The organism is Pseudarthrobacter sp. LMD1-1-1.1 (assembly GCF_040676255.1).
GTDB lineage: Bacteria > Actinomycetota > Actinomycetes > Actinomycetales > Micrococcaceae > Arthrobacter.
In genome coordinates, this window is the sequence record NZ_JBEGHP010000012.1 from 561,998 (window position 1) to 618,428 (window position 56,431).

General features: G+C 66.0%; 52 protein-coding genes (2 of these 52 cut by a window edge). 39 read left to right on the top strand and 13 right to left on the bottom strand.

Annotated features, from left to right (window positions below):
• A protein-coding gene (locus MRBLMD1_RS08200; protein WP_364398733.1) for a glycoside hydrolase family 1 protein crosses the window boundary here: on the bottom strand, positions 1-115 show its 5' end (the start). Its footprint begins 1,145 nt before the window's first position; 115 of the gene's 1,260 nt are visible here — the first part of the coding sequence; it begins with the start codon at positions 113-115; its stop codon lies off the left edge, out of view.
• Between the two features lie 223 nt (positions 116-338).
• On the opposite strand from MRBLMD1_RS08200, the gene MRBLMD1_RS08205 reads away from it, so the two are divergent.
• The 7 genes from MRBLMD1_RS08205 to MRBLMD1_RS08235 all read left to right on the top strand — a co-directional run bounded on the left by MRBLMD1_RS08205 (position 339) and on the right by MRBLMD1_RS08235 (position 10,455).
• Entirely contained in the window at positions 339-1,895 is a 1,557-nt protein-coding gene (locus MRBLMD1_RS08205) for an ABC transporter substrate-binding protein (RefSeq protein WP_159634113.1), read from the top strand.
• A gap of 57 nt (positions 1,896-1,952) precedes the next feature.
• A complete protein-coding gene (locus MRBLMD1_RS08210) occupies positions 1,953-2,906 on the top strand; it encodes an ABC transporter permease (RefSeq protein WP_159634110.1) in 954 nt (317 codons plus the stop codon).
• Positions 2,903-5,017 (top strand): dipeptide/oligopeptide/nickel ABC transporter permease/ATP-binding protein, encoded by a 2,115-nt coding sequence (locus MRBLMD1_RS08215; RefSeq protein WP_159634107.1) that lies wholly within the window; start codon positions 2,903-2,905, stop codon positions 5,015-5,017. Before MRBLMD1_RS08210 ends, MRBLMD1_RS08215 begins: the two co-directional genes overlap by 4 nt.
• Entirely contained in the window at positions 5,014-6,021 is a 1,008-nt protein-coding gene (locus MRBLMD1_RS08220) for an ABC transporter ATP-binding protein (protein WP_364398736.1), read from the top strand. Before MRBLMD1_RS08215 ends, MRBLMD1_RS08220 begins: the two co-directional genes overlap by 4 nt.
• Before the next feature lie 34 nt (positions 6,022-6,055).
• Positions 6,056-8,332: a glycoside hydrolase family 78 protein gene (locus MRBLMD1_RS08225; RefSeq protein WP_364398738.1), complete on the top strand. Its 2,277-nt coding sequence runs from the start codon at positions 6,056-6,058 to the stop codon at positions 8,330-8,332.
• 80 nt (positions 8,333-8,412) lie between these two features.
• Positions 8,413-8,877 (top strand): phage tail protein, encoded by a 465-nt coding sequence (locus MRBLMD1_RS08230; protein ID WP_159634098.1) that lies wholly within the window; start codon positions 8,413-8,415, stop codon positions 8,875-8,877.
• 90 nt (positions 8,878-8,967) lie between these two features.
• On the top strand, positions 8,968-10,455 hold the full coding sequence (locus MRBLMD1_RS08235; protein ID WP_159634095.1) for a glycoside hydrolase family 43 protein: 1,488 nt from the start codon (positions 8,968-8,970) through the stop codon (positions 10,453-10,455).
• 4 nt (positions 10,456-10,459) lie between these two features.
• Here MRBLMD1_RS08235 and MRBLMD1_RS08240 read toward each other — a convergent pair whose 3' ends face one another.
• On the bottom strand, positions 10,460-10,843 hold the full coding sequence (locus MRBLMD1_RS08240) for a CBU_0592 family membrane protein (protein ID WP_201302474.1): 384 nt from the start codon (positions 10,841-10,843) through the stop codon (positions 10,460-10,462).
• 101 nt (positions 10,844-10,944) lie between these two features.
• On the opposite strand from MRBLMD1_RS08240, the gene MRBLMD1_RS08245 reads away from it, so the two are divergent.
• Positions 10,945-11,868: a LysR family transcriptional regulator gene (locus tag MRBLMD1_RS08245; RefSeq protein ID WP_364398742.1), complete on the top strand. Its 924-nt coding sequence runs from the start codon at positions 10,945-10,947 to the stop codon at positions 11,866-11,868.
• Between the two features lie 142 nt (positions 11,869-12,010).
• Complete coding sequence (locus tag MRBLMD1_RS08250) at positions 12,011-13,159, top strand: cation:proton antiporter (RefSeq protein WP_159634090.1); 1,149 nt, start codon at positions 12,011-12,013, stop codon at positions 13,157-13,159.
• Between the two features lie 6 nt (positions 13,160-13,165).
• Here MRBLMD1_RS08250 and MRBLMD1_RS08255 read toward each other — a convergent pair whose 3' ends face one another.
• A complete protein-coding gene (locus MRBLMD1_RS08255) occupies positions 13,166-13,996 on the bottom strand; it encodes an IclR family transcriptional regulator (RefSeq protein ID WP_159634087.1) in 831 nt (276 codons plus the stop codon).
• Positions 13,997-14,156: 160 nt separating this feature from the next.
• Between MRBLMD1_RS08255 and MRBLMD1_RS08260 the strand changes: the two genes are divergently transcribed.
• From MRBLMD1_RS08260 to MRBLMD1_RS08270, 3 genes are read left to right on the top strand one after another with little or no spacing between them, the layout of a single operon-like run.
• Complete coding sequence (locus tag MRBLMD1_RS08260; protein WP_159634084.1) at positions 14,157-16,901, top strand: alpha-L-rhamnosidase; 2,745 nt, start codon at positions 14,157-14,159, stop codon at positions 16,899-16,901.
• The gene (locus tag MRBLMD1_RS08265) at positions 16,898-17,887 is read left to right on the top strand and encodes an alpha/beta hydrolase (protein WP_159634081.1); all 990 of its coding nucleotides are present in this window, start codon (positions 16,898-16,900) and stop codon (positions 17,885-17,887) included. Before MRBLMD1_RS08260 ends, MRBLMD1_RS08265 begins: the two co-directional genes overlap by 4 nt.
• Positions 17,884-18,849, top strand: coding sequence for an alpha/beta hydrolase (locus tag MRBLMD1_RS08270; protein ID WP_159634078.1), 966 nt, complete (start codon positions 17,884-17,886; stop codon positions 18,847-18,849). Before MRBLMD1_RS08265 ends, MRBLMD1_RS08270 begins: the two co-directional genes overlap by 4 nt.
• Before the next feature lie 13 nt (positions 18,850-18,862).
• Here MRBLMD1_RS08270 and MRBLMD1_RS08275 read toward each other — a convergent pair whose 3' ends face one another.
• Positions 18,863-19,612, bottom strand: a complete 750-nt coding sequence (locus MRBLMD1_RS08275) for a FadR/GntR family transcriptional regulator (protein WP_159634075.1) — start codon at positions 19,610-19,612, stop codon at positions 18,863-18,865.
• 137 nt (positions 19,613-19,749) lie between these two features.
• Here MRBLMD1_RS08275 and MRBLMD1_RS08280 point away from each other — a divergent pair, with 137 nt between their 5' ends.
• From MRBLMD1_RS08280 to MRBLMD1_RS08320, 9 genes are all read left to right on the top strand, one after another.
• On the top strand, positions 19,750-21,048 hold the full coding sequence (locus tag MRBLMD1_RS08280; RefSeq protein ID WP_159634072.1) for an ABC transporter substrate-binding protein: 1,299 nt from the start codon (positions 19,750-19,752) through the stop codon (positions 21,046-21,048).
• Between the two features lie 97 nt (positions 21,049-21,145).
• Positions 21,146-22,099 (top strand): carbohydrate ABC transporter permease, encoded by a 954-nt coding sequence (locus MRBLMD1_RS08285; RefSeq protein WP_364398747.1) that lies wholly within the window; start codon positions 21,146-21,148, stop codon positions 22,097-22,099.
• The gene (locus MRBLMD1_RS08290) at positions 22,096-22,971 is read left to right on the top strand and encodes a carbohydrate ABC transporter permease (RefSeq protein WP_364398749.1); all 876 of its coding nucleotides are present in this window, start codon (positions 22,096-22,098) and stop codon (positions 22,969-22,971) included. Before MRBLMD1_RS08285 ends, MRBLMD1_RS08290 begins: the two co-directional genes overlap by 4 nt.
• A gap of 10 nt (positions 22,972-22,981) precedes the next feature.
• Positions 22,982-24,130, top strand: a complete 1,149-nt coding sequence (dgoD, locus tag MRBLMD1_RS08295) for a galactonate dehydratase (protein ID WP_364398751.1) — start codon at positions 22,982-22,984, stop codon at positions 24,128-24,130.
• Positions 24,131-24,135: 5 nt separating this feature from the next.
• The gene (locus tag MRBLMD1_RS08300; protein ID WP_364398753.1) at positions 24,136-24,813 is read left to right on the top strand and encodes a bifunctional 4-hydroxy-2-oxoglutarate aldolase/2-dehydro-3-deoxy-phosphogluconate aldolase; all 678 of its coding nucleotides are present in this window, start codon (positions 24,136-24,138) and stop codon (positions 24,811-24,813) included.
• Complete coding sequence (locus tag MRBLMD1_RS08305; protein ID WP_159634057.1) at positions 24,810-25,772, top strand: sugar kinase; 963 nt, start codon at positions 24,810-24,812, stop codon at positions 25,770-25,772. The genes MRBLMD1_RS08300 and MRBLMD1_RS08305 overlap by 4 nt, the downstream gene beginning before the upstream one ends.
• Positions 25,773-25,824: 52 nt before the next feature.
• Positions 25,825-27,054: a D-mannonate dehydratase ManD gene (gene manD, locus MRBLMD1_RS08310; protein WP_159633002.1), complete on the top strand. Its 1,230-nt coding sequence runs from the start codon at positions 25,825-25,827 to the stop codon at positions 27,052-27,054.
• 47 nt (positions 27,055-27,101) lie between these two features.
• Positions 27,102-27,926 (top strand): class I SAM-dependent methyltransferase, encoded by an 825-nt coding sequence (locus MRBLMD1_RS08315; RefSeq protein ID WP_364398756.1) that lies wholly within the window; start codon positions 27,102-27,104, stop codon positions 27,924-27,926.
• A gap of 951 nt (positions 27,927-28,877) precedes the next feature.
• A complete protein-coding gene (locus MRBLMD1_RS08320; RefSeq protein ID WP_364398758.1) occupies positions 28,878-29,639 on the top strand; it encodes a Pr6Pr family membrane protein in 762 nt (253 codons plus the stop codon).
• Positions 29,640-29,861: 222 nt separating this feature from the next.
• Here MRBLMD1_RS08320 and MRBLMD1_RS08325 read toward each other — a convergent pair whose 3' ends face one another.
• The 3 genes from MRBLMD1_RS08325 to MRBLMD1_RS08335 all read right to left on the bottom strand — a co-directional run bounded on the left by MRBLMD1_RS08325 (position 29,862) and on the right by MRBLMD1_RS08335 (position 32,514).
• Entirely contained in the window at positions 29,862-30,758 is an 897-nt protein-coding gene (locus MRBLMD1_RS08325) for an NAD-dependent epimerase/dehydratase family protein (protein WP_159634045.1), read from the bottom strand.
• Between the two features lie 512 nt (positions 30,759-31,270).
• Positions 31,271-31,939, bottom strand: coding sequence for a hypothetical protein (locus MRBLMD1_RS08330; protein ID WP_364398761.1), 669 nt, complete (start codon positions 31,937-31,939; stop codon positions 31,271-31,273).
• Complete coding sequence (locus tag MRBLMD1_RS08335; protein WP_364398763.1) at positions 31,936-32,514, bottom strand: RNA polymerase sigma factor; 579 nt, start codon at positions 32,512-32,514, stop codon at positions 31,936-31,938. Before MRBLMD1_RS08335 ends, MRBLMD1_RS08330 begins: the two co-directional genes overlap by 4 nt.
• Positions 32,515-32,740: 226 nt before the next feature.
• Between MRBLMD1_RS08335 and MRBLMD1_RS08340 the strand changes: the two genes are divergently transcribed.
• Positions 32,741-33,445 (top strand): hypothetical protein, encoded by a 705-nt coding sequence (locus tag MRBLMD1_RS08340; RefSeq protein ID WP_364398765.1) that lies wholly within the window; start codon positions 32,741-32,743, stop codon positions 33,443-33,445.
• Between the two features lie 440 nt (positions 33,446-33,885).
• On the opposite strand, the gene MRBLMD1_RS08345 is transcribed toward MRBLMD1_RS08340, so the two are convergent.
• A complete protein-coding gene (locus MRBLMD1_RS08345; RefSeq protein ID WP_364398767.1) occupies positions 33,886-34,347 on the bottom strand; it encodes a hypothetical protein in 462 nt (153 codons plus the stop codon).
• Between the two features lie 248 nt (positions 34,348-34,595).
• On the opposite strand from MRBLMD1_RS08345, the gene MRBLMD1_RS08350 reads away from it, so the two are divergent.
• Positions 34,596-34,883: a hypothetical protein gene (locus tag MRBLMD1_RS08350; protein WP_159634036.1), complete on the top strand. Its 288-nt coding sequence runs from the start codon at positions 34,596-34,598 to the stop codon at positions 34,881-34,883.
• 109 nt (positions 34,884-34,992) lie between these two features.
• Complete coding sequence (locus MRBLMD1_RS08355) at positions 34,993-35,217, top strand: hypothetical protein (RefSeq protein WP_159634033.1); 225 nt, start codon at positions 34,993-34,995, stop codon at positions 35,215-35,217.
• A gap of 55 nt (positions 35,218-35,272) precedes the next feature.
• Here the strand turns inward: MRBLMD1_RS08355 and MRBLMD1_RS08360 are convergent, their stop codons facing one another.
• Complete coding sequence (locus MRBLMD1_RS08360) at positions 35,273-35,623, bottom strand: DUF2750 domain-containing protein (protein WP_159634030.1); 351 nt, start codon at positions 35,621-35,623, stop codon at positions 35,273-35,275.
• A gap of 111 nt (positions 35,624-35,734) precedes the next feature.
• Positions 35,735-36,736 (bottom strand): RNA-binding domain-containing protein, encoded by a 1,002-nt coding sequence (locus MRBLMD1_RS08365; protein ID WP_159634027.1) that lies wholly within the window; start codon positions 36,734-36,736, stop codon positions 35,735-35,737.
• Between the two features lie 182 nt (positions 36,737-36,918).
• Here MRBLMD1_RS08365 and MRBLMD1_RS08370 point away from each other — a divergent pair, with 182 nt between their 5' ends.
• Both MRBLMD1_RS08370 and MRBLMD1_RS08375 read left to right on the top strand, forming a co-directional pair.
• Positions 36,919-37,509 (top strand): recombinase family protein, encoded by a 591-nt coding sequence (locus MRBLMD1_RS08370; RefSeq protein ID WP_201302473.1) that lies wholly within the window; start codon positions 36,919-36,921, stop codon positions 37,507-37,509.
• Between the two features lie 235 nt (positions 37,510-37,744).
• Positions 37,745-38,224, top strand: coding sequence for a hypothetical protein (locus tag MRBLMD1_RS08375; RefSeq protein WP_364398771.1), 480 nt, complete (start codon positions 37,745-37,747; stop codon positions 38,222-38,224).
• Between the two features lie 51 nt (positions 38,225-38,275).
• Here the strand turns inward: MRBLMD1_RS08375 and MRBLMD1_RS08380 are convergent, their stop codons facing one another.
• A complete protein-coding gene (locus MRBLMD1_RS08380) occupies positions 38,276-38,743 on the bottom strand; it encodes a MarR family winged helix-turn-helix transcriptional regulator (protein WP_159635903.1) in 468 nt (155 codons plus the stop codon).
• A 130-nt stretch (positions 38,744-38,873) separates the two neighbouring features.
• On the opposite strand from MRBLMD1_RS08380, the gene MRBLMD1_RS08385 reads away from it, so the two are divergent.
• The 6 genes from MRBLMD1_RS08385 (at position 38,874) to MRBLMD1_RS08410 (ending at position 45,453) form a co-directional block, all read left to right on the top strand.
• Entirely contained in the window at positions 38,874-39,815 is a 942-nt protein-coding gene (locus tag MRBLMD1_RS08385) for an SDR family NAD(P)-dependent oxidoreductase (protein ID WP_364398773.1), read from the top strand.
• A 2-nt stretch (positions 39,816-39,817) separates the two neighbouring features.
• Entirely contained in the window at positions 39,818-40,708 is an 891-nt protein-coding gene (locus tag MRBLMD1_RS08390; RefSeq protein WP_159634018.1) for an amidohydrolase family protein, read from the top strand.
• A gap of 1 nt (position 40,709) precedes the next feature.
• Complete coding sequence (locus tag MRBLMD1_RS08395) at positions 40,710-41,939, top strand: acyl-CoA dehydrogenase family protein (RefSeq protein WP_364398776.1); 1,230 nt, start codon at positions 40,710-40,712, stop codon at positions 41,937-41,939.
• Between the two features lie 53 nt (positions 41,940-41,992).
• Positions 41,993-42,448 carry a MaoC family dehydratase gene (locus MRBLMD1_RS08400; protein WP_141183076.1) on the top strand — a complete coding sequence of 152 codons (456 nt, stop codon included), beginning with the start codon at positions 41,993-41,995 and terminating at the stop codon, positions 42,446-42,448.
• 109 nt (positions 42,449-42,557) lie between these two features.
• Entirely contained in the window at positions 42,558-43,883 is a 1,326-nt protein-coding gene (locus MRBLMD1_RS08405) for an MFS transporter (protein WP_364398778.1), read from the top strand.
• Positions 43,884-43,890: 7 nt separating this feature from the next.
• Positions 43,891-45,453, top strand: a complete 1,563-nt coding sequence (locus tag MRBLMD1_RS08410) for an acyl-CoA synthetase (protein WP_364398780.1) — start codon at positions 43,891-43,893, stop codon at positions 45,451-45,453.
• Between the two features lie 70 nt (positions 45,454-45,523).
• Here MRBLMD1_RS08410 and MRBLMD1_RS08415 read toward each other — a convergent pair whose 3' ends face one another.
• Positions 45,524-46,330, bottom strand: a complete 807-nt coding sequence (locus MRBLMD1_RS08415; RefSeq protein ID WP_364398782.1) for a DeoR/GlpR family DNA-binding transcription regulator — start codon at positions 46,328-46,330, stop codon at positions 45,524-45,526.
• 91 nt (positions 46,331-46,421) lie between these two features.
• On the opposite strand from MRBLMD1_RS08415, the gene MRBLMD1_RS08420 reads away from it, so the two are divergent.
• The 3 genes from MRBLMD1_RS08420 (at position 46,422) to MRBLMD1_RS08430 (ending at position 49,057) form a co-directional block, all read left to right on the top strand.
• Positions 46,422-47,069, top strand: a complete 648-nt coding sequence (locus MRBLMD1_RS08420) for a bifunctional 4-hydroxy-2-oxoglutarate aldolase/2-dehydro-3-deoxy-phosphogluconate aldolase (protein WP_364398784.1) — start codon at positions 46,422-46,424, stop codon at positions 47,067-47,069.
• A gap of 56 nt (positions 47,070-47,125) precedes the next feature.
• A complete protein-coding gene (locus MRBLMD1_RS08425; RefSeq protein ID WP_364398786.1) occupies positions 47,126-48,421 on the top strand; it encodes an MFS transporter in 1,296 nt (431 codons plus the stop codon).
• Positions 48,422-48,490: 69 nt separating this feature from the next.
• On the top strand, positions 48,491-49,057 hold the full coding sequence (locus MRBLMD1_RS08430) for an AAA family ATPase (protein WP_364398788.1): 567 nt from the start codon (positions 48,491-48,493) through the stop codon (positions 49,055-49,057).
• Between the two features lie 62 nt (positions 49,058-49,119).
• On the opposite strand, the gene MRBLMD1_RS08435 is transcribed toward MRBLMD1_RS08430, so the two are convergent.
• Positions 49,120-50,145: a LacI family DNA-binding transcriptional regulator gene (locus tag MRBLMD1_RS08435; RefSeq protein WP_307487505.1), complete on the bottom strand. Its 1,026-nt coding sequence runs from the start codon at positions 50,143-50,145 to the stop codon at positions 49,120-49,122.
• Positions 50,146-50,311: 166 nt separating this feature from the next.
• On the opposite strand from MRBLMD1_RS08435, the gene MRBLMD1_RS08440 reads away from it, so the two are divergent.
• From MRBLMD1_RS08440 to MRBLMD1_RS08455, 4 genes are all read left to right on the top strand, one after another.
• Complete coding sequence (locus MRBLMD1_RS08440; protein WP_159634005.1) at positions 50,312-51,247, top strand: dihydrodipicolinate synthase family protein; 936 nt, start codon at positions 50,312-50,314, stop codon at positions 51,245-51,247.
• A gap of 116 nt (positions 51,248-51,363) precedes the next feature.
• Positions 51,364-52,761, top strand: coding sequence for an MFS transporter (locus MRBLMD1_RS08445; protein ID WP_364398791.1), 1,398 nt, complete (start codon positions 51,364-51,366; stop codon positions 52,759-52,761).
• Between the two features lie 256 nt (positions 52,762-53,017).
• Entirely contained in the window at positions 53,018-54,016 is a 999-nt protein-coding gene (locus tag MRBLMD1_RS08450) for a bile acid:sodium symporter family protein (RefSeq protein WP_224024416.1), read from the top strand.
• 95 nt (positions 54,017-54,111) lie between these two features.
• Positions 54,112-56,431, top strand: partial view of a molybdopterin oxidoreductase family protein gene (locus MRBLMD1_RS08455; RefSeq protein ID WP_364398794.1) — the 5' portion only. 146 nt of this gene lie beyond the right edge of the window; the window shows 2,320 of its 2,466 coding nt (coding positions 1-2,320); its start codon is at positions 54,112-54,114; the stop codon falls past the right edge of the window.

Here is a 56,431-nt window from a genome sequence, read left to right on the forward strand (position 1 = left end):
TGGTGCCCGGAAGGTGTTCCAGGAACCAGACATCGCTGTTGACGTTGTTGCCTTCAACCTGGTGGCCGGCGGTAGCCGCGCCCCAAAGGAAGTCGTGCGGAAACGGGTTGGTCATAGGGGATTCCTCTCATCATGGACGCGCGGAGGCGCCCCAGGCCTCACTGCCTGCATCCATCCTGTCCAGCGGCGTGACCGCCGCCACAATACTTTTTCAATCAATGACATTCTCATGTTTGGTCCCGCAGGCCCCAACGGATTCTTGAAGGGAGCCGGACAGCTCCGGCCCCTCGAATTTCCTCCGTTTGTCACCGTCATAGAAGAATGCGAAGGCGCACCAGATGAAACTTATGACCTCCACCGCACGCGGCAGCGCTGCCGTCCTGACCGGTGCCCTGCTGATGGGTTCCCTGGCCGCCTGCGGCGGCGGCAATTCCCAAGCGTCCGCGAAGGCTGATGCGAGCAGCCTGACCCTGGCCATCGACAGCGATTCGGCCTCCTTCGGCTACGACCCCCTGCGCGTTGCTGCAGCCCAACGCCAGTTCTTCGAGGGCCTCTACGACAGCCTGATGACCCTGCAGCCGGACGGCTCCACAGGCCCCGGCCTGGCCAAGGACTTCAGCTACAACGCGGACAGCACCGTCCTGACGCTCAACCTCAAGGACGACATCACCTTCACGGACGGCTCCAAGCTTGACGCGGCACTGGTCAAGGCCAACCTGGACCGCCGGTCCGACCCCGCCCTGACCGCCTACTCCGCCGTGGCCAAGGGCGGCGCCCAGGAAATCACGTCCGTGGACGTAGTCAGCCCCACCCAGGTGACCCTGACCTTCGCCAAGCCGCAGCCCGGATTCGAGAAAAACCTGGCCTCCACCACCGGAATGATCGTGGGCAAGAACGGTGTCACGGACACCGCCAGCCTGGCTGCCACGCCGGACGGTTCCGGTCCCTACACCCTTGACCCGTCCACCGTGAAGGGCAACAAGTACATCCTGGTCAAGAACGACAAAAGCGCTGACGCAGCCAGGTTCGCCTACAAGAAGGTTGTCTTCAGCGTCGTCCTGGACCCCCAGGCCCGCGCCAACGCCCTGGTCTCGGGGCAGGCCGACGTCGCGATGCTGACGTCCTCCACGGTGGACTTCGCCAAGTCCAAGGGAGTGGGCGTTTCCCAGGCGGGCGGCACCGTCAACACCATGATCTCGTTCGACAAGATCGGCAAGACCGCGCCCGCGTTCGCACAGGAAAAGGTGCGCCAGGCCATCCAGTACGCCATCAACCGCCAGGCCCTGGTGGATGCCCTGCACAAGGGTGACATCCCCGCCTGGAATGCCCTCCCCAAGGACTCCGCGGGCTTCACCAAGGACCTCGAAACCAAATTCGCCTACAACCCGGACAAGGCCAAGAGCCTGCTGGCCGAGGCCGGTTACCCCAACGGCTTCGAATTCACCATCATCGCCGGCGCCCAGACCCAGACAGACCTCCAGGCCGTCCAAAAGGACCTCGCCGCCGTCGGCATCACCATGAATGTGAAGATGGCCGCTTCCACCGACGAAGCCTTCGCCGCGGTGGCCACCACGCCCCTGGGGTACGCGCCGCTGAACTGGGACAACCCGGTGGGCGTCATGTACGGCGTCGTCCTCAACGGTTTCACCAACGTCCAGAAGGCCACCGATGACCAGCTCAGCGCCGCCACCGGCGAGCTGGCCGCGGCCAAGGATGACGCTGCTGTGAAGGCCGCCGCCACCAAGCTGAACACGCGGCTGGTGGAGTCCGGCTGGATGATCCCGCTGTACGAGGCGCTGACCAACCAGGGTTACAACACCAAGAAGGTAGCCCCGGTGAAGTTCGCCGGCACCAACGCCTACCCGCTCCTCTCGTCCTACACGCCGGCAAGCTGATACCCGCACCTTCCCGGGCGGCCGCAGGACCAGGGCCGCCCGGGAGGGGCCTGACCGATGGAGGTCACCATGGCACTATTCATCACCAAGCGCCTGCTGATGGCGCTGGCCACCGTGCTGGTGGTTGCGGTGCTGGCATTCCTGCTGGTGCACGCGATGCCGGGCAGCCCGGGGGCCGTGTCCCTTGGCGCCGGTGCGTCCCAGGAAGCCATTGACGAGGTCAACCAGCGGCTGGGCTGGAACGATCCGCTGCCGGCGCAGTTCATTACCTGGCTGGGTTCCGCAGTACAGGGCGACCTGGGCGTCTCGCTCATTGATGGCCGCTCCGTCAGCACAGACCTCGCCAGCCGCCTGCCCGTCACGGCCTCCCTCGCCGCCGGTGCCACCATCCTCAGCGCCATCCTGGGCATCGCCCTTGGCGTCACGGCCGCGGTCCGCGGGGGAGTGCTCGACCAGGCAATCGGCGGCTTCGTGGGCCTCCTGGTTGCCCTGCCCGCCTTCTGGGTGGGCGTCATCTTCGTGTACCTGTTCGCCGTCCAGTCCTCAATCTTTCCGGCCACAGGTTATGTGCCGTTCGACGTTTCGCCGCAGGACTGGGGTTTATCCCTGGCGCTGCCGGTGATCACACTGGCGGTGGGCGGCGCCGCCTTCATTGCCCGCCAGACCAGGGCGTCCATGCTCGAAGCCCTGCAGCAGGAACACATCCGCACGCTGCGCGCCACCGCCACGCCCACGTGGAAGATCCTCTACGTCCACGCCCTGCGCTACGCCAGCCTGCCCATCGTGGCCGGCATCGCCCTGCAGTTCATCGGCCTGTTCGGCGGTTCCGTCATCGCGGAGCAGCTGTTCGCCATGCCCGGACTGGGGCAGGCCGTCCAGACCTCCGTCAGCACCCACGATGCCCCTGCCGTCCAGGGCGTGGTGGTGATCGCCACCGTGGTGGTGGTCGCCGTCAACCTGGTGCTGGAACTCGCCACCAAGTTCCTCGACCCGAAGTTGCGTGCCTCATGATCCCCACAGTTTCCCCGGCCCCCGCGGACGCGGACCAGGCAGGAAGCACGACGGCGGCAGGCGCCTCCGTGCCCGGCGCAGGCAAGGCTGCACCCACCAGATTGTCCAGGCACCGGCTCCTCAGTTCGCCCGGTGCCGTGGCCGGACTGCTCTGGCTGGCCGTGGTGGTCACCGCGTCCCTGACGGCTCCACTCTGGCTGCCGTTCAAGACCGAGGACCAGGATTTCACCGCCGTCCTGTCCGGCCCCACCGCCGCCCACTGGCTGGGGACCGACGAACTGGGCCGCGACATCCTCAGCCGCATCTTCGCTGCCGCGGCAGGCACCCTGGGAACGTCGATGATCACGGTGATTGTCGGCGTCGGACTCGGCACCGTCCTCGCCATGGCCGCTGCCGGTGCCGGCGAGCGGACCGAAGCCGTGATCAACCGCATCACCGAAATCATGATGTCCCTGCCGGGCACCGTGATCATCCTGGCCGTCATCGGCGCCGTGGGCACCAACATCCCCATGGTCATGGCCATCCTGGGCATCCTGATGTCCGCCGGCATCTACCGGGTGATCCTGGGCCAGGCCAAATCACTGCAGTCCCAGCTCTACGTGGACGCGGCCAAGGTGGACGGCGTGGGGCCGCTGGGCATCAGTGTCCGGCACGTCCTGCCCGGCCTTGCCAACACCATCGTGGTCCAGGCGGCTCTCATCTTCGCCGTGGGCATGCTCATCCAGGCAGGCCTGGCGTTCATCGGGTTCGGGCCGCCCATCCCGCAGCCCAGCTGGGGCGGCATGATCCAGGGCGCCTCCCAGCACGTCTATGACGCCCCCTGGATGATGGTGCCCACCGGCGCCGTGCTGGCACTAACGGTCCTGTCCGCCAACGCCATCGGCAATGCGCTCGGCAAGGCGCCCAACGCCGCGGCCCCGCACCTGCCCTCCGCGGCAGCCCGCCGCCAGCGGGCCAGGGCCGTCGCCGCCATCGCCGCGGCTGCCCCGGCGCCCGGGGACGGCGCCCCCGGGGACGCGCCAAAGGGCACCCTGTCCGTGCGCAGCCTGTCCGTCGGCGTCGGCAATGCGGGGACAGGCAACGGCGTCCGGCTGGTCACCGACGTCTCCTTCGACGTCGAACAGGGCACCGTCCTGGGACTGGTGGGCGAATCCGGCTGCGGCAAGACCATGACGGCGCTGTCCCTCCTGGGCTTGCTCCCGTCCGGCGTCTCGGTAACCGGGGGCCAGATCCTCTGGAACGGGAAGAACCTTGCGGCCGCCACGGACAAGGAGATGGAAGGCATCCGGGGCCGTGACATCGCCCTGATCAGCCAGGAGCCCATGCGGGCCCTGGACCCGATGTTCACGGTGGGCTACCAGCTCACGGCAACCATCCGGCGGCTCCGCGGCCTGGGCAAGGCCGAAGCCCGGAAGGAGGCCCTGGCCCTGCTGGAGAAGGTGGGCATCGTGGATGCCCCCCGGATCCTGAAGACCTATCCGCACCAGATCAGCGGTGGCATGGCCCAGCGCGTGGCCATCGCCCTGGCCCTTTCCGGCCAGCCCAAACTGCTGGTGGCGGACGAGCCCACCACAGCCCTGGATGTCACGGTCCAGGCCGAGATCCTGTCCCTGCTGCGGGCCCTGGTGAAGGACACCGGCATGTCCGTGGTGATGGTCACCCACGACCTCGGCGTGGTGGCGGACATCTGCGACCAGGTGGCCGTCATGTACGCCGGGCAGGTGGTGGAGAACGGAAAGACCCAGGCCATCCTGGACAACCCGCGCCACCCCTACACCCTGGCCCTGCTCGCCGCCGACCCGCACGCCAACCACGGGGACGCCATGCCGGAGCGGCTTGCCACGATTCAAGGCCAGGTGCCGCAGCCCAAGGACTGGCCCTCCGGCTGCCGCTTCGCCGCCCGCTGCCAGTTCGCCGGCTCCGCGTGCACGGAACCGGTCCCGCTGCTGGCGTCCGGCACCGGCGACGGCCTGGTCCGTTGCGTCAAGGCGGACCAGCTGGCTGTTGAGGGCATGGACTGGCTGGCCACGGACGTCGCCGCTGCCAGGCTCCTCCCGGTCACCCCGGTCAGCCCAACGAACACCACCATCGTCGAAAAGGACCTGGCATGATCACCGCAGTCACGGAACGCCGCGATTCACCAGCACCTGCAGCCGGCACCCCCGTCCTGGAGGTCAAGGACCTGGTGGTCCGCTACGGCCGCGGGCGCAAGGCAGCCGCCGCACCCGCCGCCGTCGACCATGTCAGCTTTTCGATTGCGCCCGGCGAGACCGTGGGCCTGGTGGGGGAGTCCGGCTCCGGGAAGTCGACCATCGGCAAGGCCATCCTGGGCCTGCAGAAGGTCTCCGGCGGCTCCATCAGCTACCAGGGCAGGGACATCACGTCCGCCAATGCCGCGCAGCGGCGGGCACTGGGCGGGGAACTGCGCGCCGTCTTCCAGGACCCCAACTCGTCGCTGAACCCGCGCAACACCATCGGCACCTCCCTTGCCGAACCGCTCCGGCTGCGCGGCGTTTCACCCACTGAAGCCAGGGCCAAAGCGGAGGACATGCTGGAACGCGTCGGGTTGCCGCGGGAGGCCGTGGACCGATACCCCAGCCAGTTTTCCGGCGGCCAGCGGCAGCGGATCTCCGTGGCCCGCGCCCTGATCTGCGACCCTCAGCTGGTGGTCTGCGATGAGGCCGTCAGCGCCCTGGATCTTTCCACCCAGGCGCAGGTCCTCAACCTCCTGGCCGAACTCCGCGACGAACGCGGCCTGAGCTACCTGTTCATTGCGCACGACATCGCCGTGGTCCAGTTCCTGGCCGAACGGGTGGTGGTGCTCTACCGCGGCCAGGTGATGGAAACCGGGCCGGCCGCCGCCGTCACGGAAACCCCGAAACACCCCTTCACCCAGGCCCTGGTGGCCGCATCCCCGGTGCCCCGGCCTGCCGAGCAGGCCGCCCGGCGGGAAGCCCGCGAATCGCTGGGTGTCCGCACCGGCGCCGCCGCCGTTCCCGGACCCGGCGGCTGCCCGTTCCGGCTCCGCTGCCCGCTCGCCACCGAGCTGTGCGCCACGGAACGGCCGGCCCTGCGCCGGGTGGGTGCCGCCGACGTCGCCTGCCACTACGCCTGAATTTGCTGCCCTACTTCAGAACGGACCATCCCGCATGACATCCACCTGGCACGCCGCCATGATCACCCCCGAGCAGGATTTCGACGGCGCCCCGCGCCTCCGCAAGGCGTTCCGGCTCGACGAGGGCCACGGCGGGGTGGTGAAGGCAACGCTGCGGGCCACCGCCCTGGGCGTCTATGAGGCGTTCATCAACGGCACCCCGGTGGGTGACGACGTGCTGAGCCCGGGCTGGAGCTCCTATGAGTGGCGGGTGCGTTACCGCACCTATGACGTCACCGCGCTGGTTGGCCCGTCCACCGTGATCGGCATCGAGCTGGGCAACGGCTGGTACCGTGGCCGGCTGGCCTGGCACGGCCTGTCCAACCTGTATGGCAGCGAGCTGGGCTTCGTTGGGCAGCTGGACATCGAGTTCGCGGACGGCCATGTGCAGTCGGTCGCCTCGGACACTTCCTGGCAGGCCGGACCGTCCGCCACCACCTTCAACGACCTCTACGATGGCCAGACCATTGACGCCCGACGCGCCCAGCCGGGCTGGGCGGAGCCCGGCTTCGCGCCCGGCACTGACTGGACGGGCGTGCGGGAGCTGGAGTTCGACGCCGGCCGGCTGGCTGAGCCGGTGGGCCCGCCCGTGGTGCGTGCCGGCGTCGTCCGTCCCGTGGAAATCCTCGCCTCACCCGCAGGGAAGACGCTGGTGGACTTCGGCCAGAACCTGGTGGGCTGGCTGCGTTTCAGCCTGCAGGGGGAGGCCGGACACGTGATCACCGTCCGGCACGCGGAAGTGCTGGAAAAAGGGGAACTGGGCGTCCGGCCGCTGCGCTCTGCAAAGGCCGAGGATATGTTCATCCTCTCCGGCGGCAAGGACCTTTTCGAGCCCACCAAGACCTTCCACGGCTTCCGGTATGCCGAGGTCACCGGCTGGCCCGGAACCCTGACAGGGGATGATCTCGAGGCCGTGGTGGTCCACTCCGACCTGGAGCGGACCGGCACCTTCGAGTGCTCCAATGACCTCGTCAACCAGCTGCACCGCAACATCGTCTGGGGCCTGCGCGGCAACTTCCTGGACCTGCCCACCGACTGCCCGCAGCGCGACGAGCGGCTCGGCTGGACCGGCGACATCGCCGTCTTCGCACCCACCGCCGCCTACCTGTACGACGTCAAGGGCTTCCTGCAGGACTGGCTGCTGGACCTCGCCGTGGAGCAGCAGGCACAGGACGGGCTGGTGCCCATCGTGGTCCCGGATGTCCTGAAGTACTGCCCGCAGCCGCCGGAATTCCCGTCGCCCGAGTCCTCCGCGCTGTGGAGCGAAGCCTCGGTGTGGGTGCCTTGGGCGCTGTGGGAGGCGTACGGTGACCTCGGCGTGCTGCGGAACCAGTACGAATCCATGGCTGCGCACACCCGCCGCGTGGAGGGCCTGCTCTCGCCGTCCGGGCTGTGGGATTCCGGCTTCCAGTTCGGCGACTGGCTGGACCCTGATGCCGCGCCGGACCAGCCGTGGGCAGCCAAGGCGGACACCGCCGTCGTGGCCACCGCCTGCATGTACCGCACCGCCCGGCTCACCGCCCAGGCCGCCGGGCTGCTGGGAAAGCACGACGACGAGGCCCACTTCAACGCGCTCGCGGACCGGGTGCGGAACGCCTTCGCCGAGCACTACGTGGCGCCCGGCGGCACCATCCGCAGCGACTGCACCACGGTCTACGCGCTGGCCATCGCCTTCGACATCCTGGCCACCCCCGAGCTGCGGGAGTTTGCCGGGAACCGCCTGGCCGAGCTGGTCCGGGACAATGGCTACCGGGTGTCCACCGGGTTCGCGGGAACGCCGTTCATCACCCACGCCCTCACGGACACCGGCCACGTGGATGAGGCCTACCGGCTCCTGCTGGAAGAAGGCTGCCCGTCCTGGCTGTACCCGGTCACCATGGGTGCCACCACCGTCTGGGAACGCTGGGACTCCATGCTCCCGGACGGCACAATCAACCCCGGGCAGATGACCAGCTTCAACCACTACGCCCTGGGCGCCGTGGCGGACTGGATGCACAAGGCCATCGGCGGCATCCGGCCGCTGGAGCCCGGCTATGCGCGCGTCCTCATCCAGCCGCGGCCGGGGGAGGGGATCAGCTGGGCCAGGACGTCCCTGAAGACCCCGCACGGTGAGGTCCGCGTGGCATGGACGTCCGGCGACGGGGAGTTCCGCCTCGAGGCGACCGTGCCCGCCGGGGTGGCGGCCGACGTCGTGCTTCCGGACGGCGCGCGGCACACGGTCGAGGGCGGGGAGCACTCCTTCGCGGCAGGGCTGGGCCTGGCGGTGCGGTAGCCGGGGGAAAAGCCGGGGAGTAGTGCAGGCACGGCGCTGATCTGCAACGATGTGCCACAGGACCAAACCCAGGAGGACTCATGCCGTACACCGTGGATTTCAAGAACGTCTCCACCGCCGGCCTGGAATCGTCACCGGTGGCGGAGGCGCTGGCCGGGCTGCGCGCGAACGAGGCGCGCTATTACAAGAACAAATACGACCACGACTTCACCGTCACTCCGGCCGAAGACGATCAGGAGACGCTGCAGTACATCACCAACATCCTGTCCACGGAGCGGAACCTGGTGATCGCGTCCAAGCCCCTTGAAGTGTCCTCCTTCGAGGTGGACGGGCTGCGAATGGCCTACGTCTTCTACGAGTCCGGGCTGTCCATCAACGTCATGTACTCCGTCGAAGAGGGCGGAAAACGGGCCGTGGGCTTCAAGCTGTCCGACGGCATGGAGGTCCCGGAGGAACTGGCGTCCAGCTTCAAGTTCGCCAGGCAAAAATCCAAGCTCGCCGGCACCATCCGCGGCTCCTACTTTGTGATCAAGGGCCAGTACTAGGGTCAGCACAAGGCCGCAGGGCCGAAGAACGCCTTCCAACGATTGGAACCGGGCCCTGCCTGGGGCGCCGCTGGGCGGCACGATAGCGGGATGACCTCCAATCCCATCCTTGCCGGCTTCAACCCCGACCCGAGCATCGTCCGCGCCCCGGACGGTTTCTACCTGGTCACGTCGTCCTTCGAATACCTGCCGGGCCTGCCGGTCTACCACAGCGAGGACCTGGAACGCTGGGAACTGGTGGGCCATGTGGCTACAAGGGAGGAGCAGGTCCAGGTTGCCCAGGTCCCCACGCCGGGCGGCGTCTGGGCGCCCACCCTGCGCTACCGGGACGGTGTGTTCTACCTGATCGTGTCCGTGTTCCTCGGTGGGCGCGGTTGCGTCCTGTTCACGGCCGCCGATCCCGCGGGCCCATGGAGCGACGGGACGGTCATCGGGGCGGTGGACGGCATCGACCCGGACCTCGCCTGGGACGACGACGGAACTGCGTTCGTGACGTTCGCCCGCCACCCCGATGCCCTCCAGCAGGTGCGGGTGGACCTCGCAACCGGGGAAGCCCTCGAGAAGCCGCGACCGCTGTGGTCCGGCAGCGGGCTGTATTCGCCGGAAGGCCCGCACCTTTACCGGCGCGGTGACTGGTGGTACCTGCTGGCGGCCGAGGGCGGCACGGACAGGGGCCATGCTGTGACCGTGGCACGGTCGCGGCGGCCGGACGGGCCGTTCGAATCCGCTCCGCACAATCCCCTCCTCACCGCCGCGGGAACCGGCTCGCCCATCCAGAACACCGGGCACGCAGACCTCGTTGAGCTTCCCGACGGCGGAACAGCCATGGTCCTTCTGGGTGTCCGCCCGGTGGGGCTGGCGAAGTCGTTCGCACCGCTGGGCCGTGAGACGTTCCTGACCACCGTGGACTGGATTGACGGCTGGCCGCACGCCCGGATGCCCCAGCCCGGCGTGACGCCGCCGGAGCAACTTGAGTACGACTTCAGCAACGGTGCCGGGCTGGAGGATCCGCGATGGATCGGTGTCCGCAGGACGCCCGCTGAGTTCTCGGCACCCACGTCCAAAGGGCTCCTGCTCAGGGGCGAAGGCAGCACCATGGGGTCGCCCAGGCCTTGTTTCGTCGCCCAACGCCAGCGCCACCTCGCGATGGAATTCAGGGCCGTGCTGGACGTCGGCTCCGGCGCGGGCGGCATCGCCGTGCGGAACGCCGAGGACAACTGGTTCGGCATCGAGGCCCGCCAGGACGGCGACGCCGTCAGGATCACGGCGCGTGCCGTTGTCGCGGGCTTTGACCGCACCTGGGAAGCAACTGTTCCGCCCGGGGATGTTGAGCTGGCAATCGAGGCCAGCCCGCCGCCGTCGGACTTCCGCGCCGGCGCCGTGGGCGGCGACAGGATCCGCCTGCTGGTCCGTGACGCCGGGGCGGGCGGCAGCGCTGAAGGCGAGCTGCTCACCGAACTGGACGGACGGCACTGGGCCTTCGAAACTGCCAAGGCCTTCACCGGCAGGGCTTTTGGCGTCTTCGCGGTGGACGGCGAGGTCCTGGTCCGCCGGCTGTCCTACCGCGGCAGGGACTGACCCGCTACGCGGCCACGGCGCCGGGCTGCGCGGCGTGTCCGGCCGGCGCCGTGCATGCGGCCCTCGCCGGATCTACGACGGCAAGCTGGCCGGTCGTGTCCGGGACGCCGGGAAGGTGTATGGCAGGGGCCTCGGCGCCGGCCTCCGTACCGCGGGCGCCGCGCAGGCGGAGGAGCGAAACGGCGGAAATGAGGAGCCACGCGGCATTGGTGGCCACTGAGGGCCACGCCTCGTGGAAGGCGCCGTTGAGGATAAAGGCAGCGGCGCCGAGGAGGTTGGCGCCCTGGAACGCCCGGCCGGCCTTCACCCATCCCATGGAGACCGACAGGAACGCGGTCAGAATCATGGCGGCGCCGGCCCAACCGGAAATTTCCCAAACGAGTTCCATTGGTGTCCTTTCGTAAATCGTTGCCTAATGGCAATTCTGGGGGCCCGTAGACGTGTAGTTCAATTGCATTCTTCTGCACTCCTGGTTTAGAAATGCTTAACATGGACATGGATCCCCGCCGGCTGCTCGTGCTGCTGGCTGTCGCCCGGACCGGCGGCGTGCTCGCAGCCGCCGATGAACTGCACCTCACGCCCTCCGCGGTGTCCCAGCAAATCACCAGGCTGGAGCGGGAAACGGGGCATGCGCTGATGGTCCGCACCCCGAAGGGGTCTGTGCTGACTCCTGCGGGCCTTGCCATGGCTGAAGCCGGCGAGGAGATTGAACGCGCCCTCAGTGTTGCCCGGACCCGGATGGAGAGCGGGGCCAACATTTCAGGTGTGGTGCGGCTGGGCGGCTTCACCAGTTTCATCCGCACCGTGGTGATCCCCCGGCTGCCTGAGTGGCGGAGCAAATATCCGCAGCTCCAGATCCGCATCGTGGAGGACGATTTTCCCGCCCTGCTGCGGCTTCTCCGGCAACGCCAGCTCGACGCCGTGGTGGTGGAACACGACTCCACCACCGCAGGCCAGCTTTCACTCGGGGCAGGAATGATCGAGGAACCTCTGCTGGATGAACCGTGGAGGCTGGCGGTGCCCACCGGAGCGCTGCTTAGCACTGAAAGCGTGGACCTTGCCAGGCTGCCGCTTCCCTGGCTCGGGGTGGATTCCGCAGCCGCGAACTCCGCAGTATTGGGGCGGCTGCGCCATTCAACGGGCGCCAGTATGGAGACTTCGCACCAGTACCAGGAGACGCTGACGGCGCTGGCACTGGTCGCTGCCGGCGAAGGGGTTGCCATCGTGCCCACGCTGGCCCTGGCTGGCGTGGCCCATGAAGGGGTGGACATCCTTGACGTTCCCGGGCTGGGGACACGGCGCATCGTCCTGCGGCGGTTCGACGGGCGCCGGCGTTCCAGCACCCCGGTGGACACTGTGGCGCGGCTCCTGCGCGAATCAGCGGCGGCGTTCGATACGCGGTCGGCGTCCTGACCGGCCCTGATGTGCAGTCCGCGGTGCCGTTGACCCCCTGCAGGGGCATGGGTACTGTGGGCGCACAATCCGTCCGCGGCGCCGGCAGGCTGCGGATGCCTGCGGCGGGTATCGGTCCGGGCGCGCCGGCAAAAGGAGGCAGGTGTCGTTCTTCCAGCTTTCGCTGATCGCCGCCGTCGCGCTCCTCGGACCCTTGCTGGCATTTCCCCGGACATGGCACCTTCCCATGGTGCTCGGGCAACTGCTGGCCGGAATCGCCATCGGACGCACCGGACTGGGGCTCGTGGATTCCACAGATCCGACGTTCACGTTCGTTGCCGATGTGGGATTCGCCCTCATCATGTTCGTCGCCGGAACGCACGTGCCGGTACGGGACCAGGCCATCCGTCCCGCCCTGGGCGGCGGCGCGCTGCGGGCTGCCATCGCTGCGGCCCTCGCGGCTGCCGTAGGAACCGTCATTGCGTTCGCCTTCGGCACCGGACATGCGCCGCTCTACATCGTGCTGCTCGCTTCCTCGTCAGCCGCCCTTGTGCTGCCCATTGTCGATTCCCTGCGGCTGGCGGGACCGAAGGTCCTGACGACGACGGCGCAGGTGGCGGTGGCGGATATCGCCTGCATTGTGGCGCTTCCGCTGGCCGTCGATCCGCCCAACGCGCCGAGGGCAGCCATCGGGGCGACCGCCGTCGCGGCGTGTTCGGTGGTGTTGTTCTTCGTGCTTCGCTGGCTGGAGCTCAGCGGCACCCGCGGGCGGGTGCATGACGTGTCCGAGGAACGGAAGTTCGCCCTGGAACTGCGGATCCAGCTTGCCTTGCTCTTCGCGCTGTCCGGGCTTGCCGTGGCGGGCCACGTGTCCGTCATGCTCGCCGGATTCTCCTTCGGACTGGTGGTGGCGGCAGTGGGTGAACCCCGCCGGCTGGCGCACCAGCTCTTCGCAGTCAGCGACGGCTTCCTGGGGCCGGTGTTCTTCGTCTGGCTGGGCGCGTCGCTGGACCTGCGCGCGCTCGCCGGCACCCCGGCCATGGTTCTCCTCGGGGTCTGCCTTGGAGCGGGGACCCTCCTGGTGCACGGCAGCCTGCGCCTGCTGGGCCAGCCGCTGCCGCTCGCCGTCCTGTCGGCATCCCAGCTGGGCGTGCCGGTTGCCGCGGCCACCATCGGCTCCCAGCTGTCCCTGCTGGAACCGGGGGAAGCCTCGGCGTTGATCCTGGGCGCCCTCATCACCATCGGGGCCAGCGCCGCGGCGGGTTCACGGGCTGCCCGCACCTTCGCACGGAATGCCGAGGCGCCGGCGTAGCCGGCGCTACCCCCGGGAGTGGGTCCACACCCCGGTGCTCGCCTGCGCCTGGAAGCCCAGGTTGCGGGACACGGCGCGGGCGGCGGCGCGGACCGCCGGGGCAAGGACGTTGGGCGGCGTGGCACCGTCCGGAACCACGATGGACAGCGACGCCACCACGGCGCCCTGCGCATCGAAGATGGGGGAGGCCACGGATACGGTGCGGGACGGGACGGTCCGCCGGATCATCGCGATACCGGTCCGCCGCACGTCGGACAGGGTCCTGCGCAGCTGGCCTTCGGGCATTTCGGGCACGCCGGGTTCGTTTTCCGGCGGGCGCTTCAGGATGGTCTCCTGGAACTGCTGGTCCGCCCCGGCCAGCAGCACCAGGCCGATGGCGGTGGATCTCAGCGGCGCACGGCCGCCCACCCGGTAGGCCACCTCTGTGGCGTCCTTCCCGGACAGGCGTTCGATCAGCACCGCCTCCTCGTTGTCCCGGACCGCCAGCAGCACATGGTGCCGGGTGACCTCAAACAGGTCCTCAAGGTAGGGGAGTGCGATTTCCCGCACGCCGTGCCCGCGCGGAGAGAGGGATGCCACTTCCCACAGCCGGACCCCCACCACGTACCGGCCGTCGTCGAGCCTCTCCAGGGCACCCCACGCCACCAGCCGGGCGATCAGCCGCAGCGCCGTGGGGGCAGGCATATCCGCGTGGCGGGCCAGTTCGGACAGTGTCAGCGCGCGGCGCCGGTCGGAGAAGACGGCGAGCAGGCTCAGTGCCCGGTCGATGACGGGTTCGCCCTGTTTGGGCCGCTTTCCGCGCGCAGGCGGGGTGTCCGTTTCCGGAGTGGCAGTCATGGCAGTGGTTCCTAGCGCCGTTGGCAGTTCCTGTGGCCCACGGGGAAGGCAGTGAGCTGAACCACAATACTATTCCAACCATTGAAAGCTCCCTGTGGAGGGGAAGTCACGAAACGCAAAGCTGGAACTCCCAGCAACCGCACTTCAGGAGTCCCGCCGCATGACCGCCCCCACCCGGCTTCGGGCCGAACACCTGCCTGCGGCGCTGGGCCTGACCGTCACCACGCCCCGGCTGGGCTGGACGCCGCCCGCCGGCACCAGCAGCCAGACGGCGTACCGGATCACCGCCAGCAACGGCTGGGACACGGGCCGGCAGGAATCAGCCGCGTGCAGCGGCATCCCGTACACCGGCCCCGCGCTGGACTCCCGCAGCCGGTTCGAGTGGCGCGTCCGCACCTGGAACTCCGGCGAAGACGGCACCGAAACACCAACCGGCTGGTCCCAGCCGATGACGGTGGAACTGGGCCTCCTGCACGCCACCGACTGGACAGCGCAGTGGATCGGCGCCGACGAGCCGGAGATCCCGGCGGCGGGGGAACGCCCCGGCTACGCCTTCACCAAAACCTTCACGCTCGACGCAGCCCCGCACAAAGCCCGCGCGTACGCCACCGCCCACGGCATCTACGAACTCTTCATCAACGGCCGCCGCGTGGGCGACCAGCAGCTCACACCCGGCTCCACCAGTTACAACACCACGCTCCAGGTCCAGGCCTACGACGTCATGGACCTGCTCGTCGAAGGTTCCAACACAGTCCGCGCCGTCCTCACCGACGGCTGGTACCGCGGCACCTTCGGGTACACGCGCGACGCCGGCATGTACGGCACGCGAACAGCTTTCCTTGCGCAGCTCGAGGTGGAGTCCTCGGCCGGCCGGCAGACCATCGGCACCGACGGCTCCTGGCTGGTGTCCGCAACGGAGATCACCAGCGCCGACCTCATGGCGGGCCAGCGGGTTGACTTCCGGATGCACGACGGCGGGAGCACACCGTCCGCAGGCGCCGCACCCGGGGCACGTCCCGCCGTCGTCCGTCCCGGCGGCTTTACGGCACTCACCGGACCCCTCGCCCCTCCCACCCGCGTGACCCGGGAACTGGCGCCGGTGTCCATCACCCGCCTTCCCAACGGCCACCAGGTGGTGGACTTCGGCCAGAACATCCACGGCTGGGTCCGGCTGTCCCAGCTGGGTGCCCCGGGAGAAACCCTCACGCTGGAACACGGCGAGGCGCTTGGGCCGGACGGTGACGTCACCCGGGACCACCTGCGGCCGCACAATTTCCGCGCACCGGGGGCCTTCCTTGATGCCGGCCAGGTGGACACCGTCACCGCCTCCGGCGCCCCGGGCGAGGTCTTCGAGCCCCGGCACACCACGCACGGGTTCCAATACGTCTCGGTCCAAGGCCTCGCCACGGACCTGCAGCCGGCGGACATCTCCGCCTGCCTGGTCCGGACAGACCTGGAACGGATCGGCACCTTCAGCTGCAGCGACGCCCGGCTGGACAAGCTCCATGACATCGTCGAATGGAGCTTCCTGGACAACTCCTGCGAGGTCCCCACCGACTGTCCGCAGCGCGAGAAGGCCGGCTGGACCGGGGACTGGCAGCTGTTCATCCCCACCGCCGCGTACCTGTTCGACGTCACCGGATTCTCCCGGAAATGGCTCCGCGACGTCCGGGCCGACCAGTGGGAGAACGGCGTCATCGCCAACATTTCGCCCTCGCCCGGACCCGCTGCCACCTCCGCGGAGTTCATGGCATTCACCAATGGGTCCGCCGGCTGGGGCGACGCGATCGTCATGGTGCCGTGGGAGGGCTACCGGGCCACCGGGGACGCATCAATCCTGGCCGAAAACTGGGACGCGATGCAGCGCTGGCTGGGCTTCGTCCGGACCACCGCCGAAACCCAGCGGCACGCAGCCCGCGCAGCTCAGGCGCCCCTCCCGGCCGCCCACGAGCAGTACCTGTGGGACACCGGCTTCCACTTCGGCGAATGGATGGAGCCGGGCGGCCCCGAACCTGACCTGTTTGCCGCCCGCGCGGCGGACAACGGCATCGTGGCCACGGCCTACTACCGGCACACCACGGACCTGATGGCCCGCATCGCCGGGGTGCTGGGGTTCGCCGGGGAAGCCGCCGCACTGGCGGAACTCTCGGCGAACATCCGGAACGCCTGGGAAACGGAATACCTGGACGCCGCCGGGCAGGTGACCCGAGCCAGCCAGGCCAACTGCGTCCGCGCCCTGGCGTTTGACCTGGTCAGCCCGGAACGCCGCGCCACCGTCACCGCGCAGCTCGCAGGACTGATCCGGGACGCCGGCACGCACCTGGGCACGGGCTTTCTGTCCACGCCCTACCTGCTGCCCGTCCTGGCGGACAACGGCGAACTGGACCTCGCCTACGAACTCCTCATGCAGGACTCCGAACCGTCCTGGCTCGCCATGGTGGACCGCGGCGCCACCACTGTGTGGGAACTGTGGAACGGCATCGACGCCCGCGGCACCGCCCGCCAGTCGCTCAACCACTACAGCAAGGGCGCGGTGGTGTCCTTCCTGCACCGGTATACCGCCGGGCTGCGGCAGGCCGACGGCAGTGCGGGCTGGGAACGGCTCGTCATCGAGCCCCGGCCCGGGGCCGGCATCACCTCCGCCACCACTTCCCACCAGGGGCCGCGCGGCCTGATCGAGGTGGCGTGGACCATTTCGGCGGGGACTGCACCGGAGGCGGCAGCGTCTGAAGGCGCACCGGACGACGGCGTGCTGACGCTCACGGCCACAATCCCCGCCGGCACCACTGCCGAGGTGCTGCTGCCCGGCCTGCCGGCCGCCGTCGTCGGCCCCGGACACCATACTTTCCTTGCCGCACCCGGCGGGGAAAGCACCCAACCTGAGCTGATGAGGAGCACACTATGACAGTGGACCGCGCTACCGACGTACTTGACGCTTCCCGCGATGCTTCCCGACCCGGAGGCCGCACCATTCCGCCGTTCCCGGTCTACGACGCCCCCGGCACACCGGAGCAGGCAGGCGGGGTTTCGGTGGTGCACCGCGAAGTGACGTACGCCCGGGCCATCGGTTTCCGGCCGTTGAAAATGGACATCTGGCTGCCCCGCGAGGCCGCCGGACCCACGCCGCTGGTGCTGTGGGTGCACGGCGGTGCGTTCCAGCTGGGCGACCGCCGGGAGCTGCCGCCCACCTTCGCGCCGGACTCCGTGTTCCGGCTGCTCAACCAGGCAGGCATCGCCTGCGCCACGGCGGACTACCGGCACGCCCTGGAAGCCCCCTTCCCGGCGCAACTCCACGATCTCAAAGCCGCCGTCCGGTACCTCCGCGAATTCGCCGCGGAGCTGAACATCGATCCGGAACGGTTCGGCGCCTGGGGCGAATCCGCCGGCGGGCACCTCGTCGCGCTCCTGGGACTCACCGGAAACCGCCAGGACCTGGAGGGCGGCCTCGGCGCGCAGGGGCACCCAAGCAGCGTCAGCGCCGTCGTCGACTTTTACGGTGTCTCCTCCCTGGCGGACATCCCGCCCATGCAGCGGCCGGCCGGGCTGTTCCCCGCCGCACTGACCGCTGCCGTGCCGCCAGGCATGTCCCTGCAGCCGGAATACATGCTGGTGGGCGGCTCGGATGACCGCGACCTGCTCGCCGCGGCCAGCCCCGTCAGCTACGTGACCCCCGGCGCCGCGCCGTTCCTGCTGGTCCATGGCGACAGCGACGGCCTGGTCCCGCACTCGCAGACCGAGCTCCTGGCCGCCGCCCTCGCCGAAGCCGGCGTCGAGCACGACGTGGTGACCATCGAGGGCGGGGACCACTGTTTCTTCGGCGCGGAGGACCGGATGGAGGCCATCCTGGCAGCCGCCGTCGGCTACTTCTCACGGAAGCTGGGCGCAGAATGACACCCACCAAACCTGCCGCGTCAGCGCCGGCGGCCGGCCCCGGGAACGACGCCCAGGCGCCCGACGCGGGGTTCGCGGAGTACCTGGCCAGGCCGGAAGGCCCGCAGTTCCTCAACCCGGACGCCGTGCGGTCGCCCGGGCCCGACGTCCCCATCCGAACCGTGACGGAGGACGGCCGGCACGGGCCGGTGGCCATCCGGATCTACGGTGAGGCGGCCGCTGCCGGCAGCCCCGCCCTGGTGTGGCTGCACGGCGGCGGCTTCGTCAGCGGGAGCGTTGACATCCCCGAATCGGACTACCTGGCACGGGTGCTCGCGGCCCAGGGGACGCCGGTGCTGTCCGTGGACTACCGCCTGGCGCGCAACGGCGTGTCCTTTCCCGTCCCGCATGACGACGCCCTGGCCGGATGGTTCTGGGCGCGGAAGAACGCCGCATCCCTGGGCCTGGATCCGGACCTGCTCTGCCTGGGCGGGGCCGGTGCCGGCGGCAACCTCGCCGTGGGCGCCGCGCTCTACCTGATCGACGCCGGCAAGCCACTGCCCGCAAAACTGCTGCTGGCCTATCCCTTCCTGGACGCCGAACTCCCGCCGCCGGCCGGAGGCCTGGACGATTCGGTCATGGCCGGACTGCCGCGGCACCTGCGGTTCACACTGGAGGACTGCATCCGGACGGCGGAGAACTACGTGGGGGGTCCGGTCAGCATGGCACCGTCCTACGCCATGCCCGGCTACGCGGACCCTGCCGGACTTCCGCCCACCGCTTTGCTTGCCTGCGAGTACGACGACGCCCGCGGCTCAACCGAGCAGTTTGCCTCCGCATTGGCGCGGGCGGGGGTTCCGGTGTCCTACTTCCTGGCCGAGGGCGCAGTGCACGGCCACCTCAACCACACCGCAGGGCTGCCGGAGGGGCAGGCGGCCCTGGACTTCCTGGCAGGCCAGCTGGCGGCGGCGCGGAGGCCTTAAGCGCGGAGGCGGGTCAGGGCTGCCCTGGCGTCTCTTCGGCCGCGTGGCTGCTGGACCAGATGTCCCCCATTTCCTCGGTGGACTGCTCCACGATCCTGCTCATGGCGGCGTGCGCGGCAGCGGCTTCCCCGCGCTGGATCGCGCTGGCCACATCAACATGCAGCTGCAGCGCCTCGTGGTCCGGGAGATGCGGCATCAGGCCGTGCTGGGTGCGCCCGGCCAGCACCTCCGCCACCAGGTTATGCAGCTGGGAAAACATCAGGTTGCCGGAGGCGTTGAGGACTGCGGCGTGGAAGTCGATATCGAGCCGCAGGAATTCCCCCTGGTCCCCGCGCTGCCCCGCAGCCCACAGCCGGGCTGCCATCGAGACAAGGTCGCTGGCCTCATCCAGGGACGCGCGTTCAGCGGCCAGGCGCGCGGCCTGCGGCTCAATGGCGCCACGCAGTTCGTTCAAGGCCCGCAGCTGCTCCAGCCGCTTGGCCGATGCCAGCCGCCACCGGATCACCTGCGGATCGTAGAGGTTCCAGCTCGCCTCGGGCTGGACCACCGTGCCCAGGCGGCGGCGGGACTCGAGCATCCCCATGGACGACAGGACGCGGGTGGCCTCCCGGATCACGGACCGGGACACCTTGTGCTGCGCCTCCAGCTCATCCAGCCGCAGGATGGAGTTTGGTGCCAGCGTTCCCTCGGCAATGGCGAGCCCCAGGTTCTCGACCAGCGATGAATGCAGGTCAGGGGACAACGCCGCCTTTGGAATGGTCATGAATAAATCATATGGGGGCATAGCAAGGTCTTGTATATGTCTGCCTTATTTGTCTATGCTCGCTGAACAGAGCAGACGTAACGAGGCGTTTGTAACCAGCCCGCGCTGATGCGGGCCCAAAGGCAAAGGGAGTCGTAATGAAGCGGCGTTCAATTGTGAAGTACGCGGCCGTGGCCGCGGCGATGTCGCTGGGGCTCACCGCCTGCAGCGGCGGCGGAGGCGGCAGCGACCAGGCGAAGGAGTCCGGCACTGTCCGCGTCACCCTCGCCAACCACGTGTGGACCGAGGGCATCAAGGCCGCCATTCCGGAGTTCGAGAAGTCCAGCGGCCTGAAGGTCGAACTCACCCAGCTGGGCGAAGACCAGCTCTCGGACCAGTACAACGTCAAGCTCAACGCTGGCAGCGACGAAATCGACGTCATGATGTACCGCCCGCTGCAGGAGGGCAAGGCCTTCGCCAAGAACGGCTACCTGGCGGACCTGACCAAGAACGTCTCCTCCGACTCCAACTGGGACTGGAAGGACTACCAGGAGGGCCCGGTCAAGGCCACCACCGTTGACGGCAAGGTGGTCGGCGTGCCGATCATCACCGAGCGCGAGGTCCTGTACTACCGCAAGGACCTGCTGCAGGCCGCGGGACTCCAGGTGCCCAAGACCATGGATGAACTGGAAGCGGCCGCCAAGGCCATCAAGGCTTCCTCCCCGGAGACCGCAGGGTTCGTGGCCCGCACCGGCAAGTCCGCCGCCGTCACCCAGTTCTCCAGCTTCCTGTACAGCTTCGGCGGCGACTTCATGGACTCCAGCGGCAAGGCCTCGGTCAACACCGATGCAGCCAAGAAGGCCTACGCCTACTACGGCGGCCTGATCAAGAACTACGGCCCCGCCAATGTCAGCACGGACATGAGCTGGCCCGAGGCCATGGCCATCTTCACCCAGGGCGGCGCCGCCTTCTACACCGAGGCTGACTCACTCTACAAGAACGCCACGGACCCCGCCAAGTCCAAGGTGGCGGACAAGGTCGGGTTCGCACCGCTGCCCGCCGGCCCCGCCGGTTCCAAGCCGTACAACATCCCCTCCTGGGCCCTGGGCGTGAACCAGAACTCCAGCAACCAGGAAAACGCCTGGAAGTTCATCCAGTGGGCCACCAGCAAGGAGCGCACCCTGGCAGCCCAGAAGGCCGGCGTCCCGGGCCCGCGTACCTCCGTCTGGTCCAACCCCGACGGGACCTCCACCTACCCCAAGGACCTGGCTGAGGCGATCTCCGCCAGCGCCAAGAACGGCGTGGGCCACGACCGGCCCGAGGTTGTCACGGTAGGCAAGGCCCGCGAAATCGTGGGCGCCCCGATCGTTGCCACCATCACCGGCGCGGACTCCGCCGCCGCGGCAAACGACGCCCAGACCGCTTTCCAGACCTTCCTGGACAGCGAAAAGAAGTAGGACGCCGGGCGCGGATGCGCCGCACCAGCCCGCCGGGACGGCCCCCAATGCCGTCCCGGCGCGGCCCACTTCACCCCCAAAACTCCTTAGGTGAACCATGTCTGTAATGAACCCGCCCCGCCGCGCCCGCACCCGCCGGGCCGGTGGCCCCGCCCGTGCCGGGGGGAGCTTTTCCGCCTGGGCCAACCGGCACCGGAAGTGGCTTTTCGCGGCGCCCGCCATGATCTTCGTCGGCGTCCTGATCATCTTCCCCCTGGCCTGGACCCTGTACCTCAGCCTCACCGACTCCCAGGGCTCCGTCCGGGCCGCCACGGAATTCATCGGGCTGCAGAACTACCTCACGGTCCTCAGTGATTTCGAGCGTTTCTGGCCTGCCGTGGGACGCACGCTTGCCTTCACCGGCGTCGCGCTGGCCTTCGAAGTGGTCCTCGGAATGGGCGTGGCCCTGCTCCTGTGGCGGCCCTTCCGCGGGGAAAAGTGGGTCCGCGTGGCCATCCTGCTGCCGCTGGTGGCCACCCCCGTGGCCGTCGGCATGATGTGGCGGCTGATCTTCGATCCCAACATCGGCTTCGTCAACCAGCTCCTGGGCATGGTGGGCATCCCGCCGCAGCCGTGGCTGTCCGGACAGGACACCGCACTGGGCACCACCATCTTCATGGACGTCTGGCAGTGGACCCCCATGGTGGTCCTGATCCTGCTGGCCGGCCTGACCTCCCTGTCCGATGAACCGGACGAGGCCGCCCGCGTGGACGGCGCCAACGCCTTCCAGCGGTTCTTCTACATCACCCTGCCCCTCATGATGCCCACCGTGATCGTGGCCATCCTGCTGCGCGGCATCGATGCCCTGAAGACCTTCGACATCCTCTACGCCACCAAGGGCAAAGGCGGTGGCTCGTTCCACGAAGTGGAGACGCTGAACGTCTACGCCTACGGGCTGAGCTTCGACTACAACCAGTACGGGCTCTCCTCGGCGGTGCTGATCCTGTTCTTCATGATCATCATCGGCTCCATGTGGCTGCTCACCATGCGCAAGAAAGCGGTAAGCAAATGACCGTCATGACAGATTCCGCCGCCACCGCCACCAGCAGGGCCCCGCGCCGGCGCAAGCCGCTGGGCACCCGTGCCTACAAGGTGTTCCGGGTGGTGGCCCTGATTGTGGTGGTGCTGTTCCTGCTGGCACCGCTGTTCTGGATGCTCCTGGCGTCGCTGAAGACCAACGTGGACATCTACGACACGGGCAAGGCGTTCCTGTTCTCGCCCACGTTCGAGAACTACGCCAACGTGCTGCAGCGCAACAACTACTTCGTGTTCATCGTCAACAGCTTCTGGGTGGCCTTCGTCTCCACCGCGCTCTCGATCGTCCTGGGTGTCCCGGCTGCCTACGCCATGAGCCGCTTCACCATGCACCGCTCCGCCTTGGTGGTCCTGATGGCACGGGTTATCCCGGGCGTCTCGCTCCTGGTGCCCTGGTACTACGTCTTCTCCAACCTGCGGATGGTGGGCAGCTTCGAAGTGCTGATCCTCAGCCACATGTTCGTCGCCCTGCCCCTGATCGTCTACATCATGATGAGCTACTTCGATTCACTTCCGCTGGAACTGGAGGAATCGGCCGAGGTGGATGGGCTTACGCCCATCGGTGCGTTCCGCCGGATCACGTTGCCGCTGGCCGTGGCCGGCATCGCCACCGCCGGAATCCTGTCCTTCATCTTCTCGTGGAACAACTTCATGTTCGCCCTGGTGCTCTCGGGCGCCAAGACCAAGACCCTGCCGGTGGCGATCTTCGACTTCGTCTCCTACGCCAGCATCGACTGGGGCGGGCTGATGGCCGCGGCGACGGTCGTGACAATCCCCATCATGATCATTGCGCTCTTCACGCAGAAGTACATCGTCTCCGGCCTGACCGCCGGCGCCACCAAGGGTTAGGAACCGCCGCGTGACCGTCATCAGCCGGATCGAAACATTCCTCATTGCCCCCCGCTGGCTCTTTGTCCGGATCGAAACCGACAGCGGCATCGTGGGGTGGGGCGAGGCCACCTGCGAGGGCCGCAGCGAAACTGTGCGCGCCGCCGTCGGACAGCTCTCGGAGCTGCTCGTCGGCAGGGATGCCCTCCGGATCGAAGACCACTGGCAGGTCATGACCAAAGGGTCCTTCTACCGCGGCGGGCCCATCCTGGCCAGCGCCGTCTCCGGCCTGGACCAGGCGCTGTGGGACATCGCCGGCAAGCACTTCAACACCCCGGTGCACCAGCTCCTGGGCGGCCACGTCCGCGACCGGATCCGGATGTACGGCTGGGTGGGCGGCGACGAGCCCAACGAGGTGGCCGACCAGATCAGCGCCCAGCTGGAGGTGGGCCTCACCGCCGTCAAAATGAACGCCAGCGGCCGGATGAGCCCGGTGGCGTCGGTGGCAGAGATCGACGGCGTCATCCGCCGTGTCGCGGCAGCCCGCCAGGTGCTGGGCGACCACCGGGACGTCGCCGTCGATTTCCACGGCCGCTTCAGCCTGGCCAACGCCAGGCGGGTGGCACCCCTGCTGGAGCCGTTCCGGCCCTTCTTCCTCGAGGAGCCGGTGGTCCCGGAAAACACCCACCTGCTCCGCGAATTCACCTCATCCACCACCACCCCGGTGTCCACGGGGGAGCGGCTCTACAGCCGGCAGGAATTCCTGCCCGCGCTGCAGGCAGGCATCGCAGTGGCTCAGCCGGACCTGTCGCACGCCGGTGGGATCACGGAGGTCCGCAAGATCGCCGCGCTGGCCGAAGTGTACGAAGTCCAGTTGGCGCCGCACTGCCCGCTGGGCCCCCTGGCGCTCGCGGCCTGCCTGCAGGTGGGCTTCGCCACGCCGAACTTCCTCATCCAGGAACAAAGCATCGGGATCCACTACAACCAGGGCGCCGAAGTCCTGGACTACGTGGTGGACAAGACGCCGTTCAAGTTCGTCGATGGCCACATCGAGCGGCTCACCGGGCCCGGACTGGGCGTCGAGATTGACGAGGCCGTGGTGCGGGCAGCGGACAAGCGCGGCCACGCCTGGCGCGGACCGGTGTGGCGCCACCCCGACGGATCCTTCGCAGAATGGTGAACCCCATGACATCCCAGAACCCAGCTATTACCTCCGCCGGCCTGCTCGCCGGCATCCGGCAGGCGCGCCTCGTGGGCATCGTCCGCGGGAACGACGGCGGTGCTGCCGCCAAGGCCGCGCTGGCCGCCATGGAGGAGGGCTTCCAGTACGTGGAGATCGCCCTCACCACGCCCAACGCGCTGGACGCCATCCGCGAGGTTCGCGCGGCTGCCCCGGCCGGCTGCCTGGTGGGCGCCGGGACCGTCCTCAGCCAGGCCGACGTCGAACACGTCACCGCAGCGGGCGGCCAGTTCATCGTCACCCCCTCCCTGGCCCCCTCGATCAGCGAGGCCGCCAATGCCGGCATCCCCGTCCTTGCCGGGGCCTTGACTCCCAGCGAGGCCTATGAGGCGATGGAACGCGGCGCCACCGCCATCAAACTGTTCCCCGCCTCGATCGGCGGCCCCGGCTACCTGAAGGCAGTCCGCGATCCCTTCCCGGACATCCCCTTCATCGCCGTCGGCGGCGTGGGCCTTGACGAAGCCGCCGGGTACTGGGAAGCCGGGGCCATCGCCGTCGGGCTGGGGGGACCGCTCTTCGGCACGGCGGCCTCGGGCGGTGACCTTTCGGACATGCGGGACCGCGCCCGCCGTTTCCTGGGCCTCGCTGCCGAATTCGCGGCCCGTACCGGGACCCCTTCGTGACGGTGGACCTGCTGACCTTCGGCGAGTCCATGGTCTCGCTCCGGTCCACCGGCCCGCTGGCCTCCGGCGGGACCCTGAACATGCAGGTGGCCGGGGCGGAATCGAACGTTGCCATCGGCGTGGCCCGCCTTGGCCACACGGCGGCCTGGGCCGGGTCCGTGGGCGCGGACCCGCACGGCGAGTTCATCGTCAAGCAGCTCCGGGGCGAGGGTGTCCAGCTGCACCACAGCGTCCACCCGGAGCGGAGCACCGGCGTGATGTTCCTGGAGCAGCGCACCGCAGACCTCAGCCGGGTCTTCTACTACCGCGCGGGGTCCGCAGGGGCCACCATCTCGCGTGCGCACGTGTCGGCCGCGCTGGATTGCGGTGCCCGGATCCTGCACCTGACCGGCATCACCGCAGCGCTCAGCCCGGAAGCCCGCGACGCCGTGGAATACGCCGCGGAACGGGCGGCCGCTGACGGTGTGGTGGTCAGCCTCGATGTGAACTACCGCAGCAAGCTCTGGTCCCCGGACCAGGCGCGCGCGGTGCTCGGCCCCCTGGCGAGGCACGCCACCGTCGTCATTGCGTCCGACGACGAGCTCGACCTGATTGCCCCGGCGAACGAGGGGAGCGGGGCGGCTATGGACGAAGCTTCCGCCGCGGCCCGGCTGCTCGACGCCGGAGTCAGGGAAGTGGTGGTGAAGCGCGGCGCAGCGGGCGCGGCGGTTTATACCGCGGAAGGGCGCCTGGAAGCACCGGCCCTCGCCGTGACCTGCGTGGACACCGTGGGAGCCGGGGATGCCTTCACCGCCGGCTACCTCTCGGCGCTGCTCGACGGCGTCGGTACCGCCGACCGCCTGCGGCAGGGCATCCTGGCAGGCGCCTTCGCTGTCAGCACGCGCGGCGACTGGGAGGGGCTGCCGCGTCGCGAGGAGCTTGCCCTGCTTGGTGCCGCCCGGGGCAGCACCGTGCGCTGACTCCTGCCCTTCACACTCCAGACCTTTAGAGATTCCAACCCGAAAGCCAGCCATGAAAATCGTTGCCGCCGATGTGTTTGTTACCAGTCCGTCCCGGAACTTTGTGACCCTCCGGATCACGACGGAGGATGGTGTGACCGGTATTGGTGATGCCACGTTGAATGGCCGGGAGTTGGCTGTTGCTGCGTATTTGAAGGAGCATGTGGCGCAGCTGTTGATCGGGAAGGATCCGCACCGGATCGAGGACACGTGGCAGTTCCTGTACCGGTCCTCGTACTGGCGGCGGGGCCCGGTGACGATGGCAGCGATCGCCGCGGTCGATATGGCGCTGTGGGATATCAAGGGCAAGCTCGCCGGGATGCCGGTGTACCAGCTGCTCGGTGGTGCGTCGCGGAACGGGTTGCGGGCGTACGGGCACGCTTCGGGGTCGGATATTGAGTCGCTGTTCGATTCCGTGCGTGAGCACCTGGAGCTCGGATACAAGTCGATCCGGATCCAGACCGCCGTCCCCGGCATCAAGGCCGTCTATGGTGTGGCCGCGCAGGCCCAGGCCTCGGGGGAGCGGTACGACTACGAGCCCGCCGGCCGCGGCGCTTTCCCCGTGGAGGAGGATTGGGATACCCGCGCGTACCTGCGGCACCTGCCGACGGTGTTCGAGGCGGTCCGGAACGAGTTCGGCCCGGAAATCCCGCTGCTGCATGACGGGCACCACCGGATGACGCCCATCCAGGCCGCCAAGCTCGGCAAGGCCCTGGAACCGTACGACCTGTTCTGGCTCGAGGACTGCACCCCGGCGGAGAACCAGGAGGGCCTGCGCCTGGTCCGCCAGCACACCACCACCCCGCTGGCGATTGGGGAGATATTCAATACCGTGTGGGATTACCAGACGCTGATCAAGGAACAGTTGATCGATTACGTCCGGGCCGCGTCCACCCACTTTGGCGGGATCAGCCCCCTGAAGAAGGTGATGGATTTCGCCGCGCAGTACCAGATCAAGTCCGGGTTCCACGGACCCACGGACATTTCCCCGGTGGGGTTCGCGGCGCAGCTGCACGTGGGGCTGGCGATCCACAACTACGGCATCCAGGAATACATGCAGCACTCGGACAAGACCAACGAGGTCTTCGAACAGTCCATGACCTTCGTGGACGGGTACCTGCACCCGGGCGACAAGCCCGGGATCGGCGTCGAATTCAACGAAGAAGCCGCCGCAGCCTACCCGTACCAGCAGGCCTACCTGCCCTACAACCGCCTCGTCGACGGCACGGTGCATGACTGGTAATCGCGCTTCCCGTTGACCCTGCAGCCGCCCGGTGTGAGGATGGCGCAATGAACCAGGTTTCGGCGTTCTACACCGGCCCCGGCGGACTTGTGGGGGCCATCGGTTCTGCCTTGGACGCGGCCGGCGTGGACCGTACGAGGCTGCGGCCGGCCGACCTCGCGCCTGTTGACGAGTTCCACATCCGTGGCCGCAGGGCAACCCTGGAAATCATCGAAGCACTCGCCCTCACCGCCGATTCCCATGTGCTCGACCTCGGCAGCGGACTGGGCGGCCCCGCACGGACCCTCGCCGAGTTGACCGGGTGCACTGTCACAGGGGTCGACCTCACTCCGGAGTTCTGCCAGGTAGCGACGGCACTCTCGGAGTGGACTGGCCTGTCCGGCCGTACCCGCTTCCGCGTTGGGGACGCCACAGCCACCGGTCTTCCCGATAAGTCAGCGGACGCGGCACTGACCATGCATGTGGCCATGAACATCCCGGACAAGCACGCGCTGTATGCGGAAGCTTTCCGTGTCCTCCGGCCGGGCGGCAGGTTCGTGGTTTACGACGTCCTGCACGGGGAAGGCGGCGAGGTGCACTACCCGGTGCCGTGGGCCGCCGACTCCTCGACGAGCTTTCCCGCGACCCTGGAAGAGATGCGCGAACTCCTCCCGTCCGCAGGTTTTAATGTCGTTTCGGAAGTCGACTCATCGGACGAAAGCCTTGTCTGGTTCCAGCAGATGCTCGCCAAAATCCAGAGGGAGGGGCCACCGCCGGTGACCTTCGCGACCTTCCTGGGGGACGATTTCGCGCAGATGACAGCCAACCAGGTGGCCAACCTCGCCGAGCGGCGCATCCGGACCATCATGTTCGTGTGCTCCCGGCCGTCCTGATCTTTTAACTGCAGGGGATCATGGATGGCGGGCCACACCGGGTCAATACCTCCGATGAGATTGAGGACTCCATTGTTCCCGTCCCAGTCCAGGGTGTACGAGCCGCGGGCGACCGGTTCATACCCGTCGTCGGTGGTCCACGAGCTCGCGCGCAATCCGATCCCGCCGAACCTGACCGCGTACAGGTCACCGCTGCCGGCGAAGAGAAATGAAAACTCGCGCACGACGGCACGGCAACCGGTGGCCGCAGGAGGACTCAGTGAGCTCTTTACTTTCCCCCGGGTCCCCACAGGCTGAGAGTCTAATCTCGACAAGAGTTCAATCAGTGGTGCGGGACAATTGGTACGTCAATAGCAATAGTTTCTAGGGTTATCGTGAATAGGTGCCCCGTACCGTGCGCGCGTCTTTCCTGCCGCTTCTACTCATGGCGGCTTCTTCTCTGACTGCCTGCTACACGCCGTCGTGTGCCACGTTGCTGGAACCGAACCTCCTCACAATCGATTTCTCGGCGACAGGGCGGCCCGCTGTCGACCTGGAATTCGAAGTTGACTGTCCGGGTAAGAGCGAGTGCTTCGAGAAGCCTGCGGGGGCTCGATTCGACGCTGCCACCCAAAATGCAGTCGAGGTGTGGCCTGGAATCAGCAATGTCCACGTGGTTGTGTATGAAAAGGGCGGGCAGTCCGTAATTTTTGAGAAGGCCCTTGATCCAGTCCCGTGGGATCCACCCACCAAGCCCAACAGTTGTCCGGTACCAGGCAAAGCGGTGCTGAAGCTCTAAGACCGCCGGCTCATATCGCACGGCAAAGTATGGATGAGCGAGCTGCGGGGATAGGCGCGTTCTTCCAGTTTTACGTGGCCGCCCGGAAGAGAATCCTTCCCCGGGACGCCGCACGTTCTTGGCGGCATCAGGCGGTCGGTGGCAATCCTGTCCTTTTGACCCTGGGGCCGGGCTTGGCGCAACACTACGCTGATGCCATGAGCGACGTGCTGATGCTGAGTCCTCCGGTTCAACGCAACGTGGGCGCCAACCGGGCGCTGCATCCGGACCGTCTGTGGATCCGTCTAGTACGCGGCGGCGCCGGATTCGCCATGCTCGCTGCCCTTGGGCAGGAGCTCTATGACGCGACCCAGCCCGGCAATTCCGTCGATATCCCCCAGCTCATCTCCCAGTTCACGTTCCAGTCAAACCTCGTCCTCGGGCTCGTGTTCCTTGTGTCCGCCACGCGGCCGCGTGCGCGGCTGCCGCAGTGGTGGGATCACCTCTTCGGCGCCCTCGCGTTCTACCTGGTGATGACGGGCATTATTTATGTGGTGCTCGTGGCTCCGCCTGGCGAACCGTGGTGGACGCTGGACATGTATTGGCCGTGGATGGTCACCCATCGCATCGCGCCGCTGGTCGCGGGGCTCGACTGGCTCCTGGTCACGCGCACCGTCCGAGGCCGGTGGCGGCGGCCCCTCGTCTGGCTTTGCTACCCGGGGGTGTTCCTGATTTTCTCCTGGGTGCGCGGTGCCCTCGATGGCTGGTACCCCTACGACTTCCTCAACCCGGGGCTCGACGGCGGCTGGCCGGCGGTCATTGCCACCAGCGCCCTGGTACTCGCCGCGTTTCTCGTGGTCGGCATACTCGTGCACCTCGCCGGCAATGCCCGGGTGGGTCTCGCCCGCGGACCCGGAAAGGAAATCCTTGCCCAGCCGGCAGTCCCGGCCGGCTAGATGCTTCGTCACGCTCGGGAGATGGACTGGTCCAACCTTGTTGCAAACTGCTGTCTGAAGATCCCCTATCCCAGTAGCAACAAACGACCATCGACCACGATGGTCCCATTTTGGTTCGGTTCGTTGGTTGGAGTGGCCCCATGGGTCGCGATGGGCCTCAATATCCCCACTCTGCTGACGTGGCAGGTCTTCCTGGTCTCGCTCATCGAATGAATAAGTGCACTAACGAAGAACTCGGGCTGAGAGAGACTCGGCCGCTGCGACTACGTGGTCAAGGTGGTCGTCGGAAATCAGCCAGGGGTTGGGTTCTATTGGTTGGGCGTGCCGATTGAATAGTGCCCCCGATCTGTCTTCCAAGGCGGGATGGACCACGAGGGGCACAACTTTTTCGGCGTAAGCCTCCGCGCTCTGGAAGAGCACACCTATGAGGGTTTGCTGTGCTCGTAGTTTCAAGGTCGCTTGTCCGAGGGCACCGGCCATGATGTTGGTCTTGATGATGCCGGGATTCATACCGAACACGTTGATGTCCGGAAAACGAGCGGCAGCATGGTGGACCAGAGCTTCGTTGAACACGACGGTGTTGCCGTGGGCTGTCTGCCAGCGGTAGTTTCGGCTCGATTGAATATCTGTCAGATCCAGCGCGCGTTCGCCCCCGGGAAACCCCCAGACAAAAAGGCGCGGCTTTTGCCGAAGCGAAGGCCTTCCCCCGCCCAGCCGTGGCGCCAGTTCCTGGGCAACCACCCACCGGCTCATAGCGCTCGTGGCCAGATCTTTCTCTACTCCTTCCGGTGTCACTTCGCGGGTCCGTCCCGCAAAGATCCCGTGGGTGAGCAGGACTGCGTCGAAGGTTTCGGCCGGCAGATTGCGGGCCACCTGGCGGGAGCTGTTCAAGGACGACAGGTCTGCCGGGATAAATGACCTCCTGGGGTGAGGAGGGTCCTTGAGCGTCCTTCCCACGACGGTGACCTCGGCCCCTTTGCGCAGCAGGGACTGGGTGATGGCCCGGCCGAGACCGCCGGTACCGCCAAAAATCACCACGCGAAGACCCTCGTAATCGGTCTGGGCAGAAGACAGCGTTCCGGGTTTCCAGTCCTGTCGCACCGTTCCGAAGGAGGACATCTGTAACTCCATTCTTGGCCGAAAGACTCGGCCTACGCCATCACTTCGAGGCCAGCGGGCCACAGCCATGCGGGCGGTAGCGGATTGGTTGGGCTGCCTTAGGAGCCGACGTTACAGCGGCTTGAGCCAGTGTGGACAGACGGGGAGGACCGCGTGCTCCAGAATCATTTGCTCAGTTTCTCACGAACGTGCGGTTGAGGATCCCCCAACGTGCGCCGCGCTGGTATGAGCCGAGTGGAACACAACGAGCCACAAAGGTTGGATCGCTCGAGGGCCTGATCGCCAGGCCATCAACCGTGTGGCAGCGACACCACTAACCAGTTCCGCATCTCCGGGCTGAGCGCCTACTAAACGGGAATCATGAGTAAGTGTGGATCCGGCGGGAAATTGTGTGATTTTGTCACGACCAGGCGTCCGGCTGAGGATCGGGTAAAGGGCACCGAGAGTAAGACGATTCATAGCCTGGCGCCCGGCTACCCCTCAAGGAACCTGCGCAAGCCTAAGCAACGCGATTAGCGATTGTTGCGTACGAGGAAATTTGGGCCCTGCTGCAACCAGCCTCTTTCCTGCTTCACCGATTCGAGGCTTGTCTCTACAGCGGCCGGCACCACTAACCATCCTGCTTCTGTCCGGTCTGGGGTTTCGATCTTGAGTCCGTAAGATTCGAAGGTTTTCAGCAGGGTGCAGCCCAACGTGTCGCTTGCACCCGCGGCGGTGACGGGAATGATGCAGATCGTCTTGCCGGAAGGAGCGCCTGGGGTGGAGCTTTCGGCCCCCGGGGCACCGTAGTACCTGATCGTTGCGCTGTGCCCCAGTAGCCGTGTTTTGGAGGGATCGATTCCTGCCCCGTTCAGGGCCGGAAGCGCTCCAGGGGGAAGCCTGTCTGCATCTTCTTGAGGCTGCGTCAGTGCTGGGATAATTCTCGAAGGGTCTTCTGACCGGTCCTCGGGGGTGAGTCCCAGCGCCAGTGCGCCGAGGACCAGGCCACCTGCAAGAGTGCCGGCCGCCACCCGGAGGCCCCAGTGTTTCCGCCCTGCTGTGGACAGCTCATCCAGTCGGGCGTGGTTCTCGTGGGAGCGAGTGTTTCTTGTTTGCATAGGCTGCGAGGCCGCTGCAGGGAGCTGCACCAGTTGCCGACGCAGCGCGTCGCTGCGGTCCGCCTGGAAGTCGTGGGGAATCATACTGTTCGCCCTTCGGGAAGTGTGCGATCGGCTAGAGACTCGGACGGGATCAGTTCTTTATAGAGTTCGCCCAGCCGGTTCTTGGCCCGATGCAGTCGTGATTTCACCGTTCCTTCCGCGATCCCGAGGGCGGCGGCAACTTGTCCACGATTCAGTCCCTCGATGACGCACAAGGTAAGTACGTCGCGCTCCTGTGGCTTGAGTTGGGCAAACGCAGCCCGTAACGCTCTGGCCTGCTGTTCGCGTTCCTCGGCGTCGGCAATCTCGTCCGCTACATCTTCAGCTGCGGAAGGGGGAGGGAGCTGATCGAGGAAGGCGCTGTAGCGCCTTCGCTGCCTGTTGTGATTGCGGACGGTGTTGTTTGTTGTCACCAGGAGCCAGGCGACAATCGAGCCGTTGACGATGCGTACGTGCTTGCGGCGACGCCACGCTTCGTAAAAGGCAATGGCCGTGATGTCTTCCGCTTGATGAGGTGACCCAACGAGTCTCAGCGCATGGCGCAGTACATGGTCCCGGTGCCGGTCATAAAGCCTGCCGAACGCGTCACCATCACCGTCGATCGCGAGGAGCCACAAGGCCTCGTCTCCACACTTTGATCCCCCACTCATACTCAATAGTGTCCGGACCATCGATTTCGTTCCACGATTCCTTGCCAGAAAGTCTTCCCGGTACATGGCGCCGCGTGTTTACCCCATTACAACTCTGAGATGCCCGGTCAAGGATCCCTTAGCGGACATTCGAGACCTGAAGCTCAGTCTCGGTCCTGTTTACAGGTTCCCTCGTTTGGTTCATAGTCGAGGCATGAGAGCGGCAGGCATTCTTCCTGAAGACGCCCCGGATCCCCGTGCCGAATGGGCCGAGAACCTGAAACTCATGCCCATTCCGGTGATGGGGCTTACGCCCCAACCTTCGCTGGAGGACACGGACTCCGTGGGTGTGACCAACGGCTGGGATGATCACGGGTCCAGAGAAATGACTGCAAGCATCACTTACACGCTTTGGCGAAATCCGGATAATCACGAAGATCCGGTAAACCTCGCAGACCTCGACGAGAAGACTCGAAGATCGATTGAGGAAGTTCCGCCTTGGCCGCGCCCCCCTTGGCTGATTGAGCAGGTGGAGCGACTGCGCTACCCGCAACTATGGGACGCCGTCCGAACCACCTGGCACCGCGCTCCATCCGAGCACTCATCGGTTCAACGCCTTCTGGCTGATCACATCAACCACATCCTCATGAACCAGTTCCGACAAGAGCTCTGGCCGGGAAGCAACCCCTGGGACCAGCACGCGCCCCCAATAACCGCCCGGATGGTCAATAGTCAGGCCGGGACCCTCGTCAACGGGATCAGTGTGCCCGGTGTGGAGGTTGATACGGACCCGTTCGTGTACGGCGTCGGTGCCCAGCTGGCAACCGGCGGCGTCGTGACGGCAGTGCTTCCACGCGCCGAGCTCAAGCGCATCCAGGTACAGTTCGCGACCCGTTCGAACACTCCCCAGCGCCCGTAGGCCGATCCTCAACCGGGCGCTTTGGCCGTCCGTTGGGTCACCGGCTTACAGACACTGGCCGGTCATTGGTTCTCAGTGACTGGTGCTGGCAGGATCGTTATGCTGTGGGCATGAGAGGGGACAGTGCAGTTCCGGTGGGAAGAAGAATTACCGACTTCTTGGGTTTTACCGACAGCCCTCGTACCCACGCCAAAATCCTCGCGAAATCAACTCCTATGGAGCTCCTTATCCGCGCTGTCGTTCTCACCGTTTGCGTGGTCCTGTTCACCGTCAGCATCTTTGTCAGTCCCGGCCGGGGTTTTGTCTGGTTCCTACTCGCAGACCTTTGTCTGGCCTATCCGGCCGCAATCATGTGGGTTCGCTGGCGCAGGTACCGCAAAATTTGGCCCCAGCCAACGGAAAGCAGTGTTCGGTAGACGATCCTTCACCGGTGCACGGAGCTACCAGCTCTCCAGGATAGCGCGGGCATCGTTTCGTAGCTCGCGCTGAAGCATGTCGCGACGTTCGGGGAGTTCTTCCCAGTCATCTCGGCCGGCAACTAGGGGGTTGAGTACCGCAGGCCGGCCCAAGGCAAACCAGGCGAGGCCGAGGATGAGGTCGGCCCCGGTATATGGGTCGAGGATCCCGTCAACGATTTGCTGTAACCAGCGTCGGACTAACATGCGGCGGGCAAGGCCGTCATCCTCAAAAGGTTTGTCCAACTCATCTCGCACCTGAGACCACAAGTCGTGCGTTCCCTGTGGATCGTTCCGTGGGTATCCAGCCCATTCTCGAAGCGCGGGAGAATCGTAACCGTCCACAAGTAGATCTGCCGCGATCTCGGAATACTGCTCAGGTGGGATCAAACCAACTTGGTCGCGGAGAAACAGTAGACGCACACTCTCGATTTCCTCGGCACTCATGGATTGACCATAGTCGCCTTGCCGCCCACAGCTTCGGCAGATGAAGGCGTCCCGGTGACCGATCCACTGCCGGACGACGTGAGGAAATCTCGACCAGCCCTGCTATTGTGGCTCGCTTTCTCCCGGCATAGTCTTTGAGCCTGATCGTGGATTGGGGTGCGGTCGTATTGGCCGGAAAAATCAGACTCTCGCTACTAGCCGGTGCGCTATCGGCCGTCCTGGTTGCGTGCGCAGGTCCCGCTACGCCCATGACTGAAGCCTCCCCGGAATCGCCGGCCCCTACGGCTTCCGGCATGCCAACCATGCTCTACACGCACTGCGGAATCAAGGAATTGCGCGTCGCCGACACGTTCTTCCTCGCCGAAACACCACTGGACGACGGCCAAGGCAACCCACCTCCGGGATGGGGAAACCCCTATCAGGCCGGCACTGTGACCGTGTCTGGCTCAAAGGCTGTATTCCGGGATGACAATGGCCACATCGTCACCTTCCTTGCTCGTCCGGGTGCAACAGGCTTTCTCAATATTTGTTCCTAACAGCCGATGTTCCGCCCGGTAAAGGATCCTTCATCGGGCGCATCCGAAGCGCTGCATCTTGAGCCGGATTCGTCTCCTCATCTCTTGACGTCTTCGCTACGCTCAGGTCATGAGCACCAGGAACTGGAAGCAGCCAACCAAAGGTGGCGCCATAATTATGGGCTTGGTGGCGGTGATGTGGTTGGCGAATAACCTATACGCTGTTCTGGCGGAGGGGTTCCGAGCGACCGTTTGGTACTGGATTATCCAGGTAATGAATATGGTTCTATTGGGCTTCAGCTTCTGGTGGTACCGCCAAGCCGTAAAGAAGGCACCCAAACAAAGCGAATCGTAAAACGAAGTCCGAAAGTCGATCCTTTACCGAGTAGTCCAAATGGCCCTGTTAGGCCCTATTCGATGGCCTCGAGTCGAGTGCGGACTTCAAGCGGCTGAACGTCATAACCCGTTGCGCGAACGCCCGACCAGTTGAGGCCCACCAGAATGCCATCTCGGTCGAGCCCATCAATCCACCGCGTGCGCCAGACGCTAAGGGGGATCTCCTCTACTTCGAAGGCGCGATACGCCGGAATGCTACTGATCACTTTCTCGGCTCTGCTTCGCAGCGACCAGAATGGCATGCTGCGTTCGCCATCTCCATTGCGGGGTGCAGGGAAACCACCTGAATCACGGATTCCCCACACTTGCTGGTGCAGGATGACCTCTTGGTAGAAGCGGCTCGCCTGGGCCGCGCTGATACTCACATGGCAAGCCTAAATCACGGCCCTTAACCGGCTCCGAAGAGATGTCCCGTACCCGACAGCTGGATTTCGACGATGGGCGCCCGGTGGAGGATTCCTTTCCGGACTCGGTGGTCACTTCGCAGCAGTGAGCAGCCTAATGGCGGCGAGCTCCAACTTCACCAAGTCTGACTTGATCGCATTTATCTCTTGGTAGGCGGAAACCCGATCGTCCTGACTGTCCCTGCCTTTGGAATGAAGGACAGCGAACGCCTTGCCGCCCCGGATCCTTCGCTGCGCCTCCAACGCGGGCAGGACAAGCGAGTCTTCGCCGGTGTGGAGCCGAAGCTTCCGAATATTGCGATCTACCGACTGAGCATTCTGAGTCATCTCTCTGCCGCTGTCGGTGTCCACCCATTCGATCCAATCCCGCTGCTTCCATTCGTGACCCGTGCTCGACATGACCAGGATCTGCATCGTATCTGCCCAGCGATTCCCTGCTTGCACGAGGTCTGTGACAATTTCTCGCAGCTCGCTCTTCCTTGTGGCCTCACGCAATGCGGCGCCCTCTGCTTCGGAGCCGCTGAGCAACCGATCCTGCAGCATCTCCAATTCGGCACGTGAAGCACGCTCTGTGGCTCCGGGGCGCCGCACGAAGATCGTCCCTTCTGGAACCATGGGCCCCTTCGCCGCCTGATACGACTTCTGCAACAAGGCGATACGGTCACCATCGCGCGGGGCCTCCACTGTTACTACGAGCACTGTCGCATCGTTGAATGTCAGAGTTCGAGCGTCCCAATAAGGCCATCCGTGCCCCGTGTAACGATGAATGGCGTTTAGGAGCTCTGCACTGTCGGGGACGCGTTGGCCTTCCAGCGAACCTGGTTCGACTCCGACTACGACGTAACCCACGCCCTCGAATGAGGCGGCCGCGACGGTGACGGGACGATTTGCCAACCCAAGAATTGCGCGACTGATGGCGAACGAGGCTTCTGTGCTGGTGAGGTCGCTGTATGCCGACTTCCATTCGATAGATCGACTCTCATCCTCGGGCTCTGCCTCGAAGACAGCTTGAATGAGCGACCGTACTTGGTCTGGGGTGCGGAGCGCACGAGAGCTGTCAATTGAAAGAACCACATCCCGATGCTGCCAGTCATTCTGTGAAATCGGTAGCCGAGCTGATCGCCCGTTAGCCGGTCCATCAGCGCGCCGCCGAAGACCGCCATCGAGCCCCGCGCTGCTGCTGGTCGAAGCCATGTACGTAAGACCCGAACGGCGACATGCACGCTGGCGGAGGGATTACTGCAACCATATTCCTTATGACCGGAATGAAGATCGGCTACGCCCGCGTCTCGACGATTGATCAGGACCTGACCGCCCAACGAAACGCTCTCCTCGCCTTGGGTGTTGACGAGAAGCAGATCTTTGTTGACCAGGGACTGACGGGAGCGAACCGGGTGCGGCCGGGGCTCCGTGAAGCGATGGCGGCCTGCCGCGCCGGCGACACTCTCGTGGTGACCAAACTTGACCGATTGGCACGCTCCCTTTCCGATGCCAGAGATATAGCCGACGAACTGACAGCCAAAGGGGTAGTGCTCAGTCTCGGCGGCAGCACCCACGATCCGAATGATCCGGTTGGCCGGCTGCTGTTTAACGTCCTGGGCATGGTGGCTGAGTTCGAGGCGGACCTGATCCGGATGCGCACCCGTGAGGGAATGGCGGTCGCTAAGGCGAAAGGGCGGCTGAAAGGCAAGCAGCCAAAGTTGTCCAAGACGCAGCGAAAGCACCTTTTCACACTGCACGACGCCGGGGAGCACACGCAGGCTGAACTGGCAGAGCTATTCGGGGTGTCCCGGACCACGGTGTACCGCGAGATTCAAAGGCGCTCATCCGGAGCCATCGCACCTTGAGCGAGGACAGGGTGCTGACTCATGGGCTGGTAAACCGACGCCAGCCCTAGGCCTATCCGGCCTCCCAGCCTGCACCAAGAACCACGCGACCACGTCTATGGCGACCAGGCGCCTCCTGATCCGGTTCCGACCCATGCGTTGCCCGTCTTAAGAACGCCGTCAAAGCACCAAAGGCCCTTCCCAGGCTCTTCCGGTGGGCCTAGCCTGTCCCCACCACCATCCACAGGAGGCATCAATGCGGACAGCAAAACCACTGACGGAATCCGAGCAGGTTCATCGTCTTTCCGAGAACCTCATGACGCAGCTGGCCAAGGGCAGGGAATGGGCCACCCCTGGCGTTCAAGCAGCCCTCCAGAGAGCGGTGGCCGGACTCGATACCGGCATCGGAACTGCCTCCCCGCGGCTCCAGGCGCTGTTGCGGCGGTTGGCGGATGAACTCGCCGGCAGCGTGGAGACCATCACTCCCAGGGTCCATGAACAACTGATGCGGGTCGGGCCAAAAGCTGCTGCTCCAGCCCCGATCCAGGCCAAGAAGTCCCCGTCCCGGATCTGGTGGTTGATCACAGGAATCGCCGCCCTGACAGCGGGAGCAGCCGTTTGGCGGTCCATGCAGGCATCCAGGCCCAAACCCTCACCATGGGAAAACCCCCAGGAACAGGAAGCCAAGAGCACTGACCCCAACGTCGACGCAGACCTGGCCTCGGGCCGGATGTAAATCCAGGCGCCGGACGTCAGCATCACCGACGGCACTGCGGAACCAAGCGGCCTACTCCGCCGCGCCCCACAGTGCCTTGCGGAGCAGCCGCTTCAATTCCTGCGACTCCTCCCCGGACAGTACGGCCAGCTGGGTCAGTTCGGCGGCGTCCATGGCGGTGCGGGCCTTCGCGTGCATCTTCCGCCCCTCGGCGGTGGAGACGATGATCTTGGCGCGCCGGTCCTGCTTGCCCTGCGCCCGTTCCACCAGGCCGCGGCGTTCCAGATCGTCCACGAGGGTGACCACCTGGCTGGGGTCCAAACTGAGGAAGTCGGCCAGTTCCCGCTGCGTGGGCTCGAGCCCGCTGCACGCCAGCGTCAGGATGGAGAACGAACGCTCCCGCAGCCCGAAGTCAGCCAACGCCTTGTTGTTCAGCACCGAGCCGGCGGCGTGCAGCTTGGCGAGCAGCAGGCCCACATCGCTGCCGATCCTGGCTGCCGCAAGGCGGGGTGTCTGAACTTCGGTGCCCAAGGTGGCCATCACAACTCCGGTGTAAAAAACAATCGTTGACTTTTTCAATGATCCGTAATTTCATTGATTTCAACAAGGATCTCACACCGCAGTGGGACCACCCCAACGGCTTCGGCCGGCGCATGCGAAGGAGCAGGCCATGAGCTTGAACGGCAAGGTTGCAATTGTCACCGGCAGCGGGCAGGGCCTCGGGCTCGCCTACGCAAGGGAACTCGCCCGCCAGGGTGCCGCCGTCGTCATCAATGACGTCAACGCGGACACCGCCGCGCAGGCCGTCGCGCAGATCGAGGCCGACGGCGGCCGCGCCACCGCCGTGGTGGTTCCGGTGGGCACCACGGACGCTGCCAAGGCCCTGGTGGCCGGAGCCGTGGACACCTTCGGCCGCCTGGACATCCTGGTCACCAACGCCGGGATCCTCCGCGACAAGTCCCTGCTGAAAATGACGGACGAGGACTTCGACCTGGTGATCAACGTCCACCTCAAGGGCACGTTCACCTGCGTCCGCGAGGCCTACGCCTACTTCAAGGAACAAAACGTCCAGGGCCGCATCATCACCATCGGCTCGCCCACCGGCCAGCGCGGCAACTTCGGCCAGACCAACTACGCCGCCGCCAAGGCAGGCATCGTGGGCATGGTCCGCACCTGGGCGCTGGAAATGAAGAAGGCCGGCGTGACGGTCAACAGCGTCATCCCCGTCGCCGCCACTGCCATGACCAAGACCGTGCCCTACTTCCAGAAGGCCGTGGAAGCGGACGAGCGCGGCGACGTCATGCCGTCCTTCTTCCGCCACGACCTGGGCTTTGGAACGGCCGACGACGTCTCCGGACTGGTTGCCTACCTCGCCTCCGACGAGGCAGCCAACATCACCGGCCAGGCCATCGGCGCCGGCGGTGACCGGCTTCAGGTCTGGACCCACCCAGAAGCGGCCACCACCGAGTACCGCGAAGGCGGCTGGAGCTACGGGGCGCTGCAGGAAAACGCCGGCCACCTGTTCACCGCGGAAACGCTCCAAACGTATGGCGAAGAATTCCTTCCCCTGCCGGAGGACCTGAAGCCCGCACAGCCCGCCGAGGCCCGCTGACCATGGCCGACCGCTACGAACTGGGCATCGACCCGGCAAAGCTCGATGCCATCGACATGCACGTCCACCTCGAGGTGGACAGCTGCGGCCACGGCTCCCTGCCGGAGGAACTGACCGAAGCCTCGGCCAAGTACTTCAAGGCCGAGGACCGCACCCCGTCCCTGGACCGCATCGCCGAGGTCTACCGCGAACTGAACATGGCCGCCGTCGTCTTCACCGTGGATGCCCGCACCCAGCTCAAGCACGAGCCCAACAGCATCCCCGAACTCATCGCCGGCGCCGCCCGGAACAATGACGTCCTGATCCCGTTCGGCAGCGTGGACCCGCGAACCGGCGAGGACGCCATCGCCGGGGCCAAGCACCAGGCCATCGAACTCGGCGCCCGCGGCTTCAAGTTCCACCCCTCTCTTCAGGGCTTCGACCCCTCCAGCGAGCGCTTCTACCCGCTGTGGGAAACCCTCCAGGAACTGGGCCTGCCCGCCATCTTCCACACTGGACAAAACGGCATGGGCGCGGGCCTTCCCGGCGGCTACGGCATCAAGCTGGCCTACTCCAACCCCCTGCTGCTGGACGCCGTGGCCGCCGACTTCCCGGGCCTGCAGATCATCATGGCCCACCCGTCCGTGCCCTGGCAGGACGAGGCCAACTCCATCGCCACCCACAAGGCCAACGTGTTCATCGACCTCTCCGGCTGGTCGCCCAAGTACTTCCCGGAATCGCTGGTGAAGGCCTCCAACTCCTACCTCCAGGACAAGGTGCTGTTCGGCACCGACTTCCCGCTGATCACCCCGCAAAAGTGGCTCGGCGCCTTCGCGGACCTCCCGCTGAAGGACGAGGTCCGGCCCAAGATCCTCAAGGACAACGCGGTCCGCCTGCTCGGGCTGGGGGCCTGAAATGGACACGCTGACGACGGCGGATGCCGCCTTGGGTGCCCGGCTTTATGAAACAGCGGATTGGTACGACGCCGAGTCCCTCCTCACACCCGAAGAGCGCCAGGTCCTGTCCCTGCTGCGGTCATTCCTGGACGCGGAAGCCAAACCGCTCCTCGCCGAGTACTGGGAACGCGGCGAGTTTCCGGAGCAGCTCGCCCGGCCGCTGATCGACCTTGACCTCATGGAACCAGCCGAACTCACTGGCGCCGCGGGTGCAGAACACAGCCCGGCCCGCGGCATCTACCAGGGCTTCCGGATCTTCGAACTTGCCCGCACGGACGCGTCCCTGGCCACCTGGTACACCGCCCAGGCCGGCCTGTTCCGCACCGCCATCCGCGTGGGTGCCTCGCCGGAACAGCAGGCCGAATGGATGCCCAAGGTCATCGACTTCTCGCTCAAAGGCGTGTTCTCGCTGACCGAACCGGAATCCGGGTCTGACATCGCCGGCGGACTCTCCACCACCGCCCGGCGGCAGCCCGACGGCAGCTGGATCCTCGACGGCGCCAAGCGCTGGATCGGCGGCGCAGCCACCGCGGACGTCCTCGCAGTATTCGCCCGGGACACGGCGGACGGGCAGGTCAAGGCCTTCCTCGTGGACCGCACAGCCGGCGGCGTCACCCTGGAGAAAATCCAGGGCAAGACCTCGCTGCGGATGATGCAGAACGCCCACATCACCCTCACCGGTGTCAGCGTCCCCGAGGCCATGCGCCTGCACAACGTGAACTCCTTCCGGGATGTGGCGGCAATGCTCCGGGCCATGCGCTCGGACGTCGCCTGGATCGCCACCGGCATCGCCGCCGGCGCCTTCGAGGCCGCCCTCACCTACGTCAATGAACGCCGGCAGTTCGGACGGACCCTCGGTTCCTTCCAGCTGGTCCAGGAGAAACTGGCCCGAATGCTCGGCAACGTCACGGCCAGCCTTTCCCTGGTGGTCAGGCTCACCGAACAGCAGGCCAAAGGCATCTACCGCGAGCAGGACTCCGCCCTGGCCAAGATGCAAACGTCCCTGTTCATGCGCGACACCGTAGCCCTGGCCCGCGAAGTGGTGGGCGGCAACGGCATCACCCTGGCAACCGACGTCGCGCGTTTCCACGCCGACGCCGAAGCCGTCTACTCCTACGAAGGCACCCACGAGATCAACGCCCTCATCATCGGCCGCGCCCTCACGGGTGAGAGCGCCTTCACCCGCTAAGCCCTGCAACACCTGCACAGCACCACAACCACACACCAGCCCAGGAGGCAACGATGCCCAATCTCGTCGTCGATTTCGACACCCTGCTCACCCTGTCCGGCAAGGACCTCGGCACCACCGACTACCGCCAGATCACCCAGGACCAGATCAACCAGTTCGCGGACGCCACGGACGACCAACAGTGGATCCACACGGACCCCGAGCGCGCCAAGGACGGCCCCTTCGGCGCCCCGATCGCCCACGGCTTCCTCACGCTGTCCCTGATCATCCCGTTCTGGGGCGAGCTGTTCGACGTCGAAGGCGTCACCACCAAGGTGAACTACGGCCTGGACAAGGTCCGCTTCACCTCTCCCGTGAAGGTGGGCTCCAAGGTCCGCATGCAGGCCACCATCGCCGACGTCACCGAGGTCAAGGGCGGCGCCCAGATCAAGGTCAACGCCACCATCGAGATCGAAGGCCAGGAACGCCCTGCCGTCGTCGCCGAATTCCTGGCCCGCTTCTACAAGTAGCCCGCTTCCACCAGGAACAGCCGTTTCCCACCCCCAGGCGGCGCGCCCCGGCGCCGCCGCCTCAGGCAACCCCAAAAACCCCCACATTCCTCCGTCTTTAGGAACAGCCATGTCCGGACACACCACGCTCGCACCCGCGGGCACGGCCGCCAAGCGCAAGGAAGCGCGTACGGTCATCCTGTCCAGCTATCTGGGCAGCACCATCGAGTTCTACGACTTCCTGCTCTACGCCACAGCGGCAGCAGTGGCCTTCCCCAAGGTCTTCTTCGCCGGCACGGACGAATGGGTGGGCGTCGTCGCCGCCTACGCCACCTTCGCCGCCGGATACGTGGCCAGGCCGCTGGGTGGAGTGATCTTCGGCCACTTCGGTGACAAGGTGGGCCGCAAGGGGATGCTCATCATCTCCATGGCCATGATGGGCATTGCCTCCACCCTCATCGGCGTGATTCCGGGCGCCGGCGTGATCGGACCGTGGGGCGCGGTCATCCTGGTGCTGCTGCGGGTCTGCCAGGGCATCGCCGTCGGCGGTGAGTGGGGCGGCGCCGCGCTCATGGCGCTGGAGCACTCGGACCCGAAACGGCGCGGCTTCGCGGCGTCGTTCGTCAACGCCGGTGCCCCCACCGGCGCCGTGCTGGGCACCCTGGTGATGGGCGCTTTCTCGGCCCTGCCGCAGGACGCCTTCCTGGCCTGGGGCTGGCGCGTACCGTTCCTGCTGTCCTTCGTGCTCCTCATCGTGGGCATGTTCGTCCGCCTGCGGGTTTCTGAAAGCCCCATCTTCGCCGAGGCCGTGGCCAAGGAAGAGGCGCAGGGCGCCAAGCGCAAGATCCCGCTGCTGGATGTACTCCGCCGGCCCAAGGCTCTGATCATGATCATGTTCGCCGGCGCCGCCGGATTCGGCCTGCAGGTGGTGCTGCCCACCTTCTCGGTGACCTACGCCGTGTCCAAGGGCGCCCCCCAGCAGGGCGTGCTCTACGCCTTCGCCGGCGCCTCGGCCATCTCCATCGTCTTCGTCCTCCTGGGCGGACGCCTGTCGGACCGGTTCGGCCGCCGCCCCGTAATGATCGCCGGCCTGGCCCTGTTCATCGCCTACCTCTTCCCGATGTTCGGGATGCTCGGCTCGGGCAATGTGGGCCTGGTGTTCGTGGCCTTCACGGTGGCGCTGATCCTGCACTCCTCCCTCTACGGGCCGCTGGCGGCGTTCGTGTCCGAACAGTTCGGAACCACGTCCCGCTACACCGGCGCCGCGGTGGGCTACCAGCTGGCCACGCTCATCGGCGCCGGCTTCACTCCGGGCATCATCGCCGGACTCTACAAGGACTCCGGCCAGAACATCCTCCCGGTAGTGGTGTTCCTGTCCGTCATGGCGCTGGTCTCGATTGTCTTCATCGCCCTGACGCGGGAATCTAAGAACAACGACCTCACCGCGGTCCGTTAGGAGAACCATGGACAACAACGGAGTTGGCTCCTGGCTGCAGCGCCGCCGCCGCAAGTCGGGCACCAAGACGGCCCTGCTGTCAGCAGGGGGCACCCTGAGCTACGAGGAGCTTGCCGAGCGGACCGACCGCCTGGCCAACGCGCTCCGCGACCGGGGCGTGGCCAAGGGGGACCGGGTGGCCTACCTGGGGGAGAACCACCCCTCCTTCGTGGAGACCTTCTTCGCCTGCGGCCTCCTTGGTGCCATCTTCGTGCCGCTCAACACCCGGCTCGCACCGCCCGAGCTGCAGTTCCAGCTGCAGGATTCCGGAGCCCGGCTCCTGGTCAACGCTGGCGCCCTGGAGGCGCCTGCATCGGCCGCGGTGGAAGGGACGGCGGTGACGCACCGCTTGGTCGTCGCGGCCGACGGCGGGACGGAACCTTCCGGTATCACGTCACCCGCCGCCGTCGGACACTCCGTCACGGTGGAACGGTACGGGGAGGCGCTGCAGGCAGCAGCGCCGGAGCACCCCGACGTGCCCGTGGGCCATGACGACGGCGCCATGATCCTGTACACCTCCGGGACCACGGGCAAGCCCAAGGGTGCGTTGCTGACGCACGGAAACATCACGTGGAACTGCATCAACACCATTGTGGACATGGACCTGAACCGCAACGACGTGGCGCTGATGATCTCGCCGCTCTTCCACGTGGCGTCCCTGGACATGGGGCTGCTGCCGATGCTCCTCAAGGGCGCCACCGTGGTCCTCGAGGCCAGGTTCGATCCCGCCCGCGTCCTGGAACTCATCCAGGAGCACAAGGTGACCACCCTCAACGGTGTGCCCACCACCTTCCAGTTGCTCTGCGAAGATCCAGGCTGGGCCGCGGCCGACCTCAGCTCGCTGGACAAGCTGACCTGCGGCGGCTCGGCGATTCCCCGCCGGGTCCTGGACGCTTACGAGGACCGGGGCATCGGTTTCACCAGCTGCTACGGCATGACCGAAACAGCCCCCGGCGTCACCATGCTCCCCGTGGGCCGGTCACGGGAAAAAGCGGGCTCGGCCGGCTTGCCGCACTTCTTCACGGACGTCCGGATCGCCGATCCCATGGGCGGCACGGTGGCCCAGGGCGCGGTGGGGGAAATCCAGATCTCCGGACCCAACGTGATCAAGGAGTATTGGAACCGGCCGGAGGCCACAGCCGCCAGCTATGCGGACGGCGCCTGGTTCCGCTCGGGCGACATGGGCTACCGGGACCAGGAAGGCTTCCTGTTCGTCTCGGACCGGCTCAAGGACATGATCATCTCCGGCGGGGAGAACATCTACCCGGCGGAGGTGGAGGCGGTCATTTCCGAGCACGGTGCCGTGGGCAGCGTGGCCGTCATCGGCGTCCCGGATGACAAATGGGGCGAGGTCCCGCAGGCGATCGTGACCCTGCGCGAAGGGGAATCGCTGACCGCAGAGCAGCTGCGCAGCTTCCTCGACGGCAGGCTCGCCCGCTACAAGATCCCCAAGTCATTGGTGGTGGTGGAGGACATGCCGCGCACCGCCAGCGGCAAGATCCGCAAGATGGAGCTCCGCAAGCAGCTCTGACGTCAGTGACATACAGCTGCCCGCCCCGGTTTCCGGGGCGGGCAGCTGTTTTTGAAACAACGGGCTGCTGTCAGGCGGCCTTTCCAAGGGCTGCCACCTGGACGGTGACTCCGAGATCGCGGATGTTCTCTTGCATTTCCTGAGGCAGCTGGTCATCGGTCACAACGCCATCCAGCTTCTCCAGCGGTGCCACGTTGAAGCGCGAGACCGTGCCGAACTTGGTGCTGTCCGCCAGCAGGAAGCACGACGACGAGGCCTCCAGCGCGGCCAGCTTCACCTCCACCTTGTCCATGACCGGCGTGGTGATGCCCCGGGCCACGTTCCACGTTCCCGTGCTGAGGAAACACAGATCGATGTTGATGGACTTCACCACGTCCGCGGCAATCCGTCCGCAGCTCGAGGCGCTGGACGGGTCCACGGCACCGCCGGTGTGGATGGTCTCGATATGGGGGTAGGCGAACAGGCTGGTGACCACGTAAAAGTCGTTGGTCACCACGGTGATGCCCTGCCGCCCGGAGAGGTAGGGGACCACCGACTGGCAGGTCGTCCCGGCATCGAGGAAAACCACCATCCCGTCTTCCACCGATCCGGCAGCAAGCTCCGCGATGGCCTGCTTGCGTGGCAGCTCGAGCTGCGCGCGGAACTCGCGCTCCCTCGGGGGTTCCTGGCTTGTCCAGTCGGCGAGGCGAACGCCGCCCTGGACTGATATCACCTGCCCCTGGTCCTCGAGGGCCGTGATGTCCCGGCGGACGGTCATGTGGGACACGTTCATGTAGTCGGTGAGGCTGCGGATACTCAGGACGCCTTCCCGCCGCAGAAGGCGCAGGATCTCCTGGTGGCGCTGCTCGGGGATCAGGGGCCGGGCTGTTGGGCTCACAGACTTCTCTCCTTTGGCTGAAGTGGATTCAGCTTAACAACTTTTCACAGAGTGTTCCTCTTTGTGAATCTATGGGCTAATCTATTAAATGATGTTAAATAAATTTGAGACCCTTGAGACTATCATCCGCACGGGCGCATTGCTCATTGCGCGGCTTGATTCTGCCGACGAGGCCTACCGCGTGGCCGAGGCTGCCATCGAGGGTGGCATCCGCGCCGTCGAAGTTCCGCTGACCGTTCCGGGCGCCCTGGGCGTCATCGGGCGCCTGGCCGATAAGTACGGCGACCAGGGGATCGTGGTTGGAGCGGGGACCGTGCTCGACGCCGAAGCCGCCTACGCCTCCATCTCCGCGGGGGCGCGGTTGCTGGTCAGCCCGCAGCTGAATCCCAAGATGATCGCCACGGCCAACCGCTACCAGGTGGTCACCGCCAGCGGCGCATTCACCCCGACGGAGGTGCTCAACACCCTTGAAGCCGGTGCCGACATCGTCAAGCTGTTCCCGGCTGAGCTCGGCGGCCCTGCCTACGTCAAGACCATCCTGGCGCCGCTGCCCCAGGCGCCCGTGATGCCCTCCGGAGGCGTGAGCCCGGCCAACGTTGAAGCGTGGTTCGCGGCTGGCGTCACCGCCGTCGGGGTCGGCAGCTTCGTCACCAAGGCCGCCCAGGAGGACGGCGATTACGGCCGGGTTGCGAAGGCCGCCCGCACCTTCCTCACAGCAATAGAAGACGCCCGCCGCTAAGCCGGGCACCCCCCAGACCGGCACCCGTGCCGGCAGAACACAAAGGAGTGAGCTGCATGAGCCAAGCTTCAGCAGAAATCGGTACGATCCCGGACCGGCCAGTCAAGAACGTGCGCATTAGGTGGTACCTCATCGCCCTGCTCGTAATTGGCGGCATCATCAACTACATGGACCGCAATAACCTGAGTATTGCGAACACCACCATCGCCAAAGAGTTCGGCCTTAACGCCCTGCAGATGGGCCTGCTGCTGTCCGCGTTCTCCTGGCCTTACGCCATCGCGAATCTTCCCGCCGGCTACCTGGTGGACCGGTTTGGCCCCAAGAAGATGTTTGCCTGGGCCGCCGGTCTCTGGTCGATTGTGTCCATGCTGTCCTCCATGGCCAGCTCCTTCGGGTTCCTATACGCGGCCCGCGTGGCCCTGGGCATTTCGGAGTCGCCGTTCTTCACTTCCGGGCTCAAGGTGGCGGACAAGTGGTTCAACAAGACCGAACGCGCCCTTCCGGTCTCGATCGTTAACACCGGTTCACAGATTGCCAACGCGATCGCCCCGCCGCTGCTGACCTTCCTCATGCTCACCATGAGCTGGCGCGGGATGTTCCTGGTGATCGGCGCCCTGGGCATAGTCATCGCCCTGGTGTGGCTCCGCGTTTACCGTGACCCCACCCTGAAGGAGCAGTTCATCATCAAGGGCGAGGAGTTCGAGGAGCAGCTTCAGCCCAAGGAGAAGCAGGCCGGCTGGGGCGAGCTCCTCACCAAGAAGAACACCTGGTTCATGGTCATTGGCGCCTTCGGCATCTTTTACACCGTCTGGGTCTACCTCACCTGGCTGCCGAGCTACCTGCAGACCGCGCGCGGATTCAGCCTCAGCCAGATCGGGTGGCTGGCAGGACTGCCGTTCCTTTGTGGCATCCTGGGTGTGCTCGCCGGCGGCATCTTCTCCGGCAAGGCAATAGCCCGCGGTGTGCCCGTCGTCCGCGCCCGCAAGATTCCCATCGTGGGTGGCGCGCTCCTCGCGGCGGCAGCCGTGCTGCCCGTTGCCTATGTGGAGAACACGGCCCTGGCAATCGTCCTGCTGTCCCTTGGCTACTTCGCGGCCCAGGTGCCCATCGGCGTGCTGTGGACCCTGGCCTCGGACATCGCCGAACCCAACCAGGTGGCATCCCTCGGTGCCATCCAGAACTTCGGCGGATTCCTCGGAGCGGCAGTCGCCCCGATCGTCACCGGTCTTATCCTTGATTCGACCGGCGGCAACTACACCATGGTGTTCCTCATCGGCGGCCTTCTTCTGATCGTGGGCGCGGTGTCGTACGGATTCTTCGTCAAGGACCGCCGCACCCCCGCCTCCGCCTAACCGGACCCCTGGTAACCCCTACCCCTCAGTTCAAGGAAGAACAAGCAGTTGACCAGTACCCTCCCCAGAGTGTTCTTTGTGATTGGCCCGGCAGGTTCGGGGAAATCAAGCGTCAGCCGGCACCTCGCGGAGCGGTTTGGTGCGGCCCACATCGACAAGGACACCGCAACCATCCGTTTCACCGAATTGCTGCTGAAGCTCAACGGCTCGGACCCCAACGAGCGGGACAACAACGAGTTCTACCAGAACACCATCATGCCGCTCGAGTACGGGGCCATCCTTGACCTCACCCGCGACAACCTGAGGGCAGGCAACTCTGTGGTTCTCGACGCCCCCTTCGGCAAGTTCTTCTCCGACGACGACTACCTGGCCAAGGTCAAGGATCGGCACCGGTGGCCGGAGGCTGAACTCATTGTGGTCCACGTCCGGCTCGCCGGGGAAGCGTTGCGCCAGCGGCTGGTTGCGCGGGGTTACCCGCGGGATGAATGGAAGCTCGCTAACTGGGAAACCTTCTGGTCCGGGGCACAGGGCGACTCCTGCCGGTGGAAGGAGGCGCGCCACCTCGATTTCGACAACAGCGGAGCTTCCGTGGATGTCAACGTCTTCGCAGCCCAGGTAACCGCCGGGGCCGCGTAGGGCCGACAGCACCCCAGCTGACGACGGCGGGAGGAACCGCCATCGTCAGCTGGGGTGCTGTTTCACGTACCGGTGCGCTGGGGCGCTCCGCTGGATTGGCGTGGGATGAGAGTGGGCATGGACCGGCGGATGAGTGGTTCGATGCCTGGGTTGACGATGAGGTCGATGGCGGTGGCTGCTATCTGGTCCAGGGGAACGTGCACCGAGCTTAGGGGCGTCGGCAGCCGGGCGGACAGTGGCGTGTCGTTGTATCCGACCAATGCCAGATGGTCGGGGATGCTGATCCCGTTACGGTGTGCTGCCGCCATCACACCCATGGCGATGTTGTCATTGGCGGCGAAGATGGCTGTCGGGCGGGATTGCGGTGCTCCTGCGAGGAGCGTTTCGCCGGCCGTGTAGCCATTTTCGATGCCGTAACCGGCAGCGATAAGCCATTCTTCGCGCGGCTGGATGCCTGCCTCATTCAGTGCTCTGCGTGCTCCCGCCAAGCGTGCGGTTCCGGTGGAGGTGAAAGCGGGGCCGGTAACGACAGCAATGTTGCGATGGCCCAGGTCGATAAGGTGACGTGTGGCGAGGTAGCCGCCGACCTCGTCGTCTCCGAGCGCAGAGGGACTGATGCCGTCAGTTCGGAGCACCAGCGCATGCGCTACACGGCGCTCACGCAGCAGTCGGGGGAGCTCGTCATCGAGCCGCGCCGTGGCGAGAATCAACCCATCGACGTTTCTATCGAGGAGTGTTTCGGCCGCGCTGCGTTCATCCACGGGGTCATCTCCGCTGGTGGCGACCATCGCAAAGTAGCCCCGGGATGACGCTGCCTTTTCGAGTTCTTCGAACATCAGCGCCATAACCGTGTCGCTCAAACGCGGGACAAGGACACCAAGGGTGCGGGTCTCACCACGCCGCAAACTTGAAGCAAAAGAGTTCCGGCGGTACCCGAGTTCTTCCGCGATCTTCCGGACATGGGCTGCCGCCGCGGATCTGGAGGTGGTGCGTTCATCCAGCGCGCGGCTGGCGGTCGAGATGCTCACGCCACTGGCAGCCGCGACATCCTTGAGCGTGACAATCCCTGCGGGGGCGGGACGTTCCATCGCGGTTCTCCTCTTCAGCAAGGGTGTTACAGCCACTCTATTCCTCCTTCTTGCAAACGTTCTCTTGACAGTGAGCTGCGACACGTGCAAACTTGAAAACGTTCCCGCAAACGTTCTCATCATAGTGGGACTACCGACCATCAAAGAAGACAAGAAGGTAGCTGCAATGGCACTCGATCTCCGCGGACTCAACCCCGCACCTGTCACCCCGTTCACCGAAGATGGCGCCGTCGACTTCGCCGCAATCCAGCGCCTGGGTTCGTGGCTCGGATCGATTGAGGGCGTGAAGAGCCTCGTCGTTCTGGGGCACGCCGGCGAAGGGACGTTCCTCACCGAAGAGGAGCAGCTGGACGTGATCCGCGCGTTCGTAGCATCGACCGACGGCCGGGTACCGGTTGTAGCGGGCATCACGAAGGAGGGCAATAAGACAGCGGCCCTCGAAGCCAGAAAGGCCGTCGATGCCGGCGCGTCAGCTGGTCTCGTCTACCCCTCGCACGGGTGGCTGCGCTTCGGCTACCAGAAGGGCGCACCCCAGTCGCGCTATCAGGAGATTTACGACGAATCCGGTCTGCCGCTGATCCTGTTTCAGTACCCCGACAACACCAAGGCAAGCTACGACCTCGAAACCCAGCTGGAGATCGCCGGCCAGGAGGGAGTCTTCGCCACGAAGAACGGTGTCCGGAACATGCGCCGGTGGTACACCGAGATCCCCGCGCTGCGCGCCGCGTACCCCGAACTGCAGATCCTGTCCTGCCACGACGAATACCTGCTGCCGACCATGTTCGATGTCGACGGCCTGCTCGTGGGCTACGGCAACATCGCCCCCGAACTGCTCGTCGAACTGATCGAAGCCGGCAAGGCGCAGGACTACCCGCGAGCCCACGCAATCCATGAGCGGCTGCTCCCGGTAACGAAGAACGTTTACCACCGCGGCTCCCACATGGAAGGCACGGTCGCCCTGAAGTGGGGCCTCGTGAACCGCGGCATCCTGGACCACGCGACAGTGCGCACCCCGCTCCTGCCCCTCCCCCAGGGCGCCGAAACCGAAATCGCGGAAGCCTTCGCTGCCGCGAACATCGGCAAGGTCACCGTCAACGCCTGATCCATGGATCCTGAGGATGGCGGGAGCAACTCCCGCCATCCTCCCCTAGGCTTTAGCCATCTCCACTCTTGGTCAATGAGGACCCCAGCATCGCTGCTGGAGAAGGAGGACTCGCCATGCGCGAGCCGAACAACACTAAAACTATGGCCGGCGGCGCCAATGCCGCCAGGATCAATGCAGAGCTGGTAGCCCGCCTCGAACGGCTCCCGCTCACGCGACGGCTGACCGTGATCCGCGTGGTCATCGGGTCAGCCACGTTCTTCGACGCCTACACCGTCCTGGCAATCGCCTTCGCGATGCCCCAACTGTCCTCGGAATGGCACCTGAATGCCGGGGAAATCGGCATGATCCTCTCCGCAGGGTACGTCGGCCAGATCTTCGGGTCCCTCTTCTTTGGACACCTCGCCGAAAGAATCGGCCGACTGCCCGTCCTGCTCTTTACGATCCTGCTCTTCGTCTCCATGGACATCGCCTGCCTCTTCGCGTGGGGCGCCACGTCCATGATCATCTTCCGCTTTATCCAGGGCATCGGCACTGGCGGCGAAGTACCGGTCGCCAGTGCCTACATCAACGAATTCGTCGGTGCCAGGAAGCGTGGCAGGTTCTTCCTCCTATACGAGGTAATCTTCCCGGTCGGCCTGATGTTTGCCGGCATCGCCGGATACTTCCTGGTCCCTGTCGTGGGCTGGAAAGCCATGTTCATCGTCGGCATCGTGCCTGCCCTGCTCACAATCCCCATGCGCTGGCTTATGCCTGAATCACCGCGCTGGCTGGCATCCAGGGGTCACGTCCACAAGGCCGAGACTGTCGTCTCAATGCTCGAAAAGGAAGCGGTCAAGGCAGGACATACACTCTCCGAACCCGTGGTTCGGCCCGTTGACCCCAAGGCCACGGCCCGTACCGACTGGCGTGAACTGTTCTCCGGGATATACAAAAAGCGCACCTTCATGATCTGGATGCTCTGGATCTGCGTATACATGGTCAACAACGGCCTGGTCACCTGGCTGCCGACGCTCTACAAGCAAACCTTCAACCTTCCCCTGCAAACCAGCCTCGCCTACGGCTGGGTCACGTCCGCTGTCGGTGTTGTGGCCTCCGTCCTCTGCGCGCTGCTCATCGACCGCGTAGGCCGTAAACGTTGGTACACATTCGCCTTCCTGGCCGCGATCGTCCCTCTTGTCATCCTCACAGCCCTCGGCGCCGTGTCGGCGACACAGGTCGTAGTATTCGCCAGCATCGCCTACGCCATCCTGCAGACCATCTCCTTCTCGCTCTACCTCTACTCCGCCGAGCTGTACCCGACCCGGCTCCGCGCCATCGGCACGGGCTTCGGCAGCGCCTGGCTCCGGGCAGGCTCCGCCATCGGCCCCATCCTGGTCGGCTGGATCGTGGAAAACTACGGAATCAGCCTGGTGTTCACCGTCTTCGCAGCCGTTGCCCTGATAGGCGGCCTGGTGACGATCTTCTTCGCCATCGAAACCAAAGGCCGGGTCCTCGAGGAACTCTCGCCCTAACTCCCCAGCACCCGCCTCACTGGCAGCGCCACGAACCAGCTCCGGTCCGTGGCGCTGCCGTTGCCAGTCAAGGACTACCCTCGGACCATCGCTTCCCGTTCCGTCCAGATCCCAGGTGTGCCGTCGTGAGGACACTCGCTGCGCTTCGGCGGGCAAGGCGTCGACCTCAAAGGCGCATTGCCGTGGGGCCCCGGCCTTGTTACCGCTCACGGTCATCAATTGGCGGAATCCTATAGGACAGTGCCACCATTATTGGATGCTTGAGGCAACTAAACCCCAGAAGTCCCCGGACGGGACGCCCGTCAACCCCGCGCTCGAAGCGGAAAGCAAAATCGCCCGCATCGCGGTGACGGTGTTCCCCATCCTGGTGGTCGTTGCCGGCATCCTCGGTTTCCTGCTCCCCGGGGTCTTCAAGCCCATGGCCCCCAGCGTGCCCTACCTGCTGGGAATCATCATGTTCTGCATGGGCCTGACCCTCACCCCGCCGGACTTCGCCGCGGTGGCCAAGCGGCCGTGGGCTGTGGCCCTGGGGATCGTGGCGCACTACATCATCATGCCCGGCGCCGGCTGGCTGATCGCGGGCGCCCTGAACCTCCCGCCCGAACTGGCCGTCGGCGTAATCCTGGTGGGCTGCGCACCCTCCGGCACGGCCTCGAACGTCATGGCCTTCCTGGCCAAGGGCGATGTTGCCCTCTCCGTGGCGGTGGCCTCCGTCTCCACCTTGATCGCACCGATCGTCACCCCGCTGCTGGTCCTGTTCCTGGCCGGCTCCTACCTGCAGATCGACGCCGCCGGCATGGTCCTGGACATCGTCAAGACCGTGCTGCTGCCGGTGGTGGCCGGCCTCCTCGCCCGGGTCTTCCTCAAGAAGCTCGTCGCCAAGGTGCTGCCCGCGCTGCCGTGGGCGTCCGCCGTCGTGATCTCCCTGATCGTGGCCATCGTGGTGGCCGGCAGCGCCAACAAGATCATTGAGGCCGGGGCCATCGTGTTCCTCGCCGTGGTGCTGCACAACGGGTTCGGGCTGGGCCTTGGCTACCTGGCCGGCAAGCTGGGCCGCCTGGACGACAAAGCCCGCCGCGCCCTTGCGTTCGAAGTGGGCATGCAGAACTCCGGCCTGGCGGCGACGCTGGCCACCGCCCACTTCACCCCGCTGGCTGCACTGCCGTCCGCGGTCTTCTCGCTGTGGCACAACATCTCCGGCGCCATCGTGGCCGCCTGGCTCGCCCGGCGCCCGCTGCGGGACAAACAAGCCTAAGGGGCCCGTTAACAGCCAGCCATTCCGGGTACAGGCTCCGGTAAGGACAGCGCCGTTTCGACGCTGTCCGCCAGTTCCTGTAAGGAGATGGACAGATGGCTCGGATTGACCGGATAGCTGAACCATGGGGGACACGGACGCCGTACGGCACCGGCGGTGACTGGCCCGTCCGGGTGGACACCCACCTGGCCGAAGGAGTGGCTCCGGAGGACGTGGACCGGTGGGTCCAGACGGCCTCGCTCCTGCACTCCAACGGCGACGCCATGGACATCGCCGTCAAGGACAACAGAATCGTCGGCGTGCGGGGACGGGCCGTGGACCGGGTCAACCACGGCCGCCTGGGCCCGAAGGACCTCTACGGCTGGCAGGCGAACGCCTCCCCGGACCGGCTCACCAAGCCCCTCGTCCGCGAGAGCGGAAAGCTGGTGGAAACGGACTGGGACACCGCCATGCAGCGCATCGTGGACAAGTCCAAGGCGCTGCTCGCGGAACAGGGCCCCAGCGCCCTTGGCTTCTACACCACCGGCCAGCTTTTCTCCGAGGAGTACTACACCCTGGGCACGCTGGCCCACGGCGGCATCGGCACCAACCATGTGGACGGCAACACCCGGCTGTGCACGGCGACGGCGGGGGAGGCCCTGAAGGAATCCTTTGGCTGTGATGGGCAGCCCGGCTCCTACACGGACGTGGACCACGCCGATGTGATCGCCCTGTACGGGCACAACGTGGCCGAAACCCAGACCGTCCTCTGGACCCGGATGCTGGACCGGCTGGCCGGCCCCAACCCGCCCAAGATCATCTGCGTAGACCCGCGCATGACGCCCGTGGCCAGGGCAGCCACCGTGCACCTGGCGCCGCGGCCCGGCACCAATGTGGCCCTGATGAACGGCATCCTGCACGAGATCATCACCAACGGCTGGGTGGACCGGGAGTACATCCAGGCGCACACCGTGGGGTACCCGGAGCTCGAAAAAGAGGTCAAAAACTACCCGCCGGCCCTCGTGGCGGAAATCTGCGGCGTCCCGGCGGAGCAGATCACCGAGGCGGCCAGCATCGTCGGCCACGCGGAGCGGCTGCTGTCCACCGTGCTGCAGGGCTTCTACCAGTCCAACCAGGCCACTGCGGCTGCCGTCCAGGTGAACAACGTCAACATCATCCGCGGCATGCTGGGCAAGCCCGGCTGCGGCATCCTGCAGATGAACGGCCAGCCCACCGCCGAGAACACCCGCGAATGCGGGGCCGACGGCGACCTTGCCGCCTTCCGGAACTGGTCCAACGATGCGCACATCCAGGACCTGGCCCGGGTCTGGAACATCGATCCCATGTCCATCCCGCACTACTCCCCGCCCACGCACGTCATGCAGATGATGCGGTACGCGGAGGACGGTTCCATCCGGATGCTGTGGGTCAGCGGCACCAACCCAGCCGTCTCGCTGCCCGAGCTGGCACGCATCCGCGGCATCCTGGAACAGGACCGCCTGTTCCTGGTGGTGCAGGACATCTTCCTGTCCGAGACCGCCCAGCTGGCCGACGTGGTGCTTCCCGCCGCCACCTGGGGCGAAAAGACCGGCACCTTCACCAACGCGGACCGCACGGTGCACCTCTCCGAGAAGGCAGTGGACCCGCCGGGCGAGGCCAGGCCGGACCTGGAGATCTTCATCGACTACGCGCACCGCATGGGACTGCAGGACAAGGACGGCCGGCCGCTGATCAAGTGGCACGATCCCGAGTCGGCCTTCGAAGCCTGGAAGGAATGCACCCGCGGCCGGCCCTGCGACTACACCGGCATCACCTACGACAAACTGCGCGGCGGCTCCGGCATCCAGTGGCCCTGCAACGAGGAGAACCCGGACGGCACCGAGCGGATCTACGCGGACGGCAAGTTCTGGGCGCACCCCGAGTACTGCGAAACCTACGGCCGCGACCTCATCACCGGCGCGCCCGTGGAACCCACGGAGTACAAGGCACTGAACCCGGAGGGCAAGGCCATCATCAAGGCCGCCGAATACATGCCGCCGCACGAGCTGCCCAGCCAGGACTTCCCGCTTCAGCTCATCACCGGCCGCACGCTCTACCAGTTCCACACCCGCACCAAGACAGGCCGGGCGCCGGAACTGCAGGCGGCCGCGCCGGACGTGTGGGTGGAAATGTCAGCGGACGACGCCGGCGCGTACGGGATTGCCGAAGGCGACCTTGCGGAGGTGGAGACGCCCCGCGGGGCCGTCCGTGCCAGGGTGCGGATCAGCGGCATCCGCAACGGGGTCCTGTTCCTGCCCTTCCATTACGGCTATTGGGACACGACGGGCGGACACCAGCCGGACGGGGCCGGCAGGGCTGCGAATGAACTGACCATCACGGACTGGGATGCGGCGTCCAAGCAGCCCATCTTCAAGACCGCGGCAGCCCGCATTACCC

Bases quoted from the DNA above. Each gene is read 5' to 3' on its own strand.
- MRBLMD1_RS08205 (WP_159634113.1), top strand. From the start codon at position 339: ATGAAACTTATGACCTCCACCGCACGCGGCAGCGCTGCCGTCCTGACC.
- MRBLMD1_RS08210 (WP_159634110.1), top strand. From the start codon at position 1,953: ATGGAGGTCACCATGGCACTATTCATCACCAAGCGCCTGCTGATGGCG.
- MRBLMD1_RS08215 (WP_159634107.1), top strand. From the start codon at position 2,903: ATGATCCCCACAGTTTCCCCGGCCCCCGCGGACGCGGACCAGGCAGGA.
- MRBLMD1_RS08220 (WP_364398736.1), top strand. From the start codon at position 5,014: ATGATCACCGCAGTCACGGAACGCCGCGATTCACCAGCACCTGCAGCC.
- MRBLMD1_RS08225 (WP_364398738.1), top strand. From the start codon at position 6,056: ATGACATCCACCTGGCACGCCGCCATGATCACCCCCGAGCAGGATTTC.
- MRBLMD1_RS08230 (WP_159634098.1), top strand. From the start codon at position 8,413: ATGCCGTACACCGTGGATTTCAAGAACGTCTCCACCGCCGGCCTGGAA.
- MRBLMD1_RS08235 (WP_159634095.1), top strand. From the start codon at position 8,968: ATGACCTCCAATCCCATCCTTGCCGGCTTCAACCCCGACCCGAGCATC.
- MRBLMD1_RS08240 (WP_201302474.1), bottom strand. From the start codon at position 10,843: ATGGAACTCGTTTGGGAAATTTCCGGTTGGGCCGGCGCCGCCATGATT.
- MRBLMD1_RS08245 (WP_364398742.1), top strand. From the start codon at position 10,945: ATGGACATGGATCCCCGCCGGCTGCTCGTGCTGCTGGCTGTCGCCCGG.
- MRBLMD1_RS08255 (WP_159634087.1), bottom strand. From the start codon at position 13,996: ATGACTGCCACTCCGGAAACGGACACCCCGCCTGCGCGCGGAAAGCGG.
- MRBLMD1_RS08260 (WP_159634084.1), top strand. From the start codon at position 14,157: ATGACCGCCCCCACCCGGCTTCGGGCCGAACACCTGCCTGCGGCGCTG.
- MRBLMD1_RS08265 (WP_159634081.1), top strand. From the start codon at position 16,898: ATGACAGTGGACCGCGCTACCGACGTACTTGACGCTTCCCGCGATGCT.
- MRBLMD1_RS08270 (WP_159634078.1), top strand. From the start codon at position 17,884: ATGACACCCACCAAACCTGCCGCGTCAGCGCCGGCGGCCGGCCCCGGG.
- MRBLMD1_RS08275 (WP_159634075.1), bottom strand. From the start codon at position 19,612: ATGACCATTCCAAAGGCGGCGTTGTCCCCTGACCTGCATTCATCGCTG.
- MRBLMD1_RS08280 (WP_159634072.1), top strand. From the start codon at position 19,750: ATGAAGCGGCGTTCAATTGTGAAGTACGCGGCCGTGGCCGCGGCGATG.
- MRBLMD1_RS08285 (WP_364398747.1), top strand. From the start codon at position 21,146: ATGTCTGTAATGAACCCGCCCCGCCGCGCCCGCACCCGCCGGGCCGGT.
- MRBLMD1_RS08290 (WP_364398749.1), top strand. From the start codon at position 22,096: ATGACCGTCATGACAGATTCCGCCGCCACCGCCACCAGCAGGGCCCCG.
- MRBLMD1_RS08300 (WP_364398753.1), top strand. From the start codon at position 24,136: ATGACATCCCAGAACCCAGCTATTACCTCCGCCGGCCTGCTCGCCGGC.
- manD (WP_159633002.1), top strand. From the start codon at position 25,825: ATGAAAATCGTTGCCGCCGATGTGTTTGTTACCAGTCCGTCCCGGAAC.
- MRBLMD1_RS08315 (WP_364398756.1), top strand. From the start codon at position 27,102: ATGAACCAGGTTTCGGCGTTCTACACCGGCCCCGGCGGACTTGTGGGG.
- MRBLMD1_RS08325 (WP_159634045.1), bottom strand. From the start codon at position 30,758: ATGTCCTCCTTCGGAACGGTGCGACAGGACTGGAAACCCGGAACGCTG.
- MRBLMD1_RS08330 (WP_364398761.1), bottom strand. From the start codon at position 31,939: ATGATTCCCCACGACTTCCAGGCGGACCGCAGCGACGCGCTGCGTCGG.
- MRBLMD1_RS08340 (WP_364398765.1), top strand. From the start codon at position 32,741: ATGAGAGCGGCAGGCATTCTTCCTGAAGACGCCCCGGATCCCCGTGCC.
- MRBLMD1_RS08345 (WP_364398767.1), bottom strand. From the start codon at position 34,347: ATGAGTGCCGAGGAAATCGAGAGTGTGCGTCTACTGTTTCTCCGCGAC.
- MRBLMD1_RS08350 (WP_159634036.1), top strand. From the start codon at position 34,596: ATGACTGAAGCCTCCCCGGAATCGCCGGCCCCTACGGCTTCCGGCATG.
- MRBLMD1_RS08355 (WP_159634033.1), top strand. From the start codon at position 34,993: ATGAGCACCAGGAACTGGAAGCAGCCAACCAAAGGTGGCGCCATAATT.
- MRBLMD1_RS08370 (WP_201302473.1), top strand. From the start codon at position 36,919: ATGACCGGAATGAAGATCGGCTACGCCCGCGTCTCGACGATTGATCAG.
- MRBLMD1_RS08375 (WP_364398771.1), top strand. From the start codon at position 37,745: ATGCGGACAGCAAAACCACTGACGGAATCCGAGCAGGTTCATCGTCTT.
- MRBLMD1_RS08380 (WP_159635903.1), bottom strand. From the start codon at position 38,743: ATGGCCACCTTGGGCACCGAAGTTCAGACACCCCGCCTTGCGGCAGCC.
- MRBLMD1_RS08385 (WP_364398773.1), top strand. From the start codon at position 38,874: ATGAGCTTGAACGGCAAGGTTGCAATTGTCACCGGCAGCGGGCAGGGC.
- MRBLMD1_RS08390 (WP_159634018.1), top strand. From the start codon at position 39,818: ATGGCCGACCGCTACGAACTGGGCATCGACCCGGCAAAGCTCGATGCC.
- MRBLMD1_RS08395 (WP_364398776.1), top strand. From the start codon at position 40,710: ATGGACACGCTGACGACGGCGGATGCCGCCTTGGGTGCCCGGCTTTAT.
- MRBLMD1_RS08400 (WP_141183076.1), top strand. From the start codon at position 41,993: ATGCCCAATCTCGTCGTCGATTTCGACACCCTGCTCACCCTGTCCGGC.
- MRBLMD1_RS08405 (WP_364398778.1), top strand. From the start codon at position 42,558: ATGTCCGGACACACCACGCTCGCACCCGCGGGCACGGCCGCCAAGCGC.
- MRBLMD1_RS08410 (WP_364398780.1), top strand. From the start codon at position 43,891: ATGGACAACAACGGAGTTGGCTCCTGGCTGCAGCGCCGCCGCCGCAAG.
- MRBLMD1_RS08420 (WP_364398784.1), top strand. From the start codon at position 46,422: ATGTTAAATAAATTTGAGACCCTTGAGACTATCATCCGCACGGGCGCA.
- MRBLMD1_RS08425 (WP_364398786.1), top strand. From the start codon at position 47,126: ATGAGCCAAGCTTCAGCAGAAATCGGTACGATCCCGGACCGGCCAGTC.
- MRBLMD1_RS08435 (WP_307487505.1), bottom strand. From the start codon at position 50,145: ATGGAACGTCCCGCCCCCGCAGGGATTGTCACGCTCAAGGATGTCGCG.
- MRBLMD1_RS08440 (WP_159634005.1), top strand. From the start codon at position 50,312: ATGGCACTCGATCTCCGCGGACTCAACCCCGCACCTGTCACCCCGTTC.
- MRBLMD1_RS08445 (WP_364398791.1), top strand. From the start codon at position 51,364: ATGCGCGAGCCGAACAACACTAAAACTATGGCCGGCGGCGCCAATGCC.
- MRBLMD1_RS08450 (WP_224024416.1), top strand. From the start codon at position 53,018: ATGCTTGAGGCAACTAAACCCCAGAAGTCCCCGGACGGGACGCCCGTC.